Raw genomic sequence first — 54,548 nt, 5'->3', positions numbered from 1 at the left:
GCGGCACATAGGACACGGCATTGACCGCAAAGGCCGCGCCCGCCCCGGCCAAAGCCACGATCAGCCCGCCCACCGCCGGGCCGACGCTGCGCATCATGTTGAAGCCCATGGAATTGAGCGTCACCGCCCCGGCCAGTTCGTGCCGCGGCACGATATCGCCCATCGAGGCCTGCCAGGACGGATTGAACAAAGCCGTGCCGCAGCCGATGAGAAAGGTGAAGCCGAGCAGCAGCCACGGGCTGAGCATGCCCATAAAGGCCAGCACCGCCAGCGCCACCGACACCACCATCATCCCGCCCTGCGCGATCAGCATGATGGTGCGCCGGTCGAAATTGTCGGCCAATGCGCCCGAGGCCAGCGAGAACACCATGATCGGCAGCGTCGTCGACGCCTGCACCAGCGCGATCATGTTGTGCGAGTCCGTCAGCGTCGTCATCATCCAGCCGGCACCGACCGATTGAACCAGCCCGCCCAGGTTGGACACCAGCGTCGCCAGCCACAGCAGCCGGAAGGTTTCATGCCGGAATGGCGCCAGCACGGACATTCGCTCAGCCATAACGCCTTCTCTTGCCTCCAACGTCCGGACTGGCCACGCGTGCTTTGGCTAGCGCGGCATCGACCGAACCACAATGGGGGAGAATTGTCCGATGCGCCAGCCGTCAGCAGGCGCGTCAGACGCCAAACAACAGCCCGCGGCTTTCACCACTTGCTGCGCTCGATGTTAACAGTCCGCTAACCAATTCGCGGTGAATGCGGTTCGTTTTCGGCCCACCGAAAAAACTTATCCCCGCCAAACGGGGTATTCACCTCGGGCACTTCAGTTCCGCAGCGTCATTCCCCCGCAGGTGGGAATCCATTCTTGCCGTGCTCTCCACAGAGTGGATTCCCGCCTGCGCGGGAATGACGCCGAGTGATAAATGCGTCCAATGTAAACACTCCCCTTGAGGGGAGCACAGCGTTGCCAGGCCCAAGGGCCGTAGCAGAGCCGGGAGGGGGTATCGGGACCACCGATGATGCCCCCTTCCCCCACTCCCTCAGCCCGCTGCCGTATAAGCCGTCTTCACCACGGTAAAGAACTCGGCCGCATACTTGCCCTGCTCGCGCGGGCCGTAGCTCGAGCCCTTGCGGCCCCCGAAGGGCACGTGGAAATCCACCCCCGCCGTCGGCACATTGACCATCACCATGCCGGCTTCGGCATTGCGCTTGAAATGCGTCGCATATTTCAGCGAGGTGGTGACAATGCCGGCCGACAGGCCGAATTCGGTGTCGTTCGCCGTCGCCAGCGCCTCGTCATAATCCTTGACTCGGATGACCGATGCCACCGGCCCGAAGATTTCCTCGCGGCTGATCCGCATCGAATTGGTCGCCTCGGTAAACAGCGTCGGCTGCAGGAAATAGCCCTCCGTACCGGCCTTCACCAGCTCGCCACCCGCCGCCAGCTTGGCGCCTTCCGCCTTGCCGATGGCGATATAGTCGGTGTCCTGCTTGAGCTGGCTGGGGTCCACCACCGGCCCGATCTCGGTGTCCTTGGCCAGTGCATCGCCCACGCGCAGGTTGCGGGTCCGCTCGGCCAAAGCCTCGACGAACTTGTCGTGGATGCCCTCGGTCACGATGACACGCGACGAAGCCGTGCAGCGCTGCCCGGTCGAGAAGAAAGCGGACTGCGCCACGCTTTCCACCGCCACCTTGAGGTCGGCATCGTCGAGCACCACGGTTGGGTTCTTGCCGCCCATTTCGAGCTGGAACTTGCGGCCCACCTCGATCGAAGCCGCCGCCACCTTCTTGCCCGTGCCCACCGAGCCGGTGAAGCTGATGGCGTTGACGTCCTTGCTCTCCAGCATGGTCTGGCCGACCACCGAACCGCGGCCCATCACCAGGTTCAGCACGCCCTTGGGCAGGCCGGCCCGCACCAGGATATCGACGATGGCCCAGGTCGAGCCCGGCACCAGGTCGGCCGGCTTGATCACCACCGTATTGCCATAGGCCAGAGCCGGCGCGATCTTCCAGGTCGGGATGGCGATGGGGAAATTCCACGGCGTGATGATGCCGATCACCCCGATCGGCTCGCGGGTGATTTCAACGCCCACGCCCGGCCGCACGCTCGGCAGCACTTCACCCGCCAGCCGCAACACTTCGCCGGCGAAGAAGTCGAAGATTTGTGCCGCGCGCGTCACTTCGCCAATGCCCTCGGGCAGCGTCTTGCCCTCTTCGCGGCTCAGCAGCTCGCCCAGTTCAGCCTTGCGCGCCAGGATTTCCTGGCTGGTCTTGGAGAGAATGGCATGGCGCTCCAGGATGCCCGAGCGCGACCAGGCCGGGAATGCCGCCTTGGCTGCCGCAATGGCCTGCTTGGTTTCCTCTGCCGTGGCGCGGGCATAGACGCCCACCACTTCTGATGTGTTGGACGGGTTGATATTCTCCACGCCGTCCGAGCCCACCCATTCCCCGTTGATGAGGTTCTTGTGCAGTTCAGCCATTTTGGAATGCCTTTCGGATGGGTCTATAAAAGAGCGGCCCTGGCCAGGTCGCGCAGCAGGTGGCTGGCGCCATAGGTCCAGGGCGGACATTTGGTGGAGAGATTTACCCTGTTGGACAGGGTGCCAAGTTCGGATGTCGATATCGAGACCACATCGCCGAGCTTGTGGGTAAAGCCCTTGCCTTCGCCGTCGCGGTCCTTCACCGGCGCGAACATGGTGCCCAGATACAGCACCAGCCCATCGGGATATTGGTGATGCCCGCCGATCGTCGCCGCCACCAGCGATTCCGGCGTGCGCGAGATTTGGCTCATCGAGGAATGGCCTTCCAGCATGAAGCCGTCTTGGCCCTCGACCAGCAGCGCCAGTTCCGACTGCTTGACGCTATCCAGCGAGAAATCGCCATCGAACAGGCGGATGAACGGCCCCAGCGAGGCCGAGGCGTTATTGTCCTTGGCCTTGCCCAGCAGCAGCGCCGAGCGGCCTTCCACGTCGCGCAGGTTCACGTCATTGCCCAGCGTCGCACCGATGATGTCGCCCTTGCTGGTCACCAGCAGCGCCACTTCTGGCTCGGGATTGTTCCAGCTCGACACCGGATGCAGCCCCACTTCGGCGCCATAGCCCACCGAACTCATCGGCTGGCCCTTGGTGAAAATTTCGGCATCGGGCCCGATGCCCACTTCCAGATACTGGCTCCACACGCCCTTGGCGATCAGCGCCGCCTTGACCTTCATGGCCGTTTCCGACCCCGGCACCAGCGCACTCAAATCAGTCCCGATCAGCTCGAGAATTTCCCCGCGCAGCGAATCGGCGCGAAACTTATCCCCGCGGGCCTGTTCTTCGATTACTCTTTCCAGCAGCGAAACGACGAAAGTCACGCCCGAAGCCTTTATGGCCTGCAGATCGATCGGAGAAAGCAGGCTCGGCAGATCGGCATTGCCCGCCCCGGCCACGGAGTTGGCCAGGATTGCATCGGCGCTGCCCAGCGATGGTCCGGGGGCATTCCGCACATGTTCAGCCGCGCGCCCGCTCTCGGCGATATCACGCACCGTGGCGAAGCCCTTGGCAGTGATATCGACAATCTCATCGTTACGCACCGTAACGATACGAGGATGAGCCTGTCCCGGAACCCGGGCGCGCCCCAGCAAAGTGCCGTCGGGATAGTGCTTGTCGCCCATGTGGTGCCCCTGAAATATTAGTGCAGTCAGTACCCCACCGCGGCCCCGGCGTGCAACCGCAGAAAATCATACTTTTGTCGATGAACCGATGTCCACAGCTCCGTTCAACTCCGGTTCAGCTACGCCGCAATACTGACGCAATGGATGGGGAGTAGTCCCCTCGATACCTTATGGAGTGTCCCATGCGTCACCTTGCTGCCCTCGTTCCCTTCGTCCTGATCGCCGGTCTCACGCTGCCCGCCTATGCCGGCACCGTCACCATCGAGGGGCACGGCGAAGTCATGGCGGCGCCCGATATGGCGCAGATCAATTCCGGCGTCACCACGCAGGGCGCCACGGCCCGCGAAGCGCTCGACGCCAATACGACCGCCATGGCCGAACTGATCGCTGAGCTGAAGGCCGACGGCATCGAGGCCCGCGACATCCAGACCTCCGGCTTCTCGGTAAACCCGAACTATGTCTATACCGACGAGCGCGACGCCAACGGCTATTCGCTGCCGCCCAGGATCAACGGATACCAGGTCAGCAATACGGTGACCGTCACCGTCCGCCAGCTCGATAAGCTGGGCGTCATCCTCGACAAATCGGTGACGGTAGGCGCCAACACCGTCAATGGCGTCAGCTTCTCGGTGGCCGACCCGTCCGAGCTTTACAACGAGGCCCGCAAGGCCGCCTTTGCCGACGCCCGCGCCAAGGCTGAGCTCTACGCCACCGCCGCCGGCGGCTCGCTCGACGAAATCGTGTCGATTTCCGAAACGCAGGGCTTCAACAATCCCCAGCCCTACCCCATGTACGCCAGGGCAGACATGGCAGCCAGCGCTCCGGTGCCGGTAGAGGCGGGCGAGTTGGCCTTTGCCATCAACGTCAACGTCCAGTGGGAACTGGAGACCGACGCCAAGTAATCAATTCCCATACCCCTTTCGAGGGGGCTTGGGCGGTGGGGACGATCGGAAATACCGTAGTCACCCGTCCCCACCAACCTGATCCGGCAAAGCCCTCGCGTAAGCGGGGGCTTTGTTTTTGCCCCGGTGGTTCGAGGCGCTGAAGAAGCGCACCTCACCATGAAGGCTACTCTTGGTGCAATGTTCCAGTAGCCCTCATGGTGAGGTGCGAGCTTTGCGAGCCTCGAACCACGAGGGCGTGGCACGATCACCCCGCCAGCACCTTCCACAGCATGTTGAGCCCCACCACCACCAGGAAAGCCGCGAACACATATTTCAGCGTCTTCTGGTCCAGCCGGTGCGCCAATGCCGCGCCGACCGGGGCGAACACCGCGGCCAGCACGGCCACCAGCACCAGTGCCACCAGGTTGATATAGCCCAGGCTGAGCGGCGGCAGGCCCGCTGCGCTCCAGCCCGAAATGATGAAGCCCAGCGTTCCCGATACCGCGATCGCCACGCCGATGGCCGCCGAGGTGCCCACGGCCGCGTGCATCGTCGCCCCGAACGCCACCAGCGTCGGTACGGTCAGCGATCCGCCGCCAATTCCCATCAGCGATGAGATATAGCCCACCACGAAGGCAGAAGCCCGATGCGTCGGAGCCGAGCCCTTGAGATGCCCCATCAGTCGGGTCTGGAACGCGAAGATGATGTTGGCCGCGATCACGAAGGCCATCACCGCAAAGACGATGCGCAGCACGTCGCCGGAAAACAGCCCCGCCATCAGCCCGCCGATGAAGGTGCCGGCCACGATGAACGGCGTCCATAGCCGCAATACCTTGAGATCCAGCGCTCCCCGCTTGTAATGCGCCCGCGCGCTCATGATCCCGGTGGGAATGATGATGGCCAGCGAGGTTCCCACCGCCACATGCTGCACCACGTCGGCATCATAGCCGAGCAGCAGCAGCGCATTGCTGAGCGCCGGCACGATGATGGCGCCGCCGCCAATGCCGAGCAGACCGGCGGCCACGCCCGAAACCACGCCCGTCACCATCAGCCCCAGCACGAACGGCCAATAGCCCGCCAGCGTCGCCCAATCCATCAACGTTCTCCAATCAGATACAGCACCACGTCGCGCCGGTGCGGTCGACGGCGATGCTCGAACAGATAAATACCCTGCCAGGTGCCGAAGACCGGCTCGCCCTCGACCACTGGAATGCCGATGGACGTCTGCGTCAGCGCCGCCTTGATATGGGCCGGCATGTCGTCCGGCCCCTCGGTGGTGTGGACCAGCCAATCCATGCCTTCCGGCACCAGTCGCGCGAAGAAGCCATCGAGGTCGGTCCTGACGTCGGCGTCGGCGTTTTCCTGGATCAGCAGCGAGCAGGATGTATGGCGCACATAGGCCGTCAACAGCCCGGTCTCGATATCGGCCGTGGTCACGAACTGCCGCGCGGCACGGGTGAACTCATAGAGGCCCTGTCCCTGCGTCGGAATGGTAAGCGTGTCGACCGCCTGCTGCATGGCCTCCGGCCTACCATGTTCCCGGCCTCCCGGCCAAGCGCATCGCTGCCCCATCCGTCCATTCTGCCGCATTGGCGCCACGTTCGATTGGTCACGCTCCGTCGGCTCGCGGCGGGAACCATCGCTGACCCCAGGCGTTCGGGGCTTTGCGGGGAGAAAGCATCGCCCAAACTGATCGAATATCCATTCAGTTTGCGTTCAGACTGGCCTCACGATGCTTGGCTCAAGTGTCAACCGACATAAAGGAAAAGAACAATGCGCCTTAGAAATTGGCTCCTGACCGGCACCAGCATCGGTCTCATGGCCTTGCTGCCGCTGACCGTGCGCGCACAGGACGGCGATCTCGTCGCTGCCTACCAGGCCTATGCAGCCGCCCAGGCGTCCGGCGACGCCGCCGCGCTCGAAGCCGCACAGGCCAGCCTGACCGAACTCTGCATCGTGGCTGGCTATGCCAGCATCGATGAATGTATCGCTGCCATCAATGCGCCCGCCGCAGAGCCAGCGGCGGCGGCCGAACCCGCCCCGGCGCCTGAAGCGGCACCTGCCGAAGAACCCGTTGTCGAGGCAGCGCCCCCAGAGGCTGCGCCCGCCGAAGTCATACCCGAACCGGAAGTCGCGGCAGAGCCTGCCCCGGCCCCTGAGCCTGCGCCAGAGCCTGAGCCTGAGCCTGCTCCTGCTCCTGCTCCTGCTCCTGCGCCCGAGCCTGAACCGGCTCCGGCGGCAGAGCCTGCCCCTGCTCCCGAGCAGCCGGCCGAACAGCCCGCTCCGGTGGCTGAACAGCCCGCTCCGGTGGCTGAACAGCCTGCGCCTGTGGCTGAACAGCCTGCGCCTGTGGCAGAAGAGCCCGCTCCGGCGGTCGAAGAAGCGCCGGTCGAAGAACCCGCCGCCGCACCGGCTGCGACTGTTGACATTTCCGCCGACCTACAGGCCCAGATCGACCTCTATAACGCTGCCGTTGCCGATCTGATGGCTGGCGGTGACGCCGCTGCGGCCCAGGCGCAGATGGCCGATGCCCAGGGCCAGATTGCCGCGCTCTGCACCGAAGCCGGCTTCGCCGACATCAATGCGTGCCTGGCCCAATATGGCTTGGAACTCCCGGCTGTGCCCAACCTGCCGGTGCCTGCCGAACAGCCCGCTATCGAGCCGCCGGCCGCTGAACAGCCTGCGGGCGACCAGCCGGCCACGGAGGCTCCGGTCGATCCTGCGGTCGCACCGACCGATCCGGCGGTCGCGCCGACCGAACCCGTTCCTGAAGGTGCTGAAGGCGACGCCGCCCCGCTGACCGACTCGGGCAAGGAAAGCCCTGCTGTCGAGCCTGCCGCCGGCGAACCGGCGGCGCCAGCCGTCGAGGCTGAAGTCGTGACCGTCGAAACGCTTCCCGAAAACGACGCTGCGGCGCAATCCGAGTCGATCCAGCAATTGGCCGCTGAGCCACTCGCTTCCGTTGCCGCGGAAGAAGGAACCGAAGTCACGGCCACTGAAAATACGACCGTGACCCAGACGGTGGTCAACAACTACGTCAACAACATCACCAATATCGACAACAGCACCAACACGACGATCAACGGTGACGTCACCAACAACACGCAGACCAATATCGGCCAGCAGAACAACGTGACGGTGGTGGAACAGGCTCCTGTGGCATCGACTGGCACGGGCGACCTCATCACCCAGGTCATCCTGCAGGTCGGCACGCAGCTCGTAGTGAACGCCATTGGCCAGGATACGGACCGCTTCTACAATCCGCAGGAAGACGAAATCTACTACGAGAACCTGAGCAATGGCCGCGTACGCGAGGTCATCACCCGTCCCGATGGCAGCAAGATCGTCACCGTGCGCAACCGCAATGGCGATGTCCTCCGTCGCTCGCGCTTTACGCCCGACGGGCAGGAATACGTGCTCGCCTACTTCGACGACCGCTACTATGACGAGTTGGTCGAGTGGCGCGATCCGGGCCAGGATCTGCCCCCGCTCCGCCTGGACATCCCGGTCGATCAATATGTGCTGGATGCCCGCAACGCCGACGAGGACGAACTGGTGGACTTCTTCGCCCAGCCGCCGGTGGAGCAGGTCGCGCGCCTCTATTCGATCGACGAGGTCAAGCGTTCCGCCCGTATTCGCGATAGCGTGCGCCGGCTTGAAGTCGGTGGGCTGACCTTCGACACCGGTGCGGCCACCATCGGCCGCGACCAGGTCGGCGCACTCTCGGCCACGGCAAACGCCATGCTGACTCTGCTGGCGACTAATCCCGGCGAGACCTTCCTCATCGAGGGCCACACCGATGCCGTGGGTTCGGAAATCTCCAATCTCGGCCTGTCGGACCTGCGCGCCGCCACCGTGGCCCGCATCCTGACCGACTTCTACGGCGTGCCGCCGGAAAACCTGGCCACCCAGGGTTATGGCGAACGTTACCTCAAGATCCGCACCGATGCGGCCGAGCGCGAAAACCGTCGCGTCACCATCCGCCGCATCACGCCGCTGATCACCGTCGCCAGCACCCGATAGTTGCCGACAGCAAGTTCGAAAGGCCGGGCCCAGCGCCCGGCCTTTTCTTTGCCCGGCGCCGCTTGCCAGATGCGCAGAAATCGCTATTTCAGCAGCACCGAGTGCTGGAGCATCCCATGAAGCGGCTGGAAATCTTCGTCGAGAGCGTCATCCTGGCGTCCCGCTGGCTGCTGGTGATCTTCTATATCGGGCTGGGCCTGGCGCTGGCGCTCTACGCGATTACGTTCGCGGCCAAGCTTTGGGACTTTGCCAGCCACATGATGGGCATGAACGAGACAGAGACCATCCTCAAGGTTTTGGGCCTGATCGACGCGGCGCTCATCGCCAGCCTCGTGGTTATGGTCATCATCTCGGGCTACGAGAACTTCGTCTCACGCTTCGACAACGAGGACGATGTTCATTGGCTCGGCCAGATCGATGCCGGCTCGCTCAAGATCAAGGTGGCGTCGACCATCGTAGCCATTTCCTCGATCCACCTGCTGCAGATCTTCCTCAACGTGCCGCAATACACCGACAACCAGATCATGTGGTACACGATCCTGCACTTGACCTTCATCGTGTCGGCGCTGTTCCTGGCCCTGATCGACCGGATTTCGAAGAAACCGGGCAAGGCAAAAGGGCCCGACATCTGAAATTTTTTGCCGCAACGCTTGGCCAAAACCCGTCTGGCGGGCCAAATCCAACCCGCAATCCATTGAATCAAAAGCGCTATTTTAGCCGCGACAAACCGCGCATAGCGTGATCACGCTTTCGGGAACGAAAACAAAAAGCCTGCGTTTCTTTGCCATACGGTGAAACAAAGGAGCGAACTCATGGCTATCCCTGAACGCGATACCGTTTATACCAACGACGGCAACCGGACCGTCTATACCCGCGAAAGCAGCGGTACCGGCTGGTTCGTCGGCATCATCGTCGCCCTGGCCCTCCTGGCCATCGGCTACCTGGTGTTCTCCGCCAATTCGGGCCCATCGACCACGGTCGACGTGAACGGCGCCCCCATGACGACCGAGGCCCCGGCCGATCCGGCACTGGCTCCGGCTCCCATGACGGAAGCCCCCGCGGCTCCGGCAACTGACGCCGCCCCGATGACCGAGGCTCCGGCCGCTCCGGCGACTGACGCGGCTCCGGCTACCGAAGCCCCTGCAGTCGAGGCTCCGGCCACCGACGCTGCTCCGGCCGCTGAACCGGCCGCCGAGCCTGCCGTCTAACAGCGGCATCTGACCTACCTTCCCGGATGTCATCGGCCCTCCCTCTGATGACATCAAAGGAGACCCCGGCTGCCCCGCCGGGGTCTTGCTTTTTCGGCGCGTCATTACGCCCTGCTCGGCCACCTTGCGCCGACGCCTCGCGGTCCCCATGTGCGGAAACACCAATGAAGGGAGCCCTCATGTTCAATATCGACCAGATCGTCAAAGCCCTCCAGACCGACCCCAATGCCCAGCGCACCGCCATGACCGGTGCCGCGGGCCTCGCCGCCGGCATGCTGCTGAGCGGTGGTGGCCTGGGCAAGCTTGCCGGCAATGCCGTCAAACTCGGTGCCGTCGCAGCCGTGGGCGGCCTCGCCTACAATGCCTGGCAGAACTACCAGAAGAACCAGCAGGGCGCTCCCGCTCAGCCGCCGGCCCAGGATGCCTTCATTCCCGCCGCCGGCGACAACCGCGGCCACGAGGAACTGGGCAAGTCGCTTGTCCGCGCCATGATTGCCGCCGCCAAAGCCGATGGCCGCATCGAAGCCGACGAGAAGGAAGCCATCTTCGCCAAGCTGGAAACCATGAACCTGTCGTCCGAGGAAAAGGCCTGGGTCTTCGACGAACTGTCGAGCCCGCTCGACATCAATGCCGTGGTCGCGCGCGCTGACACGCCCGAGCATGCCACCGAGATTTACGCGGCCTCGCTGGTGGCGATCACCGCCGATACAGCTTCGGAACGCGCCTATCTCGATGCGCTTGCCTCCAAGCTCCAGCTTGCCCCCGCCCTGGTGGCGGAAATCCACAGGGCAGCCGGCGAACGCGTGCCCGAGCCTGCAGCGCCACCCGCTGCCCCGTTCGCCTACACACCATCCGGCAGCAATGTCTGACCTATTGCGTGCCGCGCGCCCCGGCGCGCGGCTGTCTTCTCAAGCGAGACCGGGCAAGGTGTCGGTCTAGCCGAAGAAGTAGAAGAAAACCCGCACGTCTGCTTCAGGCACATAATCCTTGGCGCTGAATCGCCATTCGTGGTCATCGATCTGCTCATCGGCCACCGGGCACGACGCGACAAGAACACCTTCGTAGGAGGTGCCCCAAATATCGGGCACGCGCGCCTCGATGGTCAGGTTGAACAGGCCGATCGGCCCCTGCTAGTGTCCGGCCGTCGAGGTGACGTAATCGAGCCGGGCCACCTCGTAGCCCCCGCGGGCATCGAGTTGGGCCCGCAGCGCGTCGCCGACGCACGCTGTCTCAGCAAGTGGCCCCTCCACATAGCGACTGCCGAAGTCGGCCGGCCAGCCCAACAGTGGCCGATAGCGGATATCGACCGAGGTTTCGCCGGGAACGAAGTCCTGCTCCCATTCGTACACCGCCTGATAGGCCCACAGCGGCCCCAGAAAGCCGCCCTGCTCTTCCTGCACGAGCCCCGCTGCAACCATTTCGGCAATGGTCGCCGCATCGAGCGTGGCCACCAGCGCTTCCCAGCTTCCCGCCTGCGGCAGCAGCGGCAGTCCGGCTGCAAGCACGGCGGCAGTGACGTCTTGCTCGCCCAGCCAGGCATATTCATGCAGCTTGGGGATCAACGGACGATCATCCACCGCAACGCCGAAGCCGAGATAGTTGCGGGCATCGCCGCCGCTGCCATCGACCGGCCCCACCGCGTCGGGTGAATCGGGTGCGCTCCGCACCCGCGGCAGCGGGAAGCCTATGGTGACGGTCTGCGTCTCGCTCGCGTCCGAATGAAACTGGTAGTGAACCCGCACCTCGCCCGGGCCAAGCCACAAATCCTCTCGCGCGATTGAAATATCGGCGTTGTCCTTGAATTCCACACCGCCGGCGGGAAAGCTTGCCGTGGCGCCATTGGCCAGTGCCGGCATGCAGCCGGCCAGCCCGATCAGCGCCGTCAGCAGATAAAGCAATGACCGCATCGATCCGTCCTCCCCTGGGCATTGTTGCCGATCGGGAGGACGATAGGAAGCAACTTATCTTCTACTTGCCGCTGCGCTTGATCGTCTTGATTGCCAGCGGCGGCAGGCCGGACTTTTCCGAAATGGCGCGGTCCTGTTCCTCGATGGCAGCCTTCGCGGGCTCGTCGCCGTCGAGGCCACCGAGCAAGCTCGCATCCACCTTGCGGTTGGAGCGTTGGCTGCCATCTTCGTAGATTATGTCGAACATCACGAATTCGCTGCGTGCTGTTGGTTTCTTGGCCATGGGTATTCTCCTGTGCGGCAGCCCGGCCCGCAGGACGCGTGGTCCGCGAGATCGGGCGAGTGCCAAAATCGGGTTGGAGGGCTAGCGGAAGATGCCGTCGCCCTGCTCGTCGATGATCTGCCGCCCCTTGGCAAGTGCCAGGGCAACAAGGTCGTCGCGTGAACTCATGCGGTCGGCGCGAATGAACCGGTAGGTCTTGAGCTCACCACCGACATCCTTCTCGATCGTGCCGGCCAGTTGCAGCTCGCTGCCGGCCTTCATCTCGATGGCCTTGATGAGGAAGCCCTTGTAGCTTTCCTCGCCCAACGCCTTGTCGCCTTCCGGCTCGGCGGCCGACGAACCACCACCGAACAAATTCTTCCAGAACGACATGGCCCGATCTCCTAGTTTTGTCCCGATCCACGCAGGCGGCGGAGCGGCAACGGCAATTGCAGTTCGCCGCGTTTTTCCATTTCCTCGCGCAGCCAGCCCGGCGAGATGTCGAAGTGGTTCGGCCAGGTCGGCACGCCGTTCTTCAATTCGACCGTGCCAAAGAACCGCCGATCCCGCAACGGTTCCGTGCCCTCGCCCCGCTCCCCGATCATCGGTGCGGCATCGAACGTGCCGGACGAGCCATCGGAAAATGTCACCACCAGCTTGAACGGCACGACGGCGCGAATGGCGGTAAGCTTGAGGCGGGGCCGTCTATCTAAGCTCATCGTCGGGGATGTCCGCCAATTTGGCCAGATGCCGCAGCAAACCCGCCTTGAGTGGTGTGTTGCCATGAATAGGCAACGATATTCGGACCGGACTTCCCGGCAACCCATAAATGTGGTGGCTACCGTTGACCCGTAGAAGTGTCCAGCCACGACGCTCGATCATGCGCGAAAACTCGCGGCCGGAGACCGACCTCATACGGCAATGTCCAACTCACGTTCAAAGCCGCCATCGATGCTTTCCGGATCGACCGCAAGGCAACCGACGATGGCCTCGCGGATATTGTCATCCAGTTCTTCCAGCGTTTCGCCCTGGCTGACGCAACCCGGAATGGCGGGCACTTCTGCCCAGAACCCGCCCTCCTCGGCTTCGTGGACAATGATCTTGATCTTCATCGCACGCTCCTCTGCCGCTCCTAGTTATCCAGGAAGCTCCGCAGCTTCCGTGACCGGCTCGGATGCTTGAGCTTGCGCAGGGCCTTGGCCTCGATCTGGCGGATGCGCTCGCGGGTCACCGAGAACTGCTGGCCGACTTCCTCGAGCGTATGATCGGTATTCATGCCGATGCCGAAGCGCATGCGCAGCACGCGCTCCTCGCGCGGCGTCAGCGAGGCCAGCACGCGGGTCGTAGTCTCGCGCAGATTGGACTGGATCGCGGCATCGATCGGCTGGATCGCATTCACGTCCTGGATGAAATCGCCCAGGTTGGAATCTTCCTCGTCGCCGATCGGCGTTTCGAGGCTGATCGGCTCCTTGGCGATCTTGAGCACCTTGCGGACCTTGTCCAAAGGCATCTGCAGCTTCTCGCTGAGTTCCTCGGGGGTCGGCTCGCGGCCGATTTCGTGCAGCATCTGCCGGCTGGTGCGGACGATCTTGTTGATCGTCTCGATCATGTGCACCGGAATGCGGATGGTGCGGGCCTGATCGGCGATCGAGCGGGTGATGGCCTGGCGAATCCACCAGGTCGCATAGGTCGAGAATTTGTAGCCACGGCGATATTCGAACTTATCGACAGCCTTCATCAGGCCGATATTGCCTTCCTGGATCAGGTCGAGGAACTGCAACCCGCGATTGGTGTATTTCTTGGCGATGGAAATCACGAGGCGCAGATTGGCCTCGACCATTTCCTTCTTGGCGATGGCGGCTTCGCGCTCGCCCTTCTGCACCTTGTGCACGATGCGGCGGTACTCGGCGATGTTGAGGCCGGTTTCGCTGGCCAGCGTCGCCACGTCACCCCGGATTTCGCGGATGGTATCGGCTTCGCGGCGGGCAAATTCCGCCCAGCCCTTGCCGTCGAAATCGGCAAGCCCGGCTTCCCAGGCCGGGTTCACTTCCTGGCCATAGTAGCTTTCGAGGAACTTCTCGCGCTTGACGCCGTAGCTCTCGGCCAGGCGCAGCAGGCGCCCTTCCAGCTTCACCAGGCGCTTGTTGATGTCATAGAGCTGCTCGACCAGGCTTTCGATACGACTGGCATTGAGCGACAGCGACTTGACGTCGGCAATGACTTCGCCACGCAGCACATCGAGCTTCTTGGTATCGGCATCGGACACCGAAGCCGAACGGTCCTCGGCGTGGCGATCCTGCATTTCGCGCATCTGCCCATAGGCATTGGCGATGCGATCAAAGGTTTCCACAACCTGCGGCTTGAGCTCGGCTTCCATCGCCGACAGCGACAAGGCGTTTTCGAATTCGTCGTCGTCATCGTCAGGCGCTGGATCCTGCGGAGCCTGCGGCTCTTCAGGAACATAGTCGTCATCCTCGTCGCCCGATGCGCGGCGCGGCGCGGGAGCAGCCTTCGGCTTCTCGACAACCGCTTCCATTTTGGGGGCCGCATTCAGGCTCACCATGTCCGGGGCCGGAGCGGCCTGCTTGGCGTCGGGGCCGGCATAGGTCGCTTCGAGGTCGATAATGTCGCGCAGCAGAATCTCGCCCTGCGCCAGCTGTTCGCGCCAGATGATGATGGCCTGGAAAGTCAGCGGCGATTCGCAGAGGCCCTCGATCATGGTCTCGCGACCGGCCTCGATACGCTTGGCGATGGCGATTTCGCCCTCGCGGCTCAGCAGTTCCACCGAGCCCATTTCGCGCAGATACATGCGCACCGGATCGTCGGTACGGTCGGACCCGGCCTTGGTATTGGACGTGGTCGAGACCGCGGTGCTGCTGGTCTGGGCCACTTCCTGGCCCTGGTCTTCCTCGTCCTTTTCGACTTCGGTCTCTTCGACCTCGTCTTCATCGACGACATTGATGCCCATGTCCGAGAACATCGACATGAAATCTTCGATCTGCTCGGACGACACTTCGTCCGACGGCATCACCGCGTTGAGCTCTTCATAGGTCACATAGCCACGCTTCTTGGCGACCTTGATGAGCTTTTTTACCGCGGCGTCGGAAAGGTCGAGCAGCGGGGAATCATTCGTCGCCTCGGGGGCGCCGGTTTCCGGCTTCTCGGTATCCTTGGTGGTCTTGGGTGCTGCCTTGGTGGCCATCTGGTACTCCGTCGGAACCCGTGATCGCACGAGTCCGGGTAAGGCTTAAGTGGTGACACCTCAAGGCAAGGTAAAGGTTTGGTCACCGAGGCGTTAACGCCCGGGCTCCGACCATGGTTCGCCTCGGATGACCTCACATATCGCCATATGCAAAATCGCGCGTACCCGCGGGCTTTTTCGGGTCACCCCTAAAAGCTGCGTGTCGCGCGTCCCGATAACGAACCAAATCCTTCGATCAATGCCTCTGTGCCATCGACAGTGGTAATCTGGTTCTTGATGTCCCGCAGCCTTTCAAAGGTTTCTTCGCTCGGGTCTTCGCCCAGCGCCGCTTCGGCTGCCTTGAGTTCCCTATTTAGCTGAACTTTCTTGTTATGCAAGGCCAGCGCGTGACTCAATCCGGTCTCGGCATCGACTAGGGCAATCTCCGAGGCCGTCTGCCACACGCCCTGGCGCGCCAGCACATCGCTCATCTTGTCCAGTGCCGGCCCGTGCCCCCGAACGCCCAGCGCCGCCTTGAGGTCATCGGCCGAGATGTCGTGGTGGCGCACCACCAGGCTGAGGATTTCGCTCATCACCTTTTGCGCGGTCGGCGTTTCGAAGTCGAGCGCAGCCAGCGCCTCGAACTTGTCCTCGACCAGCGCCGGATGGTTGACGAGGGTCAGGATGATCGCGGCCTCGCGCGGCGTCGCTTCGACCACCGAGCCCGGCTTGAGCAGCCGCGAATTGCGCAACGTGTCCGATACGACCAACCGCGGCGTGCCGCCCCTTGGATAGCCATAGGCGCCGCTCTGGCCATAGCGCTGCTGGCCGCCCCGCGGCTCGAAGCGGTTCTGCCGCACCGGCGCAAAGAAGGCGCGCAGTTTCTCGTCAAACGCCTGCGCGTAGTGGAACCGCACCGAACCGTCCTGGATGCCATTGGCCCTTTCGCGCAGCCGCGCCTGCAAGGCTGCGCGGGCTTCCGGCGTTTCCGGCACCAGCCCGCCCGTCTCCATGCTCCAGATCACGTCTGACAGCGAGCGCGCCCGATCCAGCACATCGGCGAAGGCACCCCGGCCCTGTGCCTTGATCAGGTCATCGGGATCCTGCCCCTCCGGCAGCGTGGCGATCCGCACGGTAAAGCCGGGTTTGAGATGGGGCATGACCAGGTCCGCCGCCCGCTCCGCTGCCTTGAGGCCCGCCTTGTCGCCATCAAAACACAGCACCGGGTCCGGGGTCATCTGCCACAGCATCTGCAGATGTTCCTCGGTCAGCGCCGTACCCAGCGGCGCCACCGTGCCCTCGAATCCCGCCGTCACCGCGGCGATCACGTCGAGATAGCCTTCCACGACGACGACGGTGCTGCCCTCGCGCGCCGCCTGCCGTGCGGTCTGCCCATTATAGAGCGTCCGCCGCTTGCTGAAGAGTTCGGTCTCGGGCGAGTTGAGGTATTTCGCCGGCACATCCGCCGACAGGGCCCGCCCGCCAAAGGCGATGACCCGCCCGCGAAAATCCATGATCGGGAACATCACGCGGTTGCGAAACCGGTCATAGGTCAGCGGATCGCCTTCGCGGCTGGTCACCAGCCCGGTATCCACCATGTCCTGCGCCGAGACGCCATTGGCCGCCAGATGCTCCTTGAGCCCGTTGCGGCTGTCCGGGGCGAAGCCGATGCGGAACCGCGTCTGGCTCTGGGCCGACACGCCGCGCTCGAGCAAATAGCCGCGCGCCCGCGCCCCGATATTGTGGCTCAGTGCCGCCTCGAAATATTTCGTCGCCAGTTCCATGACGTCGATCAGGCTCTTGCGCTCCGCCTCGCGCTTCTCCTGCCGCTCGTCGCGCGCCGGCATCGGCACCCCGGCCATGCCGGCGAGTTTTTCCACCGCCTCGGGAAAGCTCATCCCGGCCTTTTCGGTCAGGAAGCGAAAGTGGTCGCCGGAAACGCCGCAGCCGAAACAATGATAGATGCCGCGCCGGTCATCGGCATGAAAACTCGGGCTTTTCTCGCCATGGAACGGGCAGCACGCCCACATGTCGCCCTTGCCCGGCTGGCTCTTGCGCTTGTCCCACATGACATGCTCGCCCACCACCTGCGTAATCGGCAGGCGCTGGCGGATTTCATCAAGAAACTGATCGGAAAAGCGCATATCTGGTAACTAGGCATTCACGATGCGCAAGTCACCCCTTCCACGCATTTATCCCTGCTGTTCACAGGCTGCTCAGGCCGCCTTGCTGCGCTGATAGAGCCGCCAGGCCCAGCCGAACAGGCCGAAGGCGAAGATCACCAGCAGAACCCCGCCGAAGATAACGCCAAGCGAGGCGCTGAGCAGCGGGAAGAACAGGAAGACCAGCCCGAGCAGGATGTAGGACACGCCCGACAGCACCACTGGCCAGATGCGCGCATAATGCTCGCGCTCCCGCGTGATCACCACGATCTGCATGATGCCCACGACCAGAGCCGCGATACCCACCAAGCTCGCCATGAAGGTCACCGTGAGGATCGTCGCCAGCAACGGGCTGATCAGGATCAGGATGCCCAGGATCAGCGACAGCGCGTTCGCCACCACGTCGAACCAGTAATTGCCGCTCTTGCCGCCGCCAAAGGTCAGGCTCCACAAGCCCAGCACCCCGTCGATCACCAGCAGGATGCCGCCGGCCAGCACCAGCACGGTCAGCGCCTCACCGGGCCAGATGATGGCATAGAGCCCCGCCAGCAGCATCAATGCACCACGCAAAGCAGTTGCCAGAGCAAACCGCCGCTTCGTCTCAGCCGAAACCGTCATCCTCGCCTCCATGCGGACTCACCGCCTTGTCCCGGCAACAGTTTAGTGCAGCCAGCGGCGGTGCCAAGCCGCAGAGCAGAAGCAGCCGAATGAATCCGCCAAATGCTTGTCGAAACTAACGATTTGGTGACCAAGTCCGGTCTCTATGGCCACGCACCAATTCTTCTTTCTGTATGCCGCACCATATTGGCGGACAGCAAGAGCGCGCGGAACACTTCGATGATCGACAACGCCACATTGATGATAGCGATCGCGTTCTCGAGCGGCGCGCTGATGCTGACATTGGTGTTGAGCTGGCTGAACGCCCGCCGCGACGGCTATCTCATCTCCTGGGCCGCCGGCATGGCCTTCGTCGTCATCGCCCTGGCCGCGCTGGGGTTGCGCAATGGCCGTTACGACCTCTGGGTGCAGCTTGGACCATTCGTGGCGCTGATCTCGGGCATGGCGCTCATCCATGTCGGCACCCGCCAGTTCCGCATCGGCAGAGTGCGCCCATTGCCCCTGGCCCTGCTCTGGGTGGCGACCATGCTGGCAACCGGCCTGCCCTTCCTCTTCGGCCTCTCCGGCATCGGCACGATTGCGCTCAATCTCTCCTGCGCCGCCTACATGATCCTTGCGGGATATCAGTATTGGGCCGGTCGCGCCGAGGCGCCTCTGCCGCTGGTTTCGGGGGCATTCCTGTTCGTGCTGACCGGCGTGTCGTTCCTCGCCTGCGCCGTGCTGCTGGCGATGGACGGCCGCGTGGTGCTGACCATGCCGCCGAACAACTGGGCCGAGCAATTCAACTCCATCATGGCCATTGTCGGCCTGACCGGCATCGGCGCCCTGTCGCTGACGCTCAGCCAGTCCCGCGCCACGAGGCGCCATCGGCTGGAGGCCCAGACCGACTCGCTGACTGGCCTCCTCAACCGCCGCGCCTTGTTCGACCGTTTCGGCAAAGCCGAACTGCCTGTCGGCACCGCCGTCCTGATGTTCGACATCGACCATTTCAAGCAGATCAACGACCGCCAGGGCCACGCCGCCGGCGACGCCGTGATCCAGCATTTTGCCCTGGTCCTGCGGCGGAACCTGCAGGAAGATGATAGCATCGCCCGCATCGGCGGGGAGGAGTTCTGCGCGGTGCTGCAGCCCATGGCCGTGGACCGCGCAAAGGCCATCGCCGAGCGCATCCGCACCGATTTCGAACAGGCCACCATACGGCTGGTTTCCGAAAGTGTCCGCGCCACCGTCAGCGTCGGCGTCGCTACCGGCGGCGTCGACGAGTCCTTCTCATCGATCCTCCACCGCGCCGATGCCGCGCTCTACAGAGCCAAGGACACCGGCCGCAACCGCGTTACCTCGGCCCCGCTGCGCCTCATCGCCTAGCCGGCCAGCGCCGCCCGCACCTTGCCGCTCGCCTTGCCGAAGTCGATCCGGCCCGGATAGTCGAGCTTGAGCTGGGCGATCACCTTGCCCATGTCCTTGGCGCCTTCGGCCCCGGTCGCCACGATCGCCGCCTTGATGGCCGCCTCGACCTCGTCTTCGGTCAGCCCCTTGGGCAGGAACTCGTTGAGAATGTCGATCTCTTCCTTTTCCACCGTGGCCAGGTCGGCGCGGCCGGCCTGCGCATAGATGGCGAAGCTCTCCTCGCGCTGCTTGACCATCTTCTGCACGATGGCGAGGATTTCCTCGTTGGTCGCCGGCCCGCGATTCTCGGTACGGATGGCGATATCCTTGTCCTTTATCGCGGCGGTAATGGCCCGGAGCGTCGCCGTGCGGCGCTGATCGCGGGCCTTGAGCGCCGTCTTGAGGCCTTCGCTGAACTGTTCGCGCATGGGGTTATCGTCCTCTTGGCTTTCGTTTTGTTGGCCCCATATAGGCATAATAAGGCAGCCACGCCACTTGCGCTGCCGCTTCCGGGCTTCTAATACGAGGCCTCAACCGACATATCCTGACCCCTGGAGGCCCACCGTGACCGGCTGGCAGCAATCCCCCGCGACCGCCCTTCTGATCCTTGCAGACGGTACGCGCCTGGAAGGCCGCGGCATCGGCGCAGTCGGCCATGCGGCCGGCGAGGTCTGCTTCAACACCGCCATGACCGGCTATCAGGAAGTTCTCACCGACCCGTCCTATGCCGGCCAGATCGTCACCTTCACCTTCCCCCATATCGGCAATGTCGGCACCAATGACGAGGATATCGAGACGGTCAATATGGCCGCCCTGTCCGGTGTCCGGGGCGTCGTGCTCAAGGCCGATATCACCAACCCGTCCAATTACCGTGCCGCCGAGAAGCTCGATGCCTGGCTCAAGAAGCGCAACATCGTCGGCATTGCCGGCATCGACACCCGCGCCCTGACCGCGCAGATCCGCGAGCACGGCATGCCCAATGGCGTGATCGCGCACGAGCCGACCGGCATGTTCGACGAAGGCTCGATCATGGCCGAACTCAAGGCCTTCCCGGGCCTGGAAGGGCTCGACCTCGCCAAGGAAGTCACCACCGCCCAGACCTATCACTGGGACCAGACCGGCTGGCAGTGGGACAAGGGCTATGGCAAGCTCGACAAGCCCGATTTCCATATCGTCGCCATCGACTACGGCGCCAAGCGCAATATCCTGCGGTGCCTCGCCGACCAGGGCGCCAAGGTCACCGTGGTTCCCGCCACGGCCACGGCCGCCGATGTGCTGTCGCATAATCCCGACGGCATCTTCCTCTCCAACGGGCCCGGCGACCCGGCGGCGACCGGCAAATATGCCGTGCCGACCATCCAGAAGCTGATGGAAACCGGCAAGCCGGTCTTCGGCATCTGCCTGGGCCATCAGCTGCTGGGCCTGGCGCTGGGTGGCACGACCTCCAAGATGCACCAGGGCCACCACGGCGCCAATCACCCGGTCAAGGACCTGACCACCGGCAAGGTGGAAATCACCTCGATGAATCACGGTTTTGCCGTGGACAAGGCCAGCCTGCCTGCCGGCGTCACCGAGACCCATATCTCGCTGTTCGATCAGTCCAATGCCGGCCTCAGCGTCGATGGCAAGCCGATCTTCTCGGTGCAATACCACCCCGAAGCCAGCCCCGGCCCGCGCGACAGCCACTACCTGTTCACCCGCTTCCTCAACCATGTCCGCAAGCAGAAGGGCATCGAACAGCGGCCGGAATATACGGCGCCAGCGGCCTGACTCATTTTCACCTCCCTTCGGGGGAGGTGAAGGGCCTCAAACATTCCCCGAGAACGTATCGCAATCACCCGGATTGCCCGACGTATAGCCGCGCTCGAACCAGGTCTTGCGTTGCGCCGAGGTGCCGTGATTGAAGGTCTTGGGCACGGCGAAGCCCTGCATGCGCTTCTGCAGCGTATCGTCGCCGATCTGCTCGGCGGCGTTCAGCGCTTCCTCGATATCGCCATTGTCGAGCAGGTCTTCCTGCCCGGCATAATTGGCCCAGACGCCCGCATAGCAATCGGCCTGCAGCTCGACCCGCACCGAATAGGCATTGGCCTGTTCCTGGCTCATGCTAGCCCGGCGCTGGTTGAATTCAGGCAGCACGCCGGTAATGTTCTGGATGTGGTGGCCCACTTCATGGGCCAGCACATAAGCCTGGGCGAAATCGCCGGGCGCGCCGAATTGTTCACGAAGCTGGTCATAGAAGGCGAGGTCGATATAGACCTTCTGGTCGCCCGGACAGTAGAACGGTCCCGTGCTCGAATCGGCGGCGCCGCAGGCCGTGTTCACCGCATTGGAGAACAGCACCACGGTCGGCTCGGGGTAGTCCTGATCCGAGGCCTGGAACACTTCGGTCCAGAGATCCTCGGTTTCCTTGACCACCACGCCGACGAAATCGCGCAGCTCGGCCTGCTCGCCGCTAGTGGGAAGCTGACTCGATGAGCTTGCCGAAGGGCTGCTGCTGCCCGAACCACCGCTTATGATATCGATCGGGTTGGTGCCGGTAACGACCCAGATGATGCCCAGCACCACCACAATGCCGATGAGGCTGCCAAGGCCGCCGCGAGATCCACCACCCGACGGGATACGAATGCCACCGCCACCCCGGCCAAACGGGCTGCCACCCAGGCCGCCCAGCCCGCCGCCGGTCTGGCCGCGCCGATCCTCGATGTTGGAACTCTGCTCGCGCCCGCGCCACTTCATGGTGATCGTCTCCGATGGATATCCCAGCCTAGCAATAAGCCGGGCCGATGCAATCAGTTCCCGACAGGCAAGCTGAAGCGCCGCCTGTGATGCGCTTGGCGGCGTCTGCGTTCGGGCCGCCGCACATCAGGAATGATGTGTCATCCAACTGTCATAAATTGACCACCCGGTCAAAATTCCATAGCTTCATGCCGCCGCCGTCATTCCACCGTCACCTATCGGCGGCAAGAGCATGCGCGCCTTGGGCGCGTCACGCCGGGCCAGGAGCCCAATGTCCGGGAGCGCGGCGCCCCCGGACCTGTTCAGCGACTGAACACTTCAGGGAGACACAGATGAATTTCCTGCCAAAGATTTCTCGACGGACTTTCCTCGCGGGCTCCGCGAGCGTGGGGGCCATGGCCGCCATGCACCCCTTTGCCGCGCTGGCCCAGGCCAACCAGGCGCATCTGCGCATCATGGAAACGACCGACCTGCATGTCGCCGTATTCCCTTATGATTATTATGCCGACGCCCCCAATGAGACCATGGGTCTGGCGCGCACCGCCTCGATCATCGAATCCATCCGCGCCGAGGCCGGCAATTCGATGTTGATCGACAATGGCGACATCATCCAGGGCAACCCGATGGGCGACTACATCGCCTATGAGAAGGGGCTGGAGGACAATATCCACCCGATCATCGCGGCCATGAATACGCTGGGCTACGAGGCCGCGACCTTGGGCAACCACGAATTCAACTATGGCCTGGACTATCTCGATACGGCCCTGTCGGGCGCCACCTTCCCCTTCGTTTCGGCCAACCTGGTGCGCGGCGAACTGGCCGCCGATCCGCTGAGCGACGAAACCTATATCCAGCCCTACCTGATCGTCGAAAAGGAGCTGACCGATGGTTCGGGCGCCAGCAAGACGATTCGGATCGGCCTTATCGGCTTCCTGCCGCCGCAGATCATGACCTGGGACGCAACCCACCTGACCGGCAAGGTCAATACCCGCGACATCGTCGAGACCGCCAAAGCTTACGTGCCGAAGATGAAGGAAGAAGGCGCCGAACTGATCATTGCGCTCTCCCATTCCGGCATTGCCGCCGACCAGGGAGCGGGTGCCGAAAATGCCTCGCTGCAACTGGCTGCTGTCGAGGGTATCGATGTGGTTCTGACCGGCCACCAGCATCTGGTTTTCCCCGGCCCCGACTATGAAGGCGTCGAAGGCGCCGACACCGAAGCCGGCACGTTGAGTGGCAAGCCTGCGGTGATGGCCGGCTTCTGGGGTTCGCATATGGGCCTGATCGACCTGTTGCTGGAGCAGGACGCCGATGGCAAGTGGACCGTCGTATCGCACACGTCGGAAGCCCGCCCGATCTTCGAGCGCATTGATGGCAAGGTGACACCCACTGTCGAAAACGAGGCCGAAGTGGTGGAAGCCGCCCAGGCCGACCATGACGAAACGCTGGAATATGTGCGCCGTGCCGTGGGCGAAACCTCGGCTCCCCTCCACTCCTATTTCGCGCTCGTGGCCGACGATCCCTCGGTGCAGATCGTGAGCCAGGCGCAGACCTGGTATATCGAGCAGATGATGAAGGGCACCGAATGGGAGGCTCTGCCGATCCTCTCTGCGGCGGCCCCGTTCAAGGCCGGCGGCCGTGGTGGGCCGGACTATTATACCGACGTGCCGGTGGGCCCGGTCGCCATCAAGAATGTCGCCGACCTCTACCTCTATCCCAACACCATCCAGGCCCTGGTCGTGTCAGGCGCCGAGGTCAAGGACTGGCTGGAGCGTTCGGCCGGCATCTTCAACCAGGTGGAAAAGGGCGCGCAGGATGCGCCGCTGATCAACCTGGACTTCCCGTCCTACAATTTCGACGTCATCGACGGGGTCACCTACAAGATCGACCTCACCCAGCCGTCGAAATATTCCAGCGACGGCAAGGAAGTGACCAACCCCGACGCCAACCGCATCGTCGACCTGATGTATGACGGCAAGCCGGTCGACCCGACGGCCAAATTCGTCATCGCCTCCAACAATTACCGCGCCGGCGGCGGCGGTTCGTTCCCCGGAACGGGCGCCGACCACATCATCTTCAAGGGTCCCGACACCAATCGCGACCTCATCGTGCGGTTCATTGTCGAGAACGGCACCATCAACCCCTCGGCCGACAGCAACTGGTCGCTGGCTCCGATCGGCGACACCACGGTCATCTTCGCCACCGGCCCCCAGGCGGCCGAGCATGTGGCCGATGTGACCGCCGTCTCGATCGAAGCCACCGGCGAAACCGACGCCGACGGCTTCGGCCTCTATCGCATCGCGCTCTGACACTGTCGGGCGGGGAGCCTTCGCTGCCTCCCCGCCCGCCGCGCCTTAACCCGCGGTTAACCATAAGCGCCACCGATCCGGGCCACCCGTAACCATGGGCACGTTCCGCTCGAATGGACCTGCAATCCAGGAGTTGGGTCCATGGCAATCAGTTCCGACTATCCCCGTCCGGTCACCGTCAATGGCTATGTCTGTCACAATTGCGACGACGTCTCCAAGGCCAAGCGCAACCTCGATCCGTCGCCGCCCGACGCCGCAGCGAGCGATGCCGTATCGTTTGGGGGTACCCTGGGTGAGCGTCGGGCGCCAGGGGCGTTCGTGACGCCGTCGGTCGCCCCGCTGCTTGATCGCTACGCCTGAAGCTGGTCGTTACGAGAACTTTAACGCTGCCGGTTCATGGGCGGGAAAGGCGGTCGGCATAGGCTCTGCCGGTTTTCGCCGGAGCGACGCCATGACCATCCCTGCCCTCGCCATTGCCGGCCTGGCCAAGAGTTTCGATCGGCCGGTGGTGGCCGATTTCGACCTGACCATCAGGGCCGGCGAGTTCTATGCCCTGCTCGGCCCCAATGGCGCCGGCAAGACCACGATTTTGCGCATGGTGGCGGGACTGTTGCAGCCCGATGCGGGCAGCATCTCCATCTTTGGCGTCGATGCGCGGCGCGACCCCGTTGCCGCCAAACGCGTCACCGCCTGGGTATCGGATGAACCCATGGTCTATGACCGGCTGACGCCGCTGGAATATCTCGAATTCGTCGCCGGGCTCTGGCAGATCGATGCACGGACCGCTGAAGCCAAGGCCAACGAACTGATCGACTGGCTGGGCCTCGGGCCCCATGCCAACGAGCTGTGCGGCGGCTTTTCCAAGGGCATGCTGCAGAAGGTAGCACTCGCGGGAGCCCTGGTGCATGAACCGCAGCTCATCATCCTCGATGAACCATTGACCGGGCTCGATGCCGGCTCGGCTCGTCAGGTCAAGGATGTGCTGCTGGGCAAGGTGCGCGAGGGCGTCACCGTCATCATGACCACCCATATCCTTGAAGTGGCCGAACGCATGGCCGAACGCATCGGCGTCATCAACCAGGGCAAACTGATCGCCGAGGGCACGCTGGCCGAATTGCGCACCCGCATCGGCAAGGAATCCAGCCTCGAGGATATCTTCCTCGACCTGGTGGCAGACGCCGCATGAGCGCTGCGCCTGCCTCGCTGGCCTGGTTCGCCCGCCACGAGCTGACCCTGGCCTGGCGTGAATTCACCGCCATGATGACTGCCGGGCGGCGTGCCCGCGGCATCGGGCTGGCGATTTTCCTCGTCGTGGTGGCGGCGCTGTTGCACCTGATGGCCTTCGGCCTTGTCGCGCCCTGGGTCTCTCATGGCATCGTGCCCGACAAGGCGACGCTGGTGCTGCTCAGCGGCAGCGGATTGCTGTTCTGGACGGTGATGCTGTCGCAGGCGCTGGAATCGGTGACGCGGGTCTACTATGCCCGTTCCGATCTCGACCTCATCCTCTCCTCGCCCGCCTCGTCGCGGCGGCTCTTCGCCATCCGCACCGGCGCGGTGGCCCTGTCGACCATGGCGCTGACCGGCCTGCTGGCCAGTCCGCTGGTCAACATGCTGGCCATTGTCGATGGGCCGCAATGGCTCGCCGCCTATGGCGTCGTGGTGGCGCTCGGGGCCCTGTCCACCGCCATTGCACTGGCCATCACCATTGCCCTGTTCCGTCTTGTCGGACCCAAGCGAACCAGGCTGATCGCGCAGATCGTGGCGGGCATTGTCGGCGCCGGCTTCGTCATCGGCATCCAGGCGGCGGCTATCCTGCACTACGGCAACATGAACCGCTTCGCCCTGTTCCAGTCGGCCGATATCGTGGCCGCCGCGCCCGATATCGGCAGCCTGCTCTGGCTGCCGGCCCGCGCCGCCATGGGCGACGGCATGGCTTCGGCGATCATGCTCGCCATCGGGCTCGGCGCGCTGGCCCTGGCCATCGGCGTTTCCGCGTCGAGCTATGGACGGCTGGCCATTTCGGCGGCAGGGCTCAACCACGTTTCCAGCCAGCGCCGGCCATCGCCCCGCGCCTTCCGTGCCGCCTCGCAGCGCCAGGTGCTGCGGCTCAAGGAGTGGCGGTTGCTGCAGCGCGACCCCTGGCTGCTGTCGCAGACACTGATGCAGATGCTCTACCTGGCGCCGCCGGCTCTGCTGCTGTGGATGAATTTCGGCCACGATGCCGGGGCGTTCGTGGTGGTGGTGCCCGTGCTGGTCATGGCGTCTGGCCAGCTTGCCGGCGGTCTCGCCTGGCTGGCCATTTCGGGCGAGGACGCGCATGACCTGGTGGTCACGGCGCCGGTTTCGCCGCGCATTGTGCTCATCGCCAAGATCGAGGCCGTGCTTGTTGTCATCGCCGCCGTGCTGGCGCCGCTGCTGGCCCTGATGGCGATCTCCTCGCCGCGCATGGCGCTGGTCACCGCCATCTGCGCCGCACTCTCGGCCGGATCGGCGACGGCCATCCAGCTCTGGTTTCGCGTCGTCGCCAAGCGCTCGATGTTCCGTCGCCGCCAGGTGGCCTCGCGCGCCGCCACGCTGAGCGAGGCCTTCGCCTCGATCATGTGGGCCGGCACCGGGGCCCTGCTGGCGGCCGGGTCGTGGCTGGCCATGGGACCGGCCGTGGTTGCGATACTGGTGGTCGGGCTGGCCCGGCTGATCAGCCCGCGCCGCCGCTAGCCCAGCCGGGCCATGCTCGGTTCCGGCTGGCGCAAAGCGGCCGACAGGCCGATGCCGAGCAGCGACAATGCGGGGAACAAAGCGCCGACCCAGCCGAGATCGCTGGGCGTACCATATTGCAGCACCAATCCCGCAATCAGCGAGCCGCCGGCAATGCCGAGATAGAGCGCCGAAGCATTGAGCGACAGCACCAGCGGCGCATTGCCCGGCGAAAGGCTCAGCAGGTAGCTCGACTGGGCCGGCGGAAAGGCCCAGCCGGTGGCGCCCCACAGGATGATCAGGGCGAAGAAGACCGGCGCCACGAGGCCGGCCGGCAGATGCGCCGCCAGCGAGATGGCGACCAGCATGAGGCCATTGAGCACGATGGCGCCGACAACGGTGGCGCGGGCGCCGATCCGGTCGGCCAACTGCCCGCCGGCGGCATTGCCAAAGGCGGCGCCGACGCCGAAGGCCAGCAGCACCGCCGGCACCAGTTCGCGTGGCAGGCCGATGGAGCCGGTGGTGACCACGGCCAGGTAGATGATGACGGTAAAGGCGCCAGCCAGGTTGAGCAGTGTCGTCAGCAGCGCGCCGGGCACACCCGGCAGCCCCACTGCCGCGATGCGCTGGCGCAGCGTCAGCGACGAGCCGCGCAGGCCAGACGGCAGCATGATCCAGATCGAGGCCGCAGCGATGACGCCGAAGCCGGCGACCATGAAATAGCTGCCGCGCCAGCTCACCAGCCCCGCCACCAACGCCCCCAGCGGCGCGCCGAAGGCCACCGCCATGGTGGTGCCGCCAACAATGACGGAGATGGCGCGGGCGCGATGATCGACCGAGGAGATGGCAACACCCGTCGCCTGTGCGGTCGCGGTATAGAGACCGGCCGAGAAGGCCATCAGGATGCGGGCGGCCATGAGGTCGGCATAGCCTTGCGAGAAGCCGGCCCAGACAGCACCGGCGGCGAATATCAGGGCAGTGATGGTGAGAATGCGCCGGCGGTCGGCCGTGCCGGTGAGGGCGGCGAGGACCGGCGAACCGAAAGCATTGGCGAGCGCGAAGGCGATGACAAGATAGCCGGCCTGCGTGAGCGTGACGCCGGTCGAGTCGGCAATCTGTGGCAGCAGGCTCGAAATGGCGAAGCTTTCGACGCCGATGGCGAACGTGCCCACCGCCAGCCAGAGGAGACGGATATCCATGGAATGATCCTTGTTCAAAATTCATTGAACAATTGAACCTCGCACGCTTATGTGTCAATGCTCTAGTCCAACACTTATTGAACTAAGCGACGAAAACCGCTAAATAGCAGCCATGTCCCTGCCGCATCCCGACGCTGACCAGATCACCCTCCCCGCCGTACTCGCTGCTTTGGGCGACGATACGAGGCTGGCCATCATCGGCTGCCTGGCCCGCAGCGACGCGATCACCGGCCTGGTCTGCGGCCAGCTCTGTGGCCTGACCTCCAAGACCAACCTCACCTATCACGTGGCCAAGCTGCGCGAGGCTGGCGTCATCAATGTGCGGCCCGAGGGCACCAGGCGCCGCGTTACCCTGCGCCGTGAGGATCTGGACAACCGCTTTCCCGGCTTCCTCGACACGGTGATTGCCAGCGCCATCGATCTGCCACTGGTTGACATTACCCTCCGGCAATTGCACGAGGCCGTGCAGGACTGAGCCGGAGCGAAACCATGGCCGAACTGAGCTTTCGTGATGCGGTGCCCGCCGATATTGCCGTCATCGTCGGTCTCAGCCATGCCGGCGACGCCCGCGGCACGGACACGCCGCCGCTCGATCCGGCCACGCTGGCGGACCCGCGCTATCGCGCTGCCTTCGACGCGATTGCCGCCGACCCCAGCCACCGCCTCGTCGTGGCCGAGCGCGGTGGCGAGATCGTCGGCACGCTCCAGATCAGCTTCATCCCCGGCATGCCCAATTTCGGCATGAAGCGGGGCCTGCTGGAAAACGTCCACATCCGCGCCGACCAGCGCGGCAGCGGGCTGGGTACCCAGATGGTGGCCTGGGCGATCGAGCGCTGCCGCGAGGCCGGCTGCGGGCTGGTGCAACTGACATCCAACAAGCTCCGTCTCGATGCCCACCGCTTCTACGAGAGGCTGGGCTTCACCAAGAGCCACGAAGGCTTCAAGCTGCGGCTGTAATAGCTTCCCGCAGACTGTTATTGTGATTTTGCCTGGCGGCATGGCCCGTTCCGCCGCCGATTGTTCTATTCGCCCCGGAGGCGAGCATGGCCGACACCAATATCAAAAGCCGCACCGAAACCGTGCTGAAGCCGGCCAAACCCCCGCTGCACAAGGTTATCCTGCTCAACGACGACTTCACCCCGCGCGAATTCGTGGTGCGGCTGCTCAAGGCCGAGTTCCGCGTGCCCGAGGCGCAGGCCGGCATCATCATGCTCACGGCGCATACCAAGGGCGCCTGCGTCGTGGCGGTCTTCACCAGGGAGGTGGCCGAGGAAAAGGCCACACGCGCGACCGATTTCGCCCGCCAGCACGGTTATCCCCTGCTGTTCAGCACCGAACCGGAAGAGTAGGGCTCAGGCCGTGCCGAAGCGCAGCTTCGACCGCTCCCTGTGCTTGGCGGCCTCGACCTCGCGATCCTTGGGCGGCGCATTGGTTTCCATCGACTTGAGCAGCTTGCGCACCACCTTTTCGATGTCTTCCACCGCCTCGTGGAAGGCGGCTTCGTTGACCTTGGACGGGGCGCTGTAGCCGGAAATCTTGCGCACGAACTGCAGGGCCGCATCGTGCATCTCGTTGCGTGTGGCGGGCGGCTCGAAATTGAACAATGGCTTGATGTTGCGGCACATATTGCAGTCTCCTCCGGGGATAAACGCTACACCCAACCAATGTTTCCCGCCAACCACCTTGCCCATTGCCGGATGGCCAAAACCAGTTAGCATCCCCCTCCCGATGCCAACGGACTGTTGGCATCGAGACGTCCCAAACGTGTATCCGGTGCTCGAAAATGGCCTATGGCGTACATGCCTATGCGGATGACCCGCGCAATGCGGATATCCTGATCGCAGTCAACGACACGCTGAAGCCGCGCAAGGAGGCGACGGTATCAGTTTTCGATTCCGGCTTCGTGCTGGGCGACGGCGTGTGGGAGGGCTTGCGGCTGCATAGAGGCGGCATCCCCTTCCTGTGGGCGCATTTGGAGCGCCTCTATGAAGGCGCCAAGACGCTGGATTTTTCCGTCGGCCTCACGCCGGACGCACTGGTCAAGCGCATCTTCGATTGCCTTTCCGCCAATGGCATGACGGACGGCGTTCATATCCGCCTGATGGTGACGCGCGGCATCAAGGCTACGCCCTATCAGGACCCGCGCGCGACGATTGGGGACGCGACCGTGGTCATCATCCCCGAATACAAGACGCCCTCGGACAAGCCCGACGGCATCAGCCTCTTCACCTCGACCATCCGTCGCACCGCGCCCGATATGCAGGACCAGAAGCTGAATTCGCATTCCAAGCTCAACTGCATCCAGGCCTGCATCCAGGCGGCCAAGGCGGGGGCGGACGAAGCGCTGATGCTCGACCCGCAGGGCTTTGTCGCCACCTGCAATTCCACCCATTTCTTCATCGTGCGGCGCGGTGAGCTGTGGACGTCCACAGGCGACTACTGCCTGGGCGGCATTACCCGCGGCAACATCATCCGTGTGGCGGAATCGGCCGGCATCACCGTGCGGCAGAAGAATTTCTCGCTGACCGACGTCTATGGCGCCGACGAGGCCTTCGTGACCGGCACCTTTGCCGGCCTGACCGCGGTGCGCGAGGTGGATGGCCGCCGCATGGGCCATCCGCTGACCGGGCCGGGGCCGATACCGGGCGAGATGACGCTGCGGCTGCAAACGCTCTATCGCGAGCTGATCGAACGGGAGACCTACCGGCCATGACGCGCCGCATCGCCATGTGGTCGGGGCCGCGCAACCTGTCGACGGCCATGATGCGCGCCTTCTCCTCGCGGCCCGATTGCGCCGTCAGTGACGAGCCCTTCTATGCCGCCTATCTGGCGGCGACAGGCATTGTCCATCCGATGAACGCCGACGTGCTGGCGAGCCAGCCGACGGACCCGCAGCAGGTCGCCGCCGACATGCTCGGGCCGGTGCCCGGAGGCAAATCGATCTGGTACCAGAAGCATATGGCCCACCACATGGTGGACGGCTTTCCACTCGACTGGATGGATGGGGTGACCAATGTGTTCCTGCTGCGCCGGCCGGAACGGGTGCTCGCCTCCTATGCGCAGAAACGCGAGGATGTGAACCTGCGCGATATCGGTTTCGCCGAACAGGCCGCTTTGTTCGACCGCGTGGCGGACCGGCTGGGCAAGGCGCCGCCGGTGGTGGATTCCGAAGATGTGCGGCGCGATCCGCGCGGGACGCTGTCGGCGCTGTGCGCGGCAATCGGGCTGGATTTCGACGCGGCGATGCTGCGCTGGCCGAAAGGGCAGCATCCGGACGATGGCGTGTGGGCGCCGCATTGGTATGGGGCGATTTTCGACAGCACCGGCTTTGCGCCGCCGGATGAGAAGGTGGTGGAATTGCCGGGGCATTTGCAACGCATCGCCGATGAGGCGCAGTTGTTTTATGAGCGGATGGCGGCGTTCAAAGCGTAAGCCGGTGCGTGTGGCCCACCCCCACCCTTGATCCCTCCCCACAAGGGGGAGGGAGACGATGAACACGGGCCGCTGAGCTTGCGCCTCCCTCCCCTCGATGGGGAGGGATTGAGGGTGGGGTGACGGGAGCCCCGATGTTCGGAGGTCACTTCCCCGCGCCCCCAAAACCCTCTACCTCTCCCCCATGGAAACCCCATTCGAAATCTACCTCGTCGCCACGCCCGGCCTCGAAGCGCCGCTTTGCGATGAGGCCCGCGCGGCCGGGTTTGCTGCCAGCGTGACCGAGGGCGGCGTGGCCTTCATGGGCACCTGGCCCGATGTGTGGCGGGCCAATCTCACCCTGCGCGGAGCGACGCGCGTGCTGGCGCGGGTGGCGAGCTTCCGCGCCATGCACCTGGCGCAGCTGGACAAGCGCGCCCGCAAGGTGGAATGGGCCAGCCTGCTGCGACCGGACGTGCCGGTGACGATGGAGGCCAGTTGCAAGCGCTCGCGCATCTATCATGCCGGCGCGGCCAGCCAGCGCGTGGCCAGGGCCATTGCCGAGACGCTGGGCGCGCCCATTGCCGAGGATGCGGCGGCGGTTCGCGTCATGGTGCGGATCGAGGATGATCTCGTCACCATCAGCCTCGATACGACGGGGGAGTCGCTGCACAAGCGCGGCTTCAAGGCGGGCGTGGCCAAGGCGCCGATGCGCGAAACCATGGCCGCGATGTTCCTCCGCCAATGCGGCTATGACGGCAGCCAGACCGTGCTCGACCCGATGTGCGGCTCGGGCACATTCGTCATCGAAGCCGCCGAAATCGCGCTGGGGCTGATGCCCGGCCGCGCGCGGAGTTTCGCCTTCGAACACTTGCCCGGTTTCGACCGCAAGGCGTGGGACGCCATGCGCGCCCCTGCCCCACTACGCGAAACCGCTTTGCGCTTTTACGGCTCCGACCGCGACCCCGGCGCGATCCGCATGGCGCGGGAGAATGCCGAACGGGCCGGCGTGACGTCGGTGGTGCAATTCGAACAGCACAGCGTCGAAACCCTGTCGCCCCCGGACGGCCCGCCCGGAATCATCATCATCAACCCGCCCTACGGCACCCGCATCGGCAACAAGGCGCCGCTGCTCGGGCTGTATCGCACCATGGGCAACGTGATCCGCGCGAAGTTTGCGGGATGGCGCGTGGGGATTGTCACGGCGGATAAGGAGCTTGCCAGGGCAACGGGGTTGAGGCTGGAACTGGTAGAGCCCACGGTGTTGCATGGGGGGCTGCGGGTGGGGCTGTGGAAGCCATAAATCTATCCCCGTGCCTTCCGACTGGACGAAAATGATCTCCCTACACGTGACGAGATCATGAAGCATGATACCCAAATATAATGAGCTACTAGAGGCAAAGAGCACCATACTCGACCTCAAAATGCAGGTTATTGCTGCCCAGATACAGTCCATACTGCGCAAATATCGCCCGGATCAGCCCAGGGTGCCTGCCGGACACCCCACAGGTGGTCGATGGACGGATGACATTTCTGCCGATGATCGTATCGATGTCGCCGGCAAATATGATCCTGCTCGAGCCGAAATATGCGACGCGCAGCTCCTGCTCGACGAGGAGCTTTGTAGAATGGCCAAGAGCGCTCTGTGCTGGTCGCTCTCGATGGACAGCATGCTGCCTGTATGAAGAACAATTTCATTCCGAAGTTGCGATTTTGAGGTGATTTAATGATCGTAGCTCAGCGCATACTCATGCTGCGCCTCCAAACAACGGAGGTTACCGTGCCGATCAGCCTACACGCGCCCGTTGAAGGTGATCGCTGCTGGGAATGCACTTTTGCCATTGGCTGGCCCGAAGGCGAGCGAACCACGATAGTGCGAGGATTCGATGGCGTGCAGGCGCTATATCTGGCGATGCAACGCATCGCTGTGGAGCTCTACGGCAGTGCCCACCATGCCGCCGGAAAATTGAGCTGGGGCGAGCCGGGTAATGGATTTGGTTTCCCCATGGCAAAGGCCGGATACCAAGACCTAGTGGGTGAAGACCGGATTGCGCAGGTGCCGGACTGAGAATGATGGGCAATGGATGGTCATCGGGCCGCCTTACGCCGCAGCAAGCGCGCGCAGGACGGCCTCCGGCTCTTTCTCCATGACGCGCAACAATGTGCGTGCTGCCCCGCCCGGCTGGCGCTCGCCCTGCTCCCACTTGCGGTAGCCCGACGTGCTGGTGCCCAGAATCTGCGCCATCTGCTCCTGCGTCAGATGCAGCGACTTACGGATGGACCTGGCATCAATGGATTCGAGATCGACATTATGCTCGATCACACCGGTCGTCGCGCCCTCGGCATGTGCCAGCGCCTCGCCCATTGCCTCAATCAGATCCTTGCCAAACTTGCTCATGCCTAACTCCTATAAGTCGTCTTGATCGCCACTGCGATCGCTCTGACGGCAGCTTTTTCATCCGCCGTCAGATTGGTCTTGTCCCCCTTGCCATAGACCAGGAGGGCAAAAATGGGTGCATTCTCGTCGAACACATAATAGATGACACGCGCACCGCCACGCTTGCCTTTGCCATGCGCGGCCACCCGAACCTTGCGCACACCCGCCGTGCCGGGGATTTCGTCGCCGGCATAGGGATTGCTGGCCAGGAACGCGATCACCGCAGCTTTCTCCTCTGCATCGAACAGGCGTTCGGCCTGGCGGATGAAGAGCGAGGTTTCGGCAACGGTCTGCATAGAGACTTGTACCCCATTGGGGTACATGATGCAAGATGCCCGCACAGTAACACCGTGCGGATGCCTGTTGTGGAACAGTTGCCATCGGTGCATCGCACAGCCCTGCACCCATAATGGGGTTGGCATCCTCCCCCGCTTCGGCTAGACAGCCCACTTAACCACCATGTCTGAACCTATCGCCGCGCCGCAGCGCTCAGTTGCCGCGTGGTTTGTCGCGGGACAGGTGATGTCCGAGCGATTCTCCTATCGCTCGATGATGTGAACAGTTGAGCGAGCGCCATGCCAAAACGTACCGATATCAAGTCGATCCTCATCATCGGTGCGGGTCCGATCATTATCGGGCAGGCGTGTGAGTTCGATTATTCGGGGACGCAGGCGTGCAAGGCGCTGAAGGAAGAGGGCTACCGGATTATCCTGGTGAACTCCAACCCGGCGACGATCATGACCGATCCGGACCTGGCCGACGCGACTTACATGGAGCCGATCACGCCTGAAGTGGTGGCGCGCATCATCGAGAAGGAGAGGCCCGATGCGCTGCTGCCGACCATGGGCGGGCAGACGGCGCTGAACTGTGCGCTGAGCCTGCGCAAGATGGGCGTGCTCGACAAGTTCGGCGTCGAAATGATCGGCGCCACGGCCGAGGCCATCGACAAGGCGGAAGACCGCGAGCTGTTCCGCGACGCCATGAAGAAGATCGGGCTGGAAACGCCGCGCTCCATGCTGGCGCATAACACGATCGAGGCCTTGCAGGCGCTGGAAGTCATCGGCCTGCCGGCCATCATCCGGCCCAGCTTCACGCTGGGCGGCACGGGCGGCGGCATTGCCTATAACCGCGAGGAATATCTGGCGATCTGCGAAAGCGGCATTGACGCCAGCCCGACCAATGAAGTGCTGGTCGAGGAAAGCGTGCTCGGCTGGAAAGAGTATGAAATGGAGGTTGTCCGCGACAAAAAGGACAACTGCATCATCATCTGCTCGATCGAGAATATCGACCCGATGGGCGTGCATACCGGCGACTCCATTACCGTCGCCCCTGCCCTGACGCTGACCGACAAGGAATACCAGATCATGCGCGACGCCAGCCTGGCGGTTCTGCGCGAGATCGGGGTGGAAACCGGCGGCTCCAACGTGCAGTTCGGCATCAACCCGGCCGATGGGCGCATGGTTGTCATCGAGATGAATCCGCGCGTGTCGCGCTCCTCGGCGCTGGCGTCGAAGGCCACCGGCTTCCCCATCGCCAAGGTCGCGGCGCGCCTGGCTGTCGGCTATACGCTGGACGAACTGGACAATGACATTACCGGCGGCATGACCCCGGCCAGCTTCGAGCCGACCATCGACTATGTGGTCACCAAGATTCCGCGCTTCGCGTTTGAAAAGTTCCCCGGCGCCGACAATCGGCTGACCACCTCGATGAAGTCGGTGGGCGAGGCCATGGCGATCGGCCGCACCTTCCAGGAAAGCCTGCAGAAGGCCCTGCGTTCACTCGAAACCGGCCTCACCGGCCTCAACGAGATCGGCATTCCCGGCCTGGGCGAAGGCGAGGACAAGAATGCCATCAAGGCCGCCCTGGGCACGCCGACGCCGAACCGGCTGCTGCATGTGGCCGAGGCCATGCGGCTGGGCATGAATCTGGAAGATATCCACGAGGCCTGCAAGATCGACCCCTGGTTCCTCGAGCAGATGCAGGGGATTGTCGACACCGAGAACAAGGTCAAGCAATTCGGCCTGCCGCAGGATGCGCAGAACCTGCGCGCGCTCAAGGCCATGGGCTTTTCCGACGCGCGACTGGCCCAGCTCGCCAATGTGAAGCCATCCGACGTGGGCAAGCTGCGCCATTCGCTGGAGGTGCGGCCGGCCTATAAGCGCATCGACACGTCGGCGGCCGAATTCGCCTCGCCGACGGCCTATATGTATTCGACCTATGAAGTGCCGTTCAATGGCAAGGTGGATGACGAGGCGCGCCCGTCCGACCGCAAGAAGGTGGTGATCCTGGGCGGCGGGCCGAACCGCATCGGCCAGGGCATCGAGTTCGACTATTGCTGCTGCCATGCGGCGTTCGCACTGGCCGATGCCGGCTATGAGACCATCATGGTCAACTGCAATCCGGAAACCGTTTCGACCGACTACGACACTTCCGACCGGCTGTATTTCGAGCCGCTGACCGAAGAGGACGTGATCGAAATCCTGCTGACGGAAAAGCAGAACGGCACGTTGCATGGCGTGATCGTGCAGTTCGGCGGCCAGACGCCGCTGAACCTGGCGGAAGCCGTGCAGAAGGCCGGCGTGCCGATTTTGGGGACGCAGCCCGATGCGATCGACCTGGCCGAGGACCGCGACCTGTTCAGCAAGCTGCTCAACAAGCTGGAACTGACCCAGCCCAAGAACGGCATCGCCTATAGCCTGGAACAGGCCCGCCTCGTCGCCGAGCGGCTGGGCTATCCGCTGGTGATCCGGCCCAGCTACGTGCTGGGCGGCCGCGCCATGGCGATCGTCCATTCGGCCAATGAATTCGAGCGCTATGTGCAGGATACGCTGACCGGGCTGGTGCCGCCCGACATTCTCCAGCGCTACCCCAACGACAAGACCGGCCAGATCAATTCGGTGCTGAGCGACAACCCGCTGCTGTTCGATGCGTATCTGAGCGGCGCCACCGAAATCGACGTCGATGCTTTGTGCGACGGCAAGGACGTGTTCGTAGCCGGCATCATGGAGCATATCGAGGAGGCCGGCATTCACTCGGGCGACTCGGCCTGCTCGCTGCCGCCGCGCAATCTCAGCCCCGAAATCATGGCCGAGCTCAAGCGCCAGACCGCCGAACTGGCTTTCGCGCTCAAGGTCGGCGGCTTGATGAATGTGCAATATGCACTCAAGGACGGCGTCATCTATCTGCTCGAAGTCAATCCGCGCGCCAGCCGCACGGTGCCCTTCGTCGCCAAGGTGATCGGGCAGCCCATTGCCAAGATCGCCAGCCGCATCATGGCGGGCGAGAGCCTTGCCAGCTTCGGGCTGGTCGAACGCAAGTTTGAACACATCGCGGTCAAGGAAGCCGTGTTCCCGTTCAACCGCTTCCCCGGCGTCGATACGGTGCTGGGGCCGGAGATGAAGTCGACCGGCGAGGTCATCGGCCTCGACGTGGATTTCGCCATGGCCTTCGCCAAGTCGCAGATGGGTGCCGGCTCCAAAGTACCGCAGGCCGGTACCGCCTTCGTCTCGGTACGCGACGATGACAAGCAGTATATCGTCGACATGGCGCGCCACCTGGTCGAGGGGGGATTCAGCATCCTGGCCACCAGCGGCACGCAGAAATACCTGGTGGAGAACGGCATTGCCGCCACCAAGATCAACAAGGTGCTCGAAGGCCGCCCGCATATCGTGGATTCGATGAAGAATGGCGGCGTGCAGCTGGTGATCAACACCACCGACGGCATGAAGTCGATCAGCGACAGCCGCGACATCAGGCGGACGGCGCTGCTGTCGAAGATTCCGTATTATACCACCATCGACGGGGCGTTGGCGGCGGTGGAAGGAATCGTGGCCTTGCAGAAGGGAAACCTCGTGGTTCGCCCGCTGCAGGATTACTTCGCGGCTTGACCCTCTTCACGGCTTGACCCTCTTCACCTCTCCCTTCGGGTCGGGTGAGGGGGCCTTCCCCACGCCCTGCACCCAGTAAAGGCCCCCTCACCCGGCGCTGCGCGCCGACCTCTCCCCCGAAGGGAGAGGTGGGGCCTCGCCGGTTGACACCCCGCCCCTGCCCGCTATGTTCCCGCCATCATGAAGTCCGCAGACTGTACCACCTCGATCGCGATCCTGCGCGCCTGACACGCGCCGAGGGATCGCCCTTTAGCCGGCCACACGGGGCCGGCCGCTTCCGTATATTCTGCAAACAGGCTGCCTCTCGGGCAGCAGACTTCACGAGTCCATCATGACCAATTTCTTCGAAAACCCGTTCAAGGGCATCCGCCTCAGTGAACAGGTGACGCACCCCAATATCGTCGTTGGGAAATACAGCTACTACTCCGGCTATTATCACGGGCACAGCTTTGATGATTGCGCCCGCTTCCTGCTGCCCGACCCGGATGCCGACAAGCTGATCGTGGGCAGTTTCTGCTCGATCGGTTCGGGCGCCGCCTTTATCATGGCCGGCAATCAGGGCCATCGCCACGACTGGGCCAGCTCGTTTCCGTTCTTCTATATGCCGGAAATGCCCGAATTTGCGGGGGCGCTCGACGCTTTTGCGCCGGCCGGCGATACGGTCATCGGCAATGACGTGTGGATCGGCACCGAGGCGATCGTCATGCCGGGTGTCCGCATCGGCCATGGCGCGGTGATCGGCACGCGGGCGCTGGTGACAAGGGATGTCGAGCCCTACACCATTATCGGCGGCAATCCCGGCAAGCCGATCCGCAAGCGGTTCGACGATGCCCAAATCGCCATGCTGCTGGAAATGGCCTGGTGGGACTGGCCGGAAGAAAGGCTGCAGGCGGCCATGCCGCTGCTGTGCAGCGGCGATATTGCCGCGCTGCACGCCTTCTGGCAGGGCTGATCCCCCGACCCGCCCGGCATCCACCGGGCGGGTCAACTTGACAGGATGCGGTTCGCGCCTGTATTTCGAGCCACCATGATGATGATCCAGTCGTACAAGTTCGCGGTGTTCCTCGGCGCCTGATGGCGCCCCACTCGGGCACACATTGAGCGGCACAGCCGCTTGACCGGCCGCCCCTGCGGCCTTGCGAACTCATGGATTTCCAATGCCTGATAGCATTTCCGCGCTCAACGCAGCGCAAATCGACGCCTTCATCACCGACGGTTTCATCCGCATCGACAATGCCTTTCCCCGTGACCTGGCCGAGCAGGGCCGCGCCATCCTGTGGAAGGATACCGGCTGCGACCCGGATGATCCGGCCAGCTGGACCAAACCGGTCATCCGGCTGGGCGGCTATTCCGACCTGCCCTTCCGCGAGGCGGCCAATACGCCCCTGCTCCGCGCCGCCTATGACCAGATCGTGGGCCAGGACCGCTGGGTGCCGCCGCAGGGACTGGGCACGTTCCCGGTGCGGTTTCCCTCGCCTGACGAGCCCGGCGACGACGGCTGGCATATCGATGGCAGCTTTGCCGGACCTGATTTCAAGGATTTCCTCGATATCAGGGCCAATGTGGTCTCGAAGGGCCGCGCCCTGCTGATGCTGTTCCTGTTCTCCGATGTCGGGGAGGACGACGCGCCGACCCGCATCAAGGTCGGCTCGCATCTCGAAGTGGCGCGTTACCTGGCCCCGGCCGGCGATGCCGGGCGCTCGCTGCGCGACATGATCGCCGACCGGCCGGACTGGTTCGATACGGGCAAGCAGGCGCTGGCGACCGGGCCGGCGGGGACGGTCTATCTGTGTCACCCCTTCCTCGTGCACGGGGCGCAGAAGCATCGGGGCAAGGTGGTGAAGTTCATGGCCCAGCCGCCGCTGATGCCGCGGGGCGAACTGGTGCTGGACCGGAAGGACGGGGAATATTCGCCGGTGGAACTGGCGGTTCGAGTGGCGCTGGACCAGGGGTAAACGCCCGCAGTCAACCTTCCCTCCCCCTTGAGGGGAGGGATCGAGGGTGTGGGTGTCGGAGGTTTCACAAGCCGCGAGGCCCGCGGAGGCCGCGACACCCCCTCCCCAGCTTCGCTACCCTCCCCCTCAAGGGGGTGGGCAGGAGCCGCGAGTCCGTCGATTACCGAAATGCCGCTTCGGCGCCGTTCCGGAAGAATGTCGCCACTTCGGCCAGCGCGCCGTCGACCATGGCGTCATCCACGTCGAGATGGGTGACCCAGCGCTGCTGGCCGTAGCGGCCGGTAATGCCGACGCCGCGCGACACCAGGAATTCGGTGAGGCGATCACCCAGGCGCTCCTCGACATCGACGAAGACGATATTGGTGTCGGGCATGGTGACGTTGAGCGAGGGGAAGGCGGCAAGGCCCTCGGCCAGGCGCCGGGCGCGGCGATGGTCATCGGCCAGCCGGGTCACGTTATTGTCGAGTGCATAAAGGCCCGCTGCCGCCAGGATGCCGGACTGCCGCAACCCGCCGCCCAGCATCTTGCGATTGCGGCGCGCCGTATCGATCAGGTCCTGCCTTCCGATCAGCACCGAGCCCACCGGCGCACCGAGCCCCTTGGAGAGACAGATCGAGACGCTGTCGAAGGGGGCGGTGAAGCTCTTGATGTCGGTGCCCAAAGCCACCACGGCATTGAAGGCGCGGGCGCCGTCGAGATGCAGGCCCAGCCCATGCCGGCGGGCGATATCGGCCACCTGCGCCATGTAGCTGACCGGCAGCACCTTGCCGCCAAAGGTGTTTTCCAGCGCAATGACCCGCGTGGTGGCGAAGTGATTGTCGCCCGCCTTGATGGCGCTCTCGATGGCGCCAAGGTCCATCGTGCCATCGGGCTGGTGCGCGATGGGCTGGGGCTGGATGGACCCCAGCACGGCAGCGCCGCCGGCCTCGTATTTGTAGCAATGTGCATTCTGCCCGGCGATGAATTCGTCACCGCGTCCGCAATGGCTCATCAGGGCCAGCAGGTTCGACATCGTGCCGGAGGAAACGAAGATCGCCGCATCCATGCCGAGCATGGTGGCCATGCGCTGTTCCAGCAGGTTGACGGTGGGATCGTCGCCGAACACATCGTCGCCCACCTCGGCAGTGGCCATGGCAGAACGCATGCCCGTGGCGGGGCGCGTGACGGTATCGGAGCGGAAGTCGTAGCGGATGGTGTTCATGGCGGGTCCGGCGGTTGGAGGCCGATGATTAGCACGATTGTCGGAACGTGAGGCAATGGGGCTGTTTTTCACTGGGCTCCCCCTCTCCCCTTGTGGGAGAGGGGGAAATCCGCGTCCAGCGGATTTCCGCGTGAGGGCGTCTGCGCATGCCTATGCTTCGATGCCAATGGATAACTCAGCGCCCCCTCATCCGCCCTTCGGGCACCTTCTCCCACGAGGGAGAAGGGGATGGAGCCGATACATCAAGCCGCCACGTCGCCGCCGTCTTCACCATCATTGGCGGCGTTCAGTTCCACGGGCGGGCGGCGGGCGACGATGAGCATGCCGGTGATGGGCGCGCCGCGGTCGAAGCGCAGCACGGCCGTTTCGAAGTGCAGGATTTCGAGGCCGGCCACAACCAGGGCATCGCGCGTGGCGTCCACGCCATGGGCGTAGCGCAGCGATGGCCGCAGGAACAGCGGCTCGGGCCCGTCATGGGCTTCGAGCGAAAAGGCGGCAAGGCCGCCCGGCCGCAAGGCGGGCACCAGTGCGGCCAGCACCGGCGGCAGGGCCCCGCAATAGATGAACACGTCGGCGGCGGTGACCAGGTCGGCATCAGCGCGGCGGGCATTGAGCGCGGCGACCAGCTCGGCCTTTTGCAGGCTGTCATAGATGCCCTTGCGGGCGGTCTCGGCGATCATGGCGGCAGAGACGTCGATGCCTTCGAGATAATCGGCCTTGCCGCGCAGGTGCCGGCCCATCAGCCCGGTACCGCAGCCCAGGTCGAGCGCCCGGGCGAAGTGGTCGATGCCCAGAAGGGCCATTTCCTGCCGCACCAGATCGTCGAGCATTTCGGGCACGCGATAGCCCAGCCTGTCCACCAGCGAGCGCTCGAACTGGGGGGCATACTGGTCGAACAGCGCCTCGACATAGCTGACCGCCGTACCGTCGGCGGCCCGGCCGGCGCCATGGGCGGCGAGTTTGAGGCCGGCGCCGAACACGCCCTCGTCGTCCAGCGCCTCAAGGTGCCGCCAGGCCGAGATGGCGCCCGCAACGTCGCCCGCCTTTTCGCAATAGAGGCCGAGCATGTCCCAGCCCGCCGCCCAGTCCGGCACGATATCGAGCGCCTGGACGAGCAGGTCGGCGGCGGCGGCATGGTCGCCCCCGTCGGCCAGCATCCTTGCATAGCCGGCACGGCGATCGGCGATGACGTCGCCGGAAGAATGAAACGCCTTGGTCAAGACGAAGTGATCTCTGGAGGGTTACCGCGCTCATTTGCCCGGCGCGCCGGGGTTTGACGCAAATGCGGCCGGAAAGCAAGCGGCACCGCACGGTGCAAAAAACCGGCTGCGACGATAGTGCCGGTTTGCATCGGGCCAATTTGGCGTATGGTGGGCCTGTCCGGTTCGGCGCCTTGGTGCCGTATCGCGGCACGGCGCCACCGGCACCGAGACGCTTTGCTTGTCTCGCCTGCCAGCACCGGGCTTCCATAGTCCGGAGCAAATACTTGACGAAACTCCGTTTTGTCCTGGCAGGAAGCACTTTCCCGCCGGGCGATTTGTCATGTGTAAACAGATATTGAACAGCCGTTTTTTTCAGGCTACGCTCCCTGATCGAATATTGCGGCCGACCGATCTGATCCTGCGAATTCCATTCGCCGCCTGCTGACGTCATTTTCCGATATTTCGATATCACTCCGTCCCTGGCCAATCCTGGCCACGGACCGCCTACAGCAGCGACTGCACGAGGGAACGCGCATCATGGCAACTGGCACCGTAAAGTGGTTTAACGGCCAAAAGGGCTACGGCTTCATTCAGCCCGACGAAGGCGGGGCGGACGTGTTCGTCCACATTTCCGCCGTCCAGCGTTCGGGCCTGAATGGTCTCGATGAGGGCCAGAAGGTTACCTACGAGATCGTCAAGGACAAGCGGACCGGCAAGTCCGCCGCCGACAACCTGACTGCCGCCTGAGCCACCAGGCATAACAGACCCGAGGGGCGTGTCCGGCTTGGAGGGACACGCCCCTTTTTCGTTTTACCCGTGCGTCGCGGGACGCAACTGCTTGTTGCCGAGGCCATCCGGGTTTAATATTGGCCATCCGCTTGCGGCGGGCAGACAAACCCGAGGCTATCCTTCGTGAATGCAATGGTCGAACCGCGATCCGCGGATGAGGGCGTGCTGGCGACGCTTTCGCGCGCGAAAGCCTTGATCGAAAGTCACGACTTCGACTCCGCCGTGCAGGTCTATTTCCAACTGCTGAAAACCGAGCTCTCCGGGCCGCTGCGCGGAGAAGTGCTGACCAATCTGGGCGCGGCCCTGTGCCTGCTGGGCCGCAGCGAAACCGGCCCGCTGGCACAGGCCCGGCTCGACCAGGCGCATCACCTGCTGGTCAGCGCCCTTCCTTTTCGCTCGCGCATCCAGGCGCCCGCCGCATGGGCGACCACCCGCGCCAACCTGGCCATGGTGCATCTGGCCCGCTACCAGGCCGGCGGCGACCGGGATGAACTCCTGTCGGGACACCTGGCGCTGGATGGTATCGAGCAGGCCCTGAGCCATACCGGCGAAACGGCATTGCGGGACTGGGCCACCGCCATTCGCGACCAGTTGATCGACTTGCGGGAACGCCGCCGCGAGCGGCGCTAGGCCAATTTCGACTGGTCCTAGCTGCGGCCCAGTTCCTCGCTGCGCCGCCTTGCGGCATCCACCGTGCGGTCGATGAGATCGATCAGCCCATTTTCCGCCATCAGTACGGCCAGGCCGGCGGCCGTTGTGCCGTTGGGCGAGGTCACGTTCTGCCGCAGCACCGACGGCGCGGCCGAATCGGCTTCGAGGAGCGCCGCCGAACCGATGACGGTCTGGCGCGCCAACTGCTCGGCGACTGCATCGGGCAGACCCTGGCGCCGCCCCGCCTCGGCCAGCGCCTCGACCAGATGGAACACATAGGCCGGGCCGGAGCCGGAAACGGCCGTCACGGCGTCGAGCTGGGCCTCGTCGTCGAACCAGACGACCGGACCGGCGGCCCGCAACAAAGCCTCGGCAACATCGCGGTCTTCGTCGCCGACGGCCGGGCCGGCTACGGCACCTGTGATGCCCTTGCCGATCTGGGCCGGGGTATTGGGCATGGTGCGGATGACACGGCCCATGTCGAGCCCGCGCGACAGCCGGGCGATATCTATGCCCGCGACAATGGAAATGGCCAGCGTGTGCGGACCGATAATCGGCTGCAGCGAGGCCATCACCGGATCGATGATCTGCGGCTTGATCGCCAGCACCAGCACATTGGGCAACAGCCCGCTGGCGTCGGAATTGAGCGTCAGGCCGTAGTCCTCGGCCAGTTGCAAGGCGGCCGGATTGGGGGAAGGATCGACCAGCACCAGGTGGTTGGGCGGCAGGCCGGCATCGAGCCAGCCGCGGGCCAAAGCCAGGCCCATCTTGCCGGCGCCGACCAGCATGACCGGGCCGAGATGGCGCAGCGCGATACTCATGCTTCGCCGACCGTTTCGAACATGACATGGCTCAGCGCATCGGCCGCCGTCTTGCCGGCCCAGACGACGAACTGGAAGGCCTGGTAATAGAGATCGCAGCTATCGGTGGCCGAGCGCAGCAAGGCCTCGCATTGCTGCGGCGACACCTCGGCGCCGCCGGTCAGCAGGTGCGAATTGCGGAACAGCACCACGCCTTCCTTGTTCCAGATATCGAAATGGCCGATCCAGAGCTGCTCATTGATCAATGAAATCAACTGCTTGATCTCGCCGCGCCGCCCCTCGGGCACCTTGAGGTCGAAGGCGCAGGCGATATGCAGCGACTCCAGGTCTTCCATCCAGTTGAAGGAGACGTGGTAATCCGACCAGCCGCCGCGCACGGAAATGGAGATCTCGTCGGCATCCTGCCGCTCGAAGGTCCAGTCGTTGATCGAGGCGATATGCTCGATAATGTCCACCGGATGGACATTGCGATCGGGCTCGACTTGCAGCAGTGACATCGACGGTTCCGTCCATTAACCGGCAGGTTTCGGGTATTCAGGAAGCTTGGCCGCACGCACGAGGCTTACGAATCGTCCCGACGAAATGACCCTACACGCCCCCGCTGATTCAGGGGACGGAACGCAGGCCTCGGACGGCATTCTCTTGTGGATGACGATGGGCGGCTTAAGGTTAACGGACTGTTAACGCTGACGGCACGTTCACAGGCAATTGGGTGTCAGAACAGGCCACTCGCATCGGCCCAACCCGTTGCCAGCGCTTGCTTCCAGGGGAGAAATCCATTGTCGACGGCCTGCTGGGCCGCAGCGTGATGATCGTATTGCACGATGCGCAGGCTGGTGCGCCATGTGCCATCGCGCCGCTCGATCACAGCATAGCGCGCATCGGGGGAGCCGTGGACAAGCTGCAGCCCCACCGCGCCCGGATTGACGATCAGCCGGCCATCGCGCAGGCGGACCGAACGGGCGGCATGGGTATGGCCGCACAGCATGACGGGATAGTCGAGCCCTTCGGCCAGCGCCGTGACGGCAGCTTCGGAGGGCAATGTGGTCTTGCGGTCGTGATACCAGCCATCGAGCCAAGGGGCGTTATCGCTGGCCGGCGTGCCGTGGCAGAGGAAAATTTCGCCACTGAAAACAGATGTGGCCGGCATGGCGGCGAGCCAGGCGCGATGGGCGTCAGTCATCCGTGCGAGCGCAAAGCGGTCGATGACATCGAGTTCCCGACCCTCGCGATGGCCCTCGGCCAGCCAGCGATCGTGATTGCCGCGGATCACCGGACCATCGAGCCCCATCAGCCGGTCAGCCGCCCCGGCCGGGTCGAGCGGACCGCTGACGTGATCCCCGAGGCATAATGTGGCATCGACGCCCTGGCTTTTGATATCGGCCAGCACGGCATCGAGCGCCATGGCATTGCCATGCACGTCAGATATTACGGCGAACCGCACTAGAGCCTCATGCGCTTTGAAAACAAAGCGCCGGCTCTAGATTCCTTTTGTCGCAAGGCTGTTTGCGAAAAACCGGTTCCCACTTTTTCGCGCCTTGCTTGTTAGTTGGCTTTGGACTTGGCGCCCTTGAGGGCCGCGAGTTCCTTGCGCAAGGCGTCGATCTCTTCGCCCTGCACCTGCACCAGTTCGCGCAAGGCATCGAAATCCTCGCGCTTGACCAGGTCCATATCGACCACCAGACGCTGGGCCTGGCCCTTGACCACGGTCTCGACTTCGCGGCGAACGCCATCGGCCACACCGGCCGCCTCGTTCATCAATCGGCCCAGATCGTCGAAGATCCTGTTATTCTGGCTCATCGCATACCCACTTGGTTCGGCCCCTTGTGCCGATATGTAGGTGAAGCCCGCCGACTTGACCAGAGAGGCCGAAGCGGCAATGGTCCGGCCGATTGCCGCAGGAGCCGCTTTTGCCCTTCCCCAATATCGATCCCATCGCCTTTGCCATCGGGCCTTTTGCCGTGCGCTGGTATGCGCTGGGCTATCTGTTCGGCGTCGGGCTGGGGGCGGGCTACGGCTATCTGCTGCTGGCCAATACGCGGCTGTGGCACAAGGGCGAGCCGCCCTTCGCGGCCAAGGATATCTGGGACTTCGCCTTCTGGACCATGCTGGCCATCGTGATCGGTGGGCGCGTGGGCTATGTGCTGTTCTACAACCTGCCCTATTACCTGGCCAACCCGGCCGAGATCATCAACACGCTCGATGGCGGCATGAGCTATCACGGCGGCATGCTGGGGCTGATGCTGGCGGTGGTGCTGTTCACCCGCTTCAAGGGCAATGGCAACTGGCTGAGCGGCCTCGATCTGATCGCCTCGGTCTCGACCATCGGCATTTTCCTGGTCCGCATCGCCAATTTCATCAATGCGGAGCTTTATGGCGCGCCGACCACGATGCCATGGGCCGTGGTGTTTCCTAGCGATCCCGAGCAATTGCCGCGCCATCCCAGCCAGCTTTACGAGGCGGCGCTGGAAGGGCTGCTGCTGTTCCTCGTCATCCGCATCTTCACCCATGTCTTCTATAGCCTGCGCCGGCCCGGCATGGTCGCCGGCATATTCGGCATCGGCTATGGGCTGAGCCGGATTGCGGTGGAATTCGTGCGCCTGCCGGATGTGCAGATCGGCTATCTCTATGGCGGGTGGCTGACCATGGGCATGGTGCTGAGCATTCCGCTGGTGCTGGCCGGGCTGGGCCTGGTGGTGTGGGCGGGGACGCGCAGGGAGAGCCTGGTTCGTGGGTGAGATAGCCGTTTCTTCGATGCCGTGCTCTTTCGCCCCCTCCCCCTTGAGGGGAGGGCCGGGGTGGGGGTCGTCCAGTGATGAACCGAGGGACCCCCTCCCTCAATCCCTCCCCTCAAGGGGGAGGGAGGCGAAAGAGCGGACAGGCAGGCGCATGCCATGACCACCTCCCCTACCCTGCCCGAACTGATCGACATGCAGATCCGCACCAGCGGGCCGATGTCCGTCGCCTCCTATATGGGCCTGTGCCTGACCCACCCGTCCAAAGGCTACTACAAGAGTGCCGACCCGCTGGGGACCAAGGGCGACTTCGTCACGGCGCCCGAGATCAGCCAGATGTTCGGCGAGCTGATCGGCTTTTTCTTCGTCAATCTGTGGCAGCAGATGGGGAGCCCCAAGGCCTTTACCCTGCTCGAACTCGGGCCCGGCCGCGGCACGCTGATGGCGGACATGCTGCGGGTGGCCTGCCGCGCCGAAGGCTTCCGCGACGCGCTGGATTTGCGGCTGTTCGAGACCAATCCGGCGCTGATCGCCGAGCAGAACGGTCGGCTCGAAGCCTATGAGCCAAAATGGATCGACAGTTTCGAGAAGGTCGGGACCGGCCCGCTGCTGGTGGTGGCGAACGAATTTTTCGATGCGCTGCCGATCCGCCAGTTCGTGCGCATGGACGATGGCTGGCACGAGCGCATGGTGGGGCTAAGTGACGGAAAGCGCTGTTTCGGGCTCAACCCGACTCCGATCCCGGCCTCGGCCATGCCCGAGGCGCTGGCGGGAGCCGAGCCCAATAGCGTGCTGGAAGTGGGCCTGGCCAATGGCGAGGTGATGAAGCGGCTGGCCGGCACCATCTCGACGCAGGGCGGAGCCATCCTGGCCGTGGACTATGGCTATGGTCGCACCCAGACCGGCGAGACCTTGCAGGGCGTGCGCCGGCATCAATTTGCCGACGTGCTCGACGCGCCGGGCGAGACGGACCTGTCGGCCCATGTCGATTTCGAGGCTTTGGGCAATGTGGCCGCCAATGCCGGGCTTGCCGTGCAGCCGCTGGCGACACAGGGGCAGTTTTTGACCCGGCTGGGCATCAATGAGCGCGCCAGGGCGCTGAGCGCCGCCAACCCCGGCTCGTCCGGCGACATCGCCGCCGCCAAGGCGCGGCTGGTCGCCCCCGAGCAGATGGGCAACCTGTTCAAGGCCTTCTGCGCCGCCAGCCCCGGCCTCATGCCACAGGGGTTCGAACCATGAGCCAGCATTACGAAGAGAGTGCCGCACTGGCCGAGCTGGGATCGGTGCGGCATGGTTTTTTCGGGCGCAAGGGCGGCAGCTCGCTGGGCGAATTCTCCGAGAACAACATGTCGATCGCCGTCGGCGATACGCCCCGGCTGGTCGATATCAACCGGACCGGGGCGGCCGAGGCCCTGGGATTTTTCCGCAACCAGCTGTTCCTGCTCAAGCAGGTTCATTCCAACCTGGTGCACCGGCTGGACGCCTATCCCACCAATGACCAGCCCATCGAGGCCGACGCCATCGTCACGCGCCAGCCGCAACTGGCGCTGGGCATTCTGACGGCAGACTGCACGCCGATCCTGCTGGCCGATCGGGACGCGGGCGTGGTGGGTGCCGCCCATGCCGGCTGGCGCGGGGCGGTGGACGGAATTGTGGGCAATACGATTGCCGCCATGGTCGAGCTGGGGGCCGATCCGGCCAACATGGTCGCCGCCATCGGGCCGACGATTTCGGGCGAGAATTATGAAGTGGGGCCGCATTTCATGGACGATTTCGTGAAACTGCGCCCCGAAGGCTGGCGGCATTTTTCGACGCATAACGGCGCGCGGGCGCATTTCGACCTGCCGGGATTCGTGGCCGACGAGCTGGGCCGGGCGGGCGTGACGCAGGTCGAGCGGGTGGGTGGGTGTACCTATGGCGCGCCGGAGCGGTATTTTTCCCATCGCTATGCCACGCATCAGGGCGGCAAGACCGGGCGGCAGATTGCGATTATCGGGCTGGTTTAGGGATAGCGCCTGATCCTCCCACATCCACCAGCCGTCATCCTCGGGCTTGACCCGAGGACACTTCACTTACCTGGCGCTCCGCAAGCGCAGAGCCCTCGGGTCAAAGCCCGAGGGTGACGATCTGTGGGAGTGGCATGCTCTTCTCTCAATTGTCGGATGCTTTCCATTTACCCATTTTCGCCTGTCATCCATTTGTCTCGTTGCGCCGCTGGGAACGACTCGCTAAAGGTGCCCACGAAACTGGTGGTCCCCCCTGCTGGGACCGGTTGAGACAGGATCGCGCCCATGAAGCTGGTGACCGGCAACTCCAACCGCGCCCTCGCTCAGGCCGTCGCCAGTTATCTCGAACTTCCCCTCACAGATTGTACGGTCAAGCGCTTCGCGGACAAGGAAGTCTACGTGGAAGTGCATGAAAACGTGCGCGGCGAAGACGCCTTCATCCTGCAATCGACCAGCTTTCCGGCCAATGACAACCTGATGGAACTGCTGATCCTGACCGATGCGCTGCGCCGCTCGTCGGCCCGCCGGATCACCGCCGTCCTGCCCTATTTCGGCTATGCGCGGCAGGATCGCAAATCGGCCCCGCGCACGCCGATCTCGGCCAAGCTGGTGTCCAACCTCATCACTCAGGCCGGCGCCAACCGCGTGCTGACGCTGGACCTGCATGCCAGCCAGATCCAGGGCTTCTTCGACATTCCGACCGACAACCTGACCGCGGCGCCGGTGATGGTGCGCGACATCCAGGACAATTACGACGTCAAGAATGTCATGATCGTATCGCCCGACGTGGGCGGCGTGGTGCGTGCCCGCAATGTCGCCGGCCGCATCGGGGCGAGCCTGGCCATTGTCGACAAGCGCCGCCCGCGCGCCGGCGTTTCCGAAGTAATGAACATCATCGGCGACGTGGAAGGCCAGACCTGCATCATGATCGACGATATCGTCGATAGCGGCGGCACGCTGGTCAACGCCGCCGAGGCCCTGCTCAAGGCCGGCGCCAAGGAAGTTTCGGCCTATATCACCCATGGCGTGCTGTCCGAAGGCGCCTCCGAGCGTATCGCTGCCAGCAAGCTCAAGGAGCTGGTGGTAACCGATTCCATCGAGGAAACGCCGGCCACCAAGGCCGCCGGCAATATCCGTCGCATGTCCATCGCCCCGCTGATCGGCGAGGCCATTGCCCGCACCGCCAGCGAACAGAGCGTGTCGAGCCTGTTCGACTGAGGCCCCTCCCCCGGGAGAGGTGAAAATTCTTCGTCCGAAAAGTCGAAAACCGGCTTGGCGCCCCGACATTGTTGCATCGGCGCATGTTGCGTCGACCCAACAAGAGGAAAATCCAATGCGCTACATGATGATCATCCACCACGACGCCGAAGCCATGGCCAAGGCCCCGCAGCGCGAATTGTGGGCCGAATATGCCGCGTTCAACGAAGCGCTGAACAAGGCCGGCGAAGGCTTTTCCGGCGGCCAGCGGCTCTCGCCGGGCAAGGAGGGCACGATCGTTCGCGCCAGCGGCGGCAAGACCGACGTGCTCGACGGCCCCTATGCCGATACGCGCGAACAGCTCGCCGGCTATTTCTTCATCGATGTGCCGGGGATCGAACAGGCGGTGGAATGGGCCAGTCGCTGCCCCAGCTCGAAATATGGCGCAGTGGAAATCCGCCCCATCGTCGAGCAGACCGCGCGCTGATGACGGAGGCGGCGCGGCGGGCGGCAGAGCGGGCGGCGCGCGACAGCTATGGGCGCCTGCTGGCCTTTCTCGCGGCACGCACGCGGGACGTGGCAGGGGCCGAGGATGCGCTGGCGGACGCCTTTGCCAGCGCCCTCGCCTCCTGGCCGGAACAGGGCGTTCCGGCCAATCCCGATGCGTGGCTTTTGACTGTCGCCCGCCGCCGCCAGACCGACGCCCTGCGGCGGCGGGCGACCAGCAAGGCCGGGGAGGCTCGTATTCAGCTCATGACCGAGGAACTCGAAGCGGCCGGCGCCAGTCCCGAAGCCATTCCCGACCGGCGACTGGCGCTGATGTTTGCCTGCGCCCATCCCGAAATCGAGGCGGGCATGCGGGCACCGCTGATCCTGCAGACCATATTGGGCCTGACGGCCATCGACATCGCCGCCGCCTTCCTCATCCCGCCGGCCGCCATGGGCCAGCGGCTGGTGCGGGCCAAGGCGCGCATCAAGGACGCCGCCATTCCCTTCGCCATTCCCGAGCGCGAGGAGCTGGCCGAACGGCTCGATGCCGTGCTCGACGCCATCTATGCCGCCTATGCCAAGGGCTGGACCGAAATCGGCGACACCGCCGCGGAACGGCTGGCCGATGAGGCCATCTGGCTCGGCAAGCTGGTGGTCAGCCTCCTGCCGGACGAGCCGGAAGCCAAGGGCATGCTGGCGCTGATGCTCTATGCGGAAGCCCGACGAGGCGCACGGCGGGACGGCACCGGCGCCTATGTGCCCCTGGAGCGGCAGGATATCGACCTGTGGGACGAAGCGCGGATCCTGGCGGCCGAAACACTGCTGCGCGAGGCCAACCAGGGCGGCCCCACCGGCCGCTACCAGATCGAAGCCGCCATCCAGTCGGCGCATGTGGCACGGCTTGTGACGGGCCGGCCCAACTGGGACGCGGTCGTGGCGCTCTACGATGTGCTGCTGGGCCTGACCCAGTCGCCGGTCGCCCTGCTCAACCGCGCCGCCGCTTTGGTGGAAATTGACGGCGCAGAGGCGGCACTGGCCAGCCTCGACGCTATTGCCAACGACAAGCGCATGGCCGACTACCAGCCCTATTGGGCTGCCCGCGGACACCTCTGCGCCCGCGCCGGGCGGAAGGACGAGGCCCATGAGGCGCTGACCCTGGCCATCGGCCTGGCGACGGACGAGGCCGTGCGGCATTATCTCATCGGGCAACGGGCGAAGCTGCAGGATGGCTGATGTTCCTTTCCCACTGGCCGTCACCCTCGGGCTTGACCCGAGGGCCTACACTTTCGGAGCGTGGAGTAAGTAAAGTGTCCTCGGGTCAAGCCCGAGGATGACGATCGAGTTTGAGATGCGGCTCTACTCGCCCCGCAACCTCCCTTGCCCCCTGCCCCCCTTTGAGCTATAGCCCGCGCCATGAAGCGCTCGTCACCCCTGGAGGACGGGCGCGTATGCTGTTGTAGTGACGCATACACCAACCCAGAATGGATTTTTCCATGGCTGCGACTGCAAAGGTGCTCAAGGCACAGGCGCGTGAGGGAGTGGGCAAGGGGGCCGCTCGCGAAATGCGTCGTCAGGGACTCGTTCCCGCTGTTATCTACGGTGACAAGAAAGCCCCCGTCACCATCGCCATCCCCTACAAGGACGCGCACAAGTATATCTACGCCGGCGGCTTCCTCAGCCACATCATCGAACTCGATGTGGATGGCACCAAGCACCGCGTGATCCCGCGCGACTACCAGCTCGATCCGGTCAAGGACTTCCCGATCCACGTGGACTTCCTGCGCGTCGGCAAGGGCACCAAGCTCAACGTCCAGGTGCATGTGCACTTCATCAACGAAGAAGCCAGCCCGGGCCTGAAGCGCGGTGGTACGCTCAACATCGTGCACCACACGCTGGACCTGACCGTCTCCGCCGACAACATCCCCGAAGAAGTGACCGTCGACCTGACCGGTCTCGATATCGGCGATACCATCCACATCTCCTCGATCAAGCTGCCGGCCGGCGTTGCCGACCACAGCCACGAAGAAGACGTGACCATCGCCACCATCGTTGCCCCGTCGGCTCTGAAGTCGGCCGGCGACGCCGATGAGGCGGCCGAAGGCGAAGCAGCCGAGCCCAAGGCCGAGTAATCGGTCCCGAATTTCTGCTATACGTTCGAGGCGGCCTGCGGGTCGCCTCTTTCGTTTCTGGAGTGCGTTGATGAAACTGCTTGTCGGCCTGGGCAATCCGGGCGGCCAATATGAGGGCAATCGCCACAATATCGGCTTCATGGCGGTCGACGCCATTGCCCGCGCGCATGGCATCACCCAGTTCCGTTCCAAGCATGCGGGCCTGCTGGCCGAAGGCAATATTGGCGGCGAAAAGGTCATCCTGCTCAAGCCGCAGACCTTCATGAACCGTTCGGGCGACAGCGTTCAGCAGGTGGCCCAGTTCTACAAGATCGCGCCGAGCGACATCATCGTCTTCTATGACGAGCTGGACCTGGCGGAAGGCAAGGTGCGCGTCAAGGTCGGCGGCGGCAATGGCGGCCACAACGGGTTGCGCTCCATCGATCCGCAGATCGGGCTCGGCTACAAGCGCGTGCGCCTCGGCATCGGCCACCCGGGCAAGGAATTCGTCACCCACCATGTGCTGGGCGATTTCGCCAAGGCAGACCGCGACTGGGTCGAGCCGCTGCTCGGGGCGGTCGGCAAGCATGTCGCTATGCTGGTCAAGGGCGATGACAGCGGCTTCATGAACAAGCTGGCTTTGGCCACGCGGCCGGCCGAGGAGCCGCAAGCCAAGCCGGCAGCCAAGGCACAGAGCCATATAAGGCAGGCGCGGCCGGCCAAGCCGCCGGCAGAATTGCCCAAGACCGGCCCGATGGCCGATATGCTGAGGAAATTGCGGGGAGAGTGAAAATGGCCGAGGTCGTCTTTTTCCAGGCGCTGAGCCAGGATGGTTTCGTGACCGACGCGGACGGATCGGCCGCCTGGCAGGGTCCGTATTTCATTCCCGAACTGGGCTTTCACGACTTCATCGCCGGCGTGACGGCCGTCATCATCGCCCATGCCACCTATGACAGGATCGCCGCCGGGGGCAAATGGCCCTATGGCGCCGTTGCCGGCGTGGTCCCCACCGATCGACCGCTGGCCGATATCGGCGCCCCGGTAACGGCGGTGGCGGGCGACCTGGCCGCAGTGGTGGCCGCCGCGCGGGACGAGGGCAACGGCACCGTATGGGTGCAGGGCGATACCGATCTGGCCATGCGGCTGGTGGCGGCTGGGCTGGTGGACCGGCTGGAGCTTTTCGTCATGCCGCTGACGCTGGGCCACGGCACCGAACATATCGACCGGCACCATTTGCCGGGTTTCGCGCTGGGCGGCAGCACCAACTTTGCCAATGGGGTGACGAAGGTGGTCTACGTGCGGGGGTGATCCCATCCCTTCCATCCCCACCCACCAGCCGTCATCCTCGGGCTTGTATCGACGAAATCTGATTAAGATGTCCCGGGAGGCGGTCGCATCCGCGCTCCCGGGCAGACATCGACCGTCCTCGGGCAGGCCTTAT

The 54,548-nt window shown here is 64.1% G+C and carries 60 protein-coding genes (1 of these 60 running past the window's edge); 33 read left to right on the top strand and 27 right to left on the bottom strand.

Translation table 11 applies throughout. The features are described from left to right. The 3 genes from ASD80_RS17900 to ASD80_RS17890 form a co-directional block, all read right to left on the bottom strand. Positions 1–556, bottom strand: the 5' end (the start) of a protein-coding gene (locus ASD80_RS17900; RefSeq protein ID WP_056236040.1) for an MFS transporter. The gene continues 1,070 nt to the left of window position 1, outside the view; only the first 556 of its 1,626 coding nucleotides appear in the window; it begins with the start codon at positions 554–556; the stop codon falls past the left edge of the window. A gap of 478 nt (positions 557–1,034) precedes the next feature. Continuing rightward, positions 1,035–2,474, bottom strand: coding sequence for an aldehyde dehydrogenase family protein (locus tag ASD80_RS17895; RefSeq protein WP_056236037.1), 1,440 nt, complete (start codon positions 2,472–2,474; stop codon positions 1,035–1,037). A 23-nt stretch (positions 2,475–2,497) separates the two neighbouring features. Beyond that, entirely contained in the window at positions 2,498–3,649 is a 1,152-nt protein-coding gene (locus ASD80_RS17890) for a fumarylacetoacetate hydrolase family protein (protein ID WP_056236034.1), read from the bottom strand. Between the two features lie 182 nt (positions 3,650–3,831). On the opposite strand from ASD80_RS17890, the gene ASD80_RS17885 reads away from it, so the two are divergent. Beyond that, positions 3,832–4,551, top strand: coding sequence for an SIMPL domain-containing protein (locus ASD80_RS17885; RefSeq protein ID WP_056236033.1), 720 nt, complete (start codon positions 3,832–3,834; stop codon positions 4,549–4,551). Between the two features lie 247 nt (positions 4,552–4,798). Here the strand turns inward: ASD80_RS17885 and ASD80_RS17880 are convergent, their stop codons facing one another. After that, positions 4,799–5,629, bottom strand: a complete 831-nt coding sequence (locus ASD80_RS17880; protein ID WP_056236030.1) for a sulfite exporter TauE/SafE family protein — start codon at positions 5,627–5,629, stop codon at positions 4,799–4,801. Beyond that, positions 5,629–6,051, bottom strand: a complete 423-nt coding sequence (locus ASD80_RS17875; protein ID WP_056236028.1) for a secondary thiamine-phosphate synthase enzyme YjbQ — start codon at positions 6,049–6,051, stop codon at positions 5,629–5,631. Before ASD80_RS17875 ends, ASD80_RS17880 begins: the two co-directional genes overlap by 1 nt. Positions 6,052–6,306: 255 nt before the next feature. Here ASD80_RS17875 and ASD80_RS17870 point away from each other — a divergent pair, with 255 nt between their 5' ends. The 4 genes from ASD80_RS17870 to ASD80_RS17855 all read left to right on the top strand — a co-directional run bounded on the left by ASD80_RS17870 (position 6,307) and on the right by ASD80_RS17855 (position 10,633). Next, positions 6,307–8,556 (top strand): OmpA family protein, encoded by a 2,250-nt coding sequence (locus tag ASD80_RS17870; RefSeq protein ID WP_082555419.1) that lies wholly within the window; start codon positions 6,307–6,309, stop codon positions 8,554–8,556. A gap of 116 nt (positions 8,557–8,672) precedes the next feature. Further along, entirely contained in the window at positions 8,673–9,188 is a 516-nt protein-coding gene (locus tag ASD80_RS17865; RefSeq protein ID WP_056236024.1) for a TIGR00645 family protein, read from the top strand. Between the two features lie 180 nt (positions 9,189–9,368). Then, positions 9,369–9,764: a hypothetical protein gene (locus tag ASD80_RS18995; protein ID WP_056236021.1), complete on the top strand. Its 396-nt coding sequence runs from the start codon at positions 9,369–9,371 to the stop codon at positions 9,762–9,764. 164 nt (positions 9,765–9,928) lie between these two features. Then, positions 9,929–10,633: a tellurite resistance TerB family protein gene (locus tag ASD80_RS17855; RefSeq protein WP_244489042.1), complete on the top strand. Its 705-nt coding sequence runs from the start codon at positions 9,929–9,931 to the stop codon at positions 10,631–10,633. A gap of 66 nt (positions 10,634–10,699) precedes the next feature. Here the strand turns inward: ASD80_RS17855 and ASD80_RS18890 are convergent, their stop codons facing one another. The 10 genes from ASD80_RS18890 to ASD80_RS17815 form a co-directional block, all read right to left on the bottom strand. Then, entirely contained in the window at positions 10,700–10,852 is a 153-nt protein-coding gene (locus tag ASD80_RS18890; RefSeq protein WP_156460542.1) for a hypothetical protein, read from the bottom strand. Positions 10,853–10,894: 42 nt separating this feature from the next. After that, positions 10,895–11,671: a DUF4424 family protein gene (locus ASD80_RS17850; protein ID WP_056236019.1), complete on the bottom strand. Its 777-nt coding sequence runs from the start codon at positions 11,669–11,671 to the stop codon at positions 10,895–10,897. Positions 11,672–11,732: 61 nt separating this feature from the next. After that, positions 11,733–11,954: a hypothetical protein gene (locus tag ASD80_RS17845; protein ID WP_056236016.1), complete on the bottom strand. Its 222-nt coding sequence runs from the start codon at positions 11,952–11,954 to the stop codon at positions 11,733–11,735. 81 nt (positions 11,955–12,035) lie between these two features. Further along, entirely contained in the window at positions 12,036–12,326 is a 291-nt protein-coding gene (locus tag ASD80_RS17840) for an HlyU family transcriptional regulator (RefSeq protein ID WP_056236014.1), read from the bottom strand. An 11-nt stretch (positions 12,327–12,337) separates the two neighbouring features. Next, complete coding sequence (locus ASD80_RS17835; protein WP_056236011.1) at positions 12,338–12,652, bottom strand: DUF2442 domain-containing protein; 315 nt, start codon at positions 12,650–12,652, stop codon at positions 12,338–12,340. Continuing rightward, complete coding sequence (locus ASD80_RS18655; RefSeq protein ID WP_082555416.1) at positions 12,639–12,848, bottom strand: type II toxin-antitoxin system HicA family toxin; 210 nt, start codon at positions 12,846–12,848, stop codon at positions 12,639–12,641. Before ASD80_RS18655 ends, ASD80_RS17835 begins: the two co-directional genes overlap by 14 nt. After that, a complete protein-coding gene (locus tag ASD80_RS17830; RefSeq protein ID WP_056236009.1) occupies positions 12,845–13,045 on the bottom strand; it encodes a type II toxin-antitoxin system HicB family antitoxin in 201 nt (66 codons plus the stop codon). Before ASD80_RS17830 ends, ASD80_RS18655 begins: the two co-directional genes overlap by 4 nt. A 20-nt stretch (positions 13,046–13,065) precedes the next feature. Then, a complete protein-coding gene (gene rpoD / locus ASD80_RS17825; RefSeq protein ID WP_056236007.1) occupies positions 13,066–15,135 on the bottom strand; it encodes an RNA polymerase sigma factor RpoD in 2,070 nt (689 codons plus the stop codon). A 188-nt stretch (positions 15,136–15,323) separates the two neighbouring features. After that, a complete protein-coding gene (gene dnaG / locus ASD80_RS17820) occupies positions 15,324–17,258 on the bottom strand; it encodes a DNA primase (protein ID WP_056236005.1) in 1,935 nt (644 codons plus the stop codon). Between the two features lie 72 nt (positions 17,259–17,330). Beyond that, positions 17,331–17,894: an HdeD family acid-resistance protein gene (locus tag ASD80_RS17815; RefSeq protein WP_162247393.1), complete on the bottom strand. Its 564-nt coding sequence runs from the start codon at positions 17,892–17,894 to the stop codon at positions 17,331–17,333. Between the two features lie 219 nt (positions 17,895–18,113). On the opposite strand from ASD80_RS17815, the gene ASD80_RS17810 reads away from it, so the two are divergent. After that, a complete protein-coding gene (locus ASD80_RS17810) occupies positions 18,114–19,259 on the top strand; it encodes a sensor domain-containing diguanylate cyclase (RefSeq protein WP_056236001.1) in 1,146 nt (381 codons plus the stop codon). On the opposite strand, the gene ASD80_RS17805 is transcribed toward ASD80_RS17810, so the two are convergent. Then, complete coding sequence (locus ASD80_RS17805) at positions 19,256–19,708, bottom strand: GatB/YqeY domain-containing protein (protein ID WP_056235998.1); 453 nt, start codon at positions 19,706–19,708, stop codon at positions 19,256–19,258. The two genes, ASD80_RS17810 and ASD80_RS17805, sit on opposite strands and share 4 nt — an antisense overlap. Positions 19,709–19,844: 136 nt before the next feature. Between ASD80_RS17805 and carA the strand changes: the two genes are divergently transcribed. Further along, complete coding sequence (gene carA / locus ASD80_RS17800; RefSeq protein ID WP_056235997.1) at positions 19,845–21,050, top strand: glutamine-hydrolyzing carbamoyl-phosphate synthase small subunit; 1,206 nt, start codon at positions 19,845–19,847, stop codon at positions 21,048–21,050. A gap of 36 nt (positions 21,051–21,086) precedes the next feature. Here carA and ASD80_RS17795 read toward each other — a convergent pair whose 3' ends face one another. Continuing rightward, a complete protein-coding gene (locus ASD80_RS17795; protein ID WP_056235994.1) occupies positions 21,087–22,016 on the bottom strand; it encodes a neutral zinc metallopeptidase in 930 nt (309 codons plus the stop codon). Positions 22,017–22,348: 332 nt separating this feature from the next. Between ASD80_RS17795 and ASD80_RS17790 the strand changes: the two genes are divergently transcribed. The 4 genes from ASD80_RS17790 to ASD80_RS17775 all read left to right on the top strand — a co-directional run bounded on the left by ASD80_RS17790 (position 22,349) and on the right by ASD80_RS17775 (position 27,040). Further along, positions 22,349–24,325 carry a bifunctional 2',3'-cyclic-nucleotide 2'-phosphodiesterase/3'-nucleotidase gene (locus ASD80_RS17790; RefSeq protein WP_056235990.1) on the top strand — a complete coding sequence of 659 codons (1,977 nt, stop codon included), beginning with the start codon at positions 22,349–22,351 and terminating at the stop codon, positions 24,323–24,325. Positions 24,326–24,466: 141 nt separating this feature from the next. After that, entirely contained in the window at positions 24,467–24,685 is a 219-nt protein-coding gene (locus ASD80_RS17785; RefSeq protein WP_056235987.1) for a hypothetical protein, read from the top strand. 91 nt (positions 24,686–24,776) lie between these two features. Continuing rightward, on the top strand, positions 24,777–25,511 hold the full coding sequence (locus ASD80_RS17780) for an ABC transporter ATP-binding protein (RefSeq protein WP_056235984.1): 735 nt from the start codon (positions 24,777–24,779) through the stop codon (positions 25,509–25,511). Continuing rightward, positions 25,508–27,040 carry a hypothetical protein gene (locus ASD80_RS17775; RefSeq protein ID WP_056235980.1) on the top strand — a complete coding sequence of 511 codons (1,533 nt, stop codon included), beginning with the start codon at positions 25,508–25,510 and terminating at the stop codon, positions 27,038–27,040. Before ASD80_RS17780 ends, ASD80_RS17775 begins: the two co-directional genes overlap by 4 nt. Here ASD80_RS17775 and ASD80_RS17770 read toward each other — a convergent pair. Continuing rightward, positions 27,037–28,218, bottom strand: a complete 1,182-nt coding sequence (locus ASD80_RS17770) for an MFS transporter (RefSeq protein ID WP_056236270.1) — start codon at positions 28,216–28,218, stop codon at positions 27,037–27,039. The two genes, ASD80_RS17775 and ASD80_RS17770, sit on opposite strands and share 4 nt — an antisense overlap. 112 nt (positions 28,219–28,330) lie before the next feature. Here ASD80_RS17770 and ASD80_RS17765 point away from each other — a divergent pair, with 112 nt between their 5' ends. The 3 genes from ASD80_RS17765 to clpS all read left to right on the top strand — a co-directional run bounded on the left by ASD80_RS17765 (position 28,331) and on the right by clpS (position 29,567). Further along, positions 28,331–28,693, top strand: a complete 363-nt coding sequence (locus tag ASD80_RS17765; protein ID WP_056235977.1) for an ArsR/SmtB family transcription factor — start codon at positions 28,331–28,333, stop codon at positions 28,691–28,693. A 14-nt stretch (positions 28,694–28,707) separates the two neighbouring features. Then, positions 28,708–29,175: a GNAT family N-acetyltransferase gene (locus tag ASD80_RS17760; RefSeq protein WP_056235974.1), complete on the top strand. Its 468-nt coding sequence runs from the start codon at positions 28,708–28,710 to the stop codon at positions 29,173–29,175. Between the two features lie 86 nt (positions 29,176–29,261). After that, positions 29,262–29,567: an ATP-dependent Clp protease adapter ClpS gene (gene clpS, locus ASD80_RS17755; protein WP_056235972.1), complete on the top strand. Its 306-nt coding sequence runs from the start codon at positions 29,262–29,264 to the stop codon at positions 29,565–29,567. Positions 29,568–29,570: 3 nt separating this feature from the next. Here the strand turns inward: clpS and ASD80_RS17750 are convergent, their stop codons facing one another. After that, the gene (locus ASD80_RS17750; protein WP_056235970.1) at positions 29,571–29,843 is read right to left on the bottom strand and encodes a DUF2277 domain-containing protein; all 273 of its coding nucleotides are present in this window, start codon (positions 29,841–29,843) and stop codon (positions 29,571–29,573) included. Between the two features lie 158 nt (positions 29,844–30,001). Between ASD80_RS17750 and ASD80_RS17745 the strand changes: the two genes are divergently transcribed. From ASD80_RS17745 to ASD80_RS17725, 5 genes are all read left to right on the top strand, one after another. Further along, positions 30,002–30,931 (top strand): aminotransferase class IV, encoded by a 930-nt coding sequence (locus ASD80_RS17745; RefSeq protein ID WP_056235968.1) that lies wholly within the window; start codon positions 30,002–30,004, stop codon positions 30,929–30,931. Then, the gene (locus tag ASD80_RS17740) at positions 30,928–31,650 is read left to right on the top strand and encodes a hypothetical protein (RefSeq protein WP_200950354.1); all 723 of its coding nucleotides are present in this window, start codon (positions 30,928–30,930) and stop codon (positions 31,648–31,650) included. The genes ASD80_RS17745 and ASD80_RS17740 overlap by 4 nt, the downstream gene beginning before the upstream one ends. A 184-nt stretch (positions 31,651–31,834) precedes the next feature. Further along, positions 31,835–32,932, top strand: a complete 1,098-nt coding sequence (locus ASD80_RS17735) for a THUMP domain-containing class I SAM-dependent RNA methyltransferase (protein WP_056235963.1) — start codon at positions 31,835–31,837, stop codon at positions 32,930–32,932. A 64-nt stretch (positions 32,933–32,996) separates the two neighbouring features. Then, on the top strand, positions 32,997–33,314 hold the full coding sequence (locus tag ASD80_RS17730; RefSeq protein WP_056235960.1) for a hypothetical protein: 318 nt from the start codon (positions 32,997–32,999) through the stop codon (positions 33,312–33,314). A gap of 41 nt (positions 33,315–33,355) precedes the next feature. After that, positions 33,356–33,697 carry a DUF6968 family protein gene (locus tag ASD80_RS17725; protein WP_056235958.1) on the top strand — a complete coding sequence of 114 codons (342 nt, stop codon included), beginning with the start codon at positions 33,356–33,358 and terminating at the stop codon, positions 33,695–33,697. 33 nt (positions 33,698–33,730) lie between these two features. On the opposite strand, the gene ASD80_RS17720 is transcribed toward ASD80_RS17725, so the two are convergent. Together ASD80_RS17720 and ASD80_RS17715 are read right to left on the bottom strand one after the other, a co-directional pair. Next, positions 33,731–34,027 (bottom strand): helix-turn-helix domain-containing protein, encoded by a 297-nt coding sequence (locus ASD80_RS17720; protein ID WP_056235955.1) that lies wholly within the window; start codon positions 34,025–34,027, stop codon positions 33,731–33,733. A 2-nt stretch (positions 34,028–34,029) separates the two neighbouring features. After that, positions 34,030–34,362 (bottom strand): type II toxin-antitoxin system RelE/ParE family toxin, encoded by a 333-nt coding sequence (locus ASD80_RS17715; RefSeq protein ID WP_056235951.1) that lies wholly within the window; start codon positions 34,360–34,362, stop codon positions 34,030–34,032. A 279-nt stretch (positions 34,363–34,641) separates the two neighbouring features. On the opposite strand from ASD80_RS17715, the gene carB reads away from it, so the two are divergent. From carB to ASD80_RS17700, 3 genes are all read left to right on the top strand, one after another. After that, on the top strand, positions 34,642–37,953 hold the full coding sequence (carB, locus tag ASD80_RS17710; RefSeq protein ID WP_056235948.1) for a carbamoyl-phosphate synthase large subunit: 3,312 nt from the start codon (positions 34,642–34,644) through the stop codon (positions 37,951–37,953). A gap of 331 nt (positions 37,954–38,284) precedes the next feature. Continuing rightward, complete coding sequence (gene catB / locus ASD80_RS17705) at positions 38,285–38,905, top strand: type B chloramphenicol O-acetyltransferase (protein WP_056235944.1); 621 nt, start codon at positions 38,285–38,287, stop codon at positions 38,903–38,905. A gap of 205 nt (positions 38,906–39,110) precedes the next feature. After that, the gene (locus ASD80_RS17700; RefSeq protein ID WP_056235942.1) at positions 39,111–39,908 is read left to right on the top strand and encodes a hypothetical protein; all 798 of its coding nucleotides are present in this window, start codon (positions 39,111–39,113) and stop codon (positions 39,906–39,908) included. A 160-nt stretch (positions 39,909–40,068) separates the two neighbouring features. Here ASD80_RS17700 and ltaE read toward each other — a convergent pair whose 3' ends face one another. Together ltaE and ASD80_RS17690 are read right to left on the bottom strand one after the other, a co-directional pair. Then, positions 40,069–41,109, bottom strand: coding sequence for a low-specificity L-threonine aldolase (gene ltaE, locus ASD80_RS17695; RefSeq protein WP_056235940.1), 1,041 nt, complete (start codon positions 41,107–41,109; stop codon positions 40,069–40,071). A 242-nt stretch (positions 41,110–41,351) separates the two neighbouring features. Continuing rightward, positions 41,352–42,329 carry a methyltransferase gene (locus ASD80_RS17690; RefSeq protein WP_056235937.1) on the bottom strand — a complete coding sequence of 326 codons (978 nt, stop codon included), beginning with the start codon at positions 42,327–42,329 and terminating at the stop codon, positions 41,352–41,354. 519 nt (positions 42,330–42,848) lie between these two features. Between ASD80_RS17690 and ASD80_RS17685 the strand changes: the two genes are divergently transcribed. Both ASD80_RS17685 and ASD80_RS18885 read left to right on the top strand, forming a co-directional pair. Then, positions 42,849–43,058: a cold-shock protein gene (locus ASD80_RS17685; RefSeq protein ID WP_046105238.1), complete on the top strand. Its 210-nt coding sequence runs from the start codon at positions 42,849–42,851 to the stop codon at positions 43,056–43,058. A 174-nt stretch (positions 43,059–43,232) separates the two neighbouring features. After that, positions 43,233–43,730, top strand: coding sequence for a hypothetical protein (locus ASD80_RS18885; RefSeq protein ID WP_056235934.1), 498 nt, complete (start codon positions 43,233–43,235; stop codon positions 43,728–43,730). A gap of 17 nt (positions 43,731–43,747) precedes the next feature. Here ASD80_RS18885 and proC read toward each other — a convergent pair whose 3' ends face one another. The 4 genes from proC to ASD80_RS17660 all read right to left on the bottom strand — a co-directional run bounded on the left by proC (position 43,748) and on the right by ASD80_RS17660 (position 46,372). Further along, positions 43,748–44,572, bottom strand: coding sequence for a pyrroline-5-carboxylate reductase (gene proC / locus ASD80_RS17675; protein WP_056235932.1), 825 nt, complete (start codon positions 44,570–44,572; stop codon positions 43,748–43,750). Next, on the bottom strand, positions 44,569–45,069 hold the full coding sequence (locus ASD80_RS17670) for a YbjN domain-containing protein (protein WP_056235929.1): 501 nt from the start codon (positions 45,067–45,069) through the stop codon (positions 44,569–44,571). The genes proC and ASD80_RS17670 overlap by 4 nt, the downstream gene beginning before the upstream one ends. 218 nt (positions 45,070–45,287) lie before the next feature. Then, entirely contained in the window at positions 45,288–46,016 is a 729-nt protein-coding gene (locus ASD80_RS17665; RefSeq protein ID WP_082555410.1) for a metallophosphoesterase family protein, read from the bottom strand. 101 nt (positions 46,017–46,117) lie between these two features. Further along, positions 46,118–46,372, bottom strand: a complete 255-nt coding sequence (locus ASD80_RS17660; RefSeq protein ID WP_056235923.1) for an accessory factor UbiK family protein — start codon at positions 46,370–46,372, stop codon at positions 46,118–46,120. A gap of 110 nt (positions 46,373–46,482) precedes the next feature. On the opposite strand from ASD80_RS17660, the gene lgt reads away from it, so the two are divergent. The 9 genes from lgt (at position 46,483) to ASD80_RS17615 (ending at position 54,415) form a co-directional block, all read left to right on the top strand. Then, on the top strand, positions 46,483–47,310 hold the full coding sequence (lgt, locus tag ASD80_RS17655; RefSeq protein ID WP_244489040.1) for a prolipoprotein diacylglyceryl transferase: 828 nt from the start codon (positions 46,483–46,485) through the stop codon (positions 47,308–47,310). 156 nt (positions 47,311–47,466) lie between these two features. Then, complete coding sequence (locus ASD80_RS17650; RefSeq protein WP_056235918.1) at positions 47,467–48,546, top strand: class I SAM-dependent methyltransferase; 1,080 nt, start codon at positions 47,467–47,469, stop codon at positions 48,544–48,546. Continuing rightward, positions 48,543–49,313, top strand: a complete 771-nt coding sequence (gene pgeF / locus ASD80_RS17645; RefSeq protein ID WP_056235915.1) for a peptidoglycan editing factor PgeF — start codon at positions 48,543–48,545, stop codon at positions 49,311–49,313. Before ASD80_RS17650 ends, pgeF begins: the two co-directional genes overlap by 4 nt. A 285-nt stretch (positions 49,314–49,598) precedes the next feature. Beyond that, positions 49,599–50,531 carry a ribose-phosphate pyrophosphokinase gene (locus ASD80_RS17640; RefSeq protein WP_056235913.1) on the top strand — a complete coding sequence of 311 codons (933 nt, stop codon included), beginning with the start codon at positions 49,599–49,601 and terminating at the stop codon, positions 50,529–50,531. A 115-nt stretch (positions 50,532–50,646) separates the two neighbouring features. Next, on the top strand, positions 50,647–50,997 hold the full coding sequence (locus tag ASD80_RS17635) for a YciI family protein (protein WP_056235910.1): 351 nt from the start codon (positions 50,647–50,649) through the stop codon (positions 50,995–50,997). Next, on the top strand, positions 50,997–52,232 hold the full coding sequence (locus tag ASD80_RS17630; protein WP_056235908.1) for an RNA polymerase sigma factor: 1,236 nt from the start codon (positions 50,997–50,999) through the stop codon (positions 52,230–52,232). The genes ASD80_RS17635 and ASD80_RS17630 overlap by 1 nt, the downstream gene beginning before the upstream one ends. A 260-nt stretch (positions 52,233–52,492) precedes the next feature. Beyond that, positions 52,493–53,128 (top strand): 50S ribosomal protein L25/general stress protein Ctc, encoded by a 636-nt coding sequence (locus ASD80_RS17625; protein WP_056236264.1) that lies wholly within the window; start codon positions 52,493–52,495, stop codon positions 53,126–53,128. A gap of 70 nt (positions 53,129–53,198) precedes the next feature. Next, positions 53,199–53,897, top strand: a complete 699-nt coding sequence (pth, locus tag ASD80_RS17620; RefSeq protein ID WP_056235906.1) for an aminoacyl-tRNA hydrolase — start codon at positions 53,199–53,201, stop codon at positions 53,895–53,897. A 2-nt stretch (positions 53,898–53,899) separates the two neighbouring features. Beyond that, positions 53,900–54,415: a dihydrofolate reductase family protein gene (locus tag ASD80_RS17615; RefSeq protein ID WP_056235904.1), complete on the top strand. Its 516-nt coding sequence runs from the start codon at positions 53,900–53,902 to the stop codon at positions 54,413–54,415. Positions 54,416–54,548: the final 133 nt, after the last annotated feature.

It is taken from the genome of Devosia sp. Root635, assembly GCF_001427605.1.
In the GTDB taxonomy this organism is placed as follows: Bacteria; Pseudomonadota; Alphaproteobacteria; order Rhizobiales; family Devosiaceae; genus Devosia.
This window is presented reverse-complemented; position numbering and strand designations above follow the sequence as displayed.

What these genes read in the sequence shown, in the direction of transcription:
- pgeF (WP_056235915.1), top strand. Translation starts at nt 48,543, where the DNA reads ATGAGCCAGCATTACGAAGAGAGTGCCGCACTGGCCGAGCTGGGATCG.
- catB (WP_056235944.1), top strand. Translation starts at nt 38,285, where the DNA reads ATGACCAATTTCTTCGAAAACCCGTTCAAGGGCATCCGCCTCAGTGAA.
- ASD80_RS17700 (WP_056235942.1), top strand. Translation starts at nt 39,111, where the DNA reads ATGCCTGATAGCATTTCCGCGCTCAACGCAGCGCAAATCGACGCCTTC.
- ASD80_RS18655 (WP_082555416.1), bottom strand. Translation starts at nt 12,848, where the DNA reads ATGAGGTCGGTCTCCGGCCGCGAGTTTTCGCGCATGATCGAGCGTCGT.
- ASD80_RS17785 (WP_056235987.1), top strand. Translation starts at nt 24,467, where the DNA reads ATGGCAATCAGTTCCGACTATCCCCGTCCGGTCACCGTCAATGGCTAT.
- clpS (WP_056235972.1), top strand. Translation starts at nt 29,262, where the DNA reads ATGGCCGACACCAATATCAAAAGCCGCACCGAAACCGTGCTGAAGCCG.
- ASD80_RS17840 (WP_056236014.1), bottom strand. Translation starts at nt 12,326, where the DNA reads ATGTCGTTCTGGAAGAATTTGTTCGGTGGTGGTTCGTCGGCCGCCGAG.
- ASD80_RS17875 (WP_056236028.1), bottom strand. Translation starts at nt 6,051, where the DNA reads ATGCAGCAGGCGGTCGACACGCTTACCATTCCGACGCAGGGACAGGGC.
- ASD80_RS17715 (WP_056235951.1), bottom strand. Translation starts at nt 34,362, where the DNA reads ATGCAGACCGTTGCCGAAACCTCGCTCTTCATCCGCCAGGCCGAACGC.
- ASD80_RS17880 (WP_056236030.1), bottom strand. Translation starts at nt 5,629, where the DNA reads ATGGATTGGGCGACGCTGGCGGGCTATTGGCCGTTCGTGCTGGGGCTG.
- ASD80_RS17660 (WP_056235923.1), bottom strand. Translation starts at nt 46,372, where the DNA reads ATGAGCCAGAATAACAGGATCTTCGACGATCTGGGCCGATTGATGAAC.
- ASD80_RS17670 (WP_056235929.1), bottom strand. Translation starts at nt 45,069, where the DNA reads ATGTCACTGCTGCAAGTCGAGCCCGATCGCAATGTCCATCCGGTGGAC.
- ASD80_RS17615 (WP_056235904.1), top strand. Translation starts at nt 53,900, where the DNA reads ATGGCCGAGGTCGTCTTTTTCCAGGCGCTGAGCCAGGATGGTTTCGTG.
- ASD80_RS17625 (WP_056236264.1), top strand. Translation starts at nt 52,493, where the DNA reads ATGGCTGCGACTGCAAAGGTGCTCAAGGCACAGGCGCGTGAGGGAGTG.
- ASD80_RS17765 (WP_056235977.1), top strand. Translation starts at nt 28,331, where the DNA reads ATGTCCCTGCCGCATCCCGACGCTGACCAGATCACCCTCCCCGCCGTA.
- ASD80_RS17855 (WP_244489042.1), top strand. Translation starts at nt 9,929, where the DNA reads ATGAAGGGAGCCCTCATGTTCAATATCGACCAGATCGTCAAAGCCCTC.
- ASD80_RS17650 (WP_056235918.1), top strand. Translation starts at nt 47,467, where the DNA reads ATGACCACCTCCCCTACCCTGCCCGAACTGATCGACATGCAGATCCGC.
- ASD80_RS17830 (WP_056236009.1), bottom strand. Translation starts at nt 13,045, where the DNA reads ATGAAGATCAAGATCATTGTCCACGAAGCCGAGGAGGGCGGGTTCTGG.
- rpoD (WP_056236007.1), bottom strand. Translation starts at nt 15,135, where the DNA reads ATGGCCACCAAGGCAGCACCCAAGACCACCAAGGATACCGAGAAGCCG.
- ASD80_RS17780 (WP_056235984.1), top strand. Translation starts at nt 24,777, where the DNA reads ATGACCATCCCTGCCCTCGCCATTGCCGGCCTGGCCAAGAGTTTCGAT.
- ASD80_RS17635 (WP_056235910.1), top strand. Translation starts at nt 50,647, where the DNA reads ATGCGCTACATGATGATCATCCACCACGACGCCGAAGCCATGGCCAAG.
- pth (WP_056235906.1), top strand. Translation starts at nt 53,199, where the DNA reads ATGAAACTGCTTGTCGGCCTGGGCAATCCGGGCGGCCAATATGAGGGC.
- ASD80_RS17730 (WP_056235960.1), top strand. Translation starts at nt 32,997, where the DNA reads ATGATACCCAAATATAATGAGCTACTAGAGGCAAAGAGCACCATACTC.
- ASD80_RS17760 (WP_056235974.1), top strand. Translation starts at nt 28,708, where the DNA reads ATGGCCGAACTGAGCTTTCGTGATGCGGTGCCCGCCGATATTGCCGTC.
- ASD80_RS17870 (WP_082555419.1), top strand. Translation starts at nt 6,307, where the DNA reads ATGCGCCTTAGAAATTGGCTCCTGACCGGCACCAGCATCGGTCTCATG.
- ASD80_RS17770 (WP_056236270.1), bottom strand. Translation starts at nt 28,218, where the DNA reads ATGGATATCCGTCTCCTCTGGCTGGCGGTGGGCACGTTCGCCATCGGC.
- ASD80_RS17810 (WP_056236001.1), top strand. Translation starts at nt 18,114, where the DNA reads ATGATCGACAACGCCACATTGATGATAGCGATCGCGTTCTCGAGCGGC.
- ASD80_RS17890 (WP_056236034.1), bottom strand. Translation starts at nt 3,649, where the DNA reads ATGGGCGACAAGCACTATCCCGACGGCACTTTGCTGGGGCGCGCCCGG.
- ASD80_RS17745 (WP_056235968.1), top strand. Translation starts at nt 30,002, where the DNA reads ATGGCCTATGGCGTACATGCCTATGCGGATGACCCGCGCAATGCGGAT.
- ASD80_RS17630 (WP_056235908.1), top strand. Translation starts at nt 50,997, where the DNA reads ATGACGGAGGCGGCGCGGCGGGCGGCAGAGCGGGCGGCGCGCGACAGC.
- ltaE (WP_056235940.1), bottom strand. Translation starts at nt 41,109, where the DNA reads ATGAACACCATCCGCTACGACTTCCGCTCCGATACCGTCACGCGCCCC.
- ASD80_RS17740 (WP_200950354.1), top strand. Translation starts at nt 30,928, where the DNA reads ATGACGCGCCGCATCGCCATGTGGTCGGGGCCGCGCAACCTGTCGACG.
- ASD80_RS17845 (WP_056236016.1), bottom strand. Translation starts at nt 11,954, where the DNA reads ATGGCCAAGAAACCAACAGCACGCAGCGAATTCGTGATGTTCGACATA.
- ASD80_RS17805 (WP_056235998.1), bottom strand. Translation starts at nt 19,708, where the DNA reads ATGCGCGAACAGTTCAGCGAAGGCCTCAAGACGGCGCTCAAGGCCCGC.
- ASD80_RS17895 (WP_056236037.1), bottom strand. Translation starts at nt 2,474, where the DNA reads ATGGCTGAACTGCACAAGAACCTCATCAACGGGGAATGGGTGGGCTCG.
- ASD80_RS17835 (WP_056236011.1), bottom strand. Translation starts at nt 12,652, where the DNA reads ATGAGCTTAGATAGACGGCCCCGCCTCAAGCTTACCGCCATTCGCGCC.
- ASD80_RS17885 (WP_056236033.1), top strand. Translation starts at nt 3,832, where the DNA reads ATGCGTCACCTTGCTGCCCTCGTTCCCTTCGTCCTGATCGCCGGTCTC.
- ASD80_RS17775 (WP_056235980.1), top strand. Translation starts at nt 25,508, where the DNA reads ATGAGCGCTGCGCCTGCCTCGCTGGCCTGGTTCGCCCGCCACGAGCTG.
- ASD80_RS17815 (WP_162247393.1), bottom strand. Translation starts at nt 17,894, where the DNA reads ATGACGGTTTCGGCTGAGACGAAGCGGCGGTTTGCTCTGGCAACTGCT.
- ASD80_RS17850 (WP_056236019.1), bottom strand. Translation starts at nt 11,671, where the DNA reads ATGCGGTCATTGCTTTATCTGCTGACGGCGCTGATCGGGCTGGCCGGC.
- ASD80_RS17790 (WP_056235990.1), top strand. Translation starts at nt 22,349, where the DNA reads ATGAATTTCCTGCCAAAGATTTCTCGACGGACTTTCCTCGCGGGCTCC.
- ASD80_RS17685 (WP_046105238.1), top strand. Translation starts at nt 42,849, where the DNA reads ATGGCAACTGGCACCGTAAAGTGGTTTAACGGCCAAAAGGGCTACGGC.
- ASD80_RS17640 (WP_056235913.1), top strand. Translation starts at nt 49,599, where the DNA reads ATGAAGCTGGTGACCGGCAACTCCAACCGCGCCCTCGCTCAGGCCGTC.
- ASD80_RS18885 (WP_056235934.1), top strand. Translation starts at nt 43,233, where the DNA reads ATGGTCGAACCGCGATCCGCGGATGAGGGCGTGCTGGCGACGCTTTCG.
- proC (WP_056235932.1), bottom strand. Translation starts at nt 44,572, where the DNA reads ATGAGTATCGCGCTGCGCCATCTCGGCCCGGTCATGCTGGTCGGCGCC.
- ASD80_RS17865 (WP_056236024.1), top strand. Translation starts at nt 8,673, where the DNA reads ATGAAGCGGCTGGAAATCTTCGTCGAGAGCGTCATCCTGGCGTCCCGC.
- ASD80_RS18995 (WP_056236021.1), top strand. Translation starts at nt 9,369, where the DNA reads ATGGCTATCCCTGAACGCGATACCGTTTATACCAACGACGGCAACCGG.
- ASD80_RS17725 (WP_056235958.1), top strand. Translation starts at nt 33,356, where the DNA reads ATGATCGTAGCTCAGCGCATACTCATGCTGCGCCTCCAAACAACGGAG.
- ASD80_RS17735 (WP_056235963.1), top strand. Translation starts at nt 31,835, where the DNA reads ATGGAAACCCCATTCGAAATCTACCTCGTCGCCACGCCCGGCCTCGAA.
- dnaG (WP_056236005.1), bottom strand. Translation starts at nt 17,258, where the DNA reads ATGCGCTTTTCCGATCAGTTTCTTGATGAAATCCGCCAGCGCCTGCCG.
- ASD80_RS17750 (WP_056235970.1), bottom strand. Translation starts at nt 29,843, where the DNA reads ATGTGCCGCAACATCAAGCCATTGTTCAATTTCGAGCCGCCCGCCACA.
- ASD80_RS17795 (WP_056235994.1), bottom strand. Translation starts at nt 22,016, where the DNA reads ATGAAGTGGCGCGGGCGCGAGCAGAGTTCCAACATCGAGGATCGGCGC.
- ASD80_RS17720 (WP_056235955.1), bottom strand. Translation starts at nt 34,027, where the DNA reads ATGAGCAAGTTTGGCAAGGATCTGATTGAGGCAATGGGCGAGGCGCTG.
- carB (WP_056235948.1), top strand. Translation starts at nt 34,642, where the DNA reads ATGCCAAAACGTACCGATATCAAGTCGATCCTCATCATCGGTGCGGGT.